This is a genomic window from Streptomyces sp. BE303 (assembly GCF_036290945.1).
Lineage (GTDB): Bacteria > Actinomycetota > Actinomycetes > Streptomycetales > Streptomycetaceae > Kitasatospora.
On sequence record NZ_JAQYWZ010000712.1, the window covers coordinates 1 to 45,126 of the forward strand.

The 45,126-nt window shown below is 72.6% G+C and carries 38 protein-coding genes and 1 pseudogene; 16 read left to right on the plus strand and 23 right to left on the minus strand.

Annotated features, from left to right (window positions below):
- Together PUR56_RS19425 and PUR56_RS19430 are read right to left on the minus strand one after the other, a co-directional pair.
- A partial coding sequence (locus tag PUR56_RS19425) for a PIN domain-containing protein (protein WP_329949862.1) occupies positions 1-216 on the minus strand: 216 nt, incomplete at its 3' end.
- Between the two features lie 835 nt (positions 217-1,051).
- The gene (locus PUR56_RS19430; RefSeq protein ID WP_329879501.1) at positions 1,052-1,642 is read right to left on the minus strand and encodes a TetR/AcrR family transcriptional regulator; all 591 of its coding nucleotides are present in this window, start codon (positions 1,640-1,642) and stop codon (positions 1,052-1,054) included.
- 295 nt (positions 1,643-1,937) lie between these two features.
- Between PUR56_RS19430 and PUR56_RS19435 the strand changes: the two genes are divergently transcribed.
- A complete protein-coding gene (locus tag PUR56_RS19435; RefSeq protein ID WP_329949863.1) occupies positions 1,938-2,861 on the plus strand; it encodes an alpha/beta hydrolase family protein in 924 nt (307 codons plus the stop codon).
- Positions 2,862-3,307: 446 nt separating this feature from the next.
- Entirely contained in the window at positions 3,308-3,769 is a 462-nt protein-coding gene (locus PUR56_RS19440; protein WP_329949864.1) for a hypothetical protein, read from the plus strand.
- A gap of 161 nt (positions 3,770-3,930) precedes the next feature.
- Here the strand turns inward: PUR56_RS19440 and PUR56_RS19445 are convergent, their stop codons facing one another.
- Positions 3,931-5,601, minus strand: a complete 1,671-nt coding sequence (locus PUR56_RS19445) for a helix-turn-helix transcriptional regulator (RefSeq protein WP_329949865.1) — start codon at positions 5,599-5,601, stop codon at positions 3,931-3,933.
- Positions 5,602-6,156: 555 nt separating this feature from the next.
- On the opposite strand from PUR56_RS19445, the gene PUR56_RS19450 reads away from it, so the two are divergent.
- The 5 genes from PUR56_RS19450 to PUR56_RS19470 all read left to right on the plus strand — a co-directional run bounded on the left by PUR56_RS19450 (position 6,157) and on the right by PUR56_RS19470 (position 10,872).
- Positions 6,157-6,504 (plus strand): hypothetical protein, encoded by a 348-nt coding sequence (locus PUR56_RS19450; RefSeq protein ID WP_329879497.1) that lies wholly within the window; start codon positions 6,157-6,159, stop codon positions 6,502-6,504.
- Between the two features lie 35 nt (positions 6,505-6,539).
- A complete protein-coding gene (locus tag PUR56_RS19455; RefSeq protein ID WP_329879496.1) occupies positions 6,540-6,830 on the plus strand; it encodes a hypothetical protein in 291 nt (96 codons plus the stop codon).
- A gap of 221 nt (positions 6,831-7,051) precedes the next feature.
- A complete protein-coding gene (locus tag PUR56_RS19460) occupies positions 7,052-8,425 on the plus strand; it encodes an NAD(P)/FAD-dependent oxidoreductase (protein WP_329949866.1) in 1,374 nt (457 codons plus the stop codon).
- A 141-nt stretch (positions 8,426-8,566) separates the two neighbouring features.
- A complete protein-coding gene (locus tag PUR56_RS19465) occupies positions 8,567-9,697 on the plus strand; it encodes an FAD-dependent oxidoreductase (protein ID WP_329949867.1) in 1,131 nt (376 codons plus the stop codon).
- Between the two features lie 797 nt (positions 9,698-10,494).
- Complete coding sequence (locus tag PUR56_RS19470; protein WP_443034532.1) at positions 10,495-10,872, plus strand: helix-turn-helix domain-containing protein; 378 nt, start codon at positions 10,495-10,497, stop codon at positions 10,870-10,872.
- A 142-nt stretch (positions 10,873-11,014) separates the two neighbouring features.
- Here the strand turns inward: PUR56_RS19470 and PUR56_RS19475 are convergent, their stop codons facing one another.
- The 5 genes from PUR56_RS19475 to PUR56_RS19495 all read right to left on the minus strand — a co-directional run bounded on the left by PUR56_RS19475 (position 11,015) and on the right by PUR56_RS19495 (position 16,613).
- The gene (locus PUR56_RS19475) at positions 11,015-11,845 is read right to left on the minus strand and encodes an aminoglycoside adenylyltransferase domain-containing protein (RefSeq protein WP_329949868.1); all 831 of its coding nucleotides are present in this window, start codon (positions 11,843-11,845) and stop codon (positions 11,015-11,017) included.
- Between the two features lie 198 nt (positions 11,846-12,043).
- Positions 12,044-12,568, minus strand: coding sequence for a GNAT family N-acetyltransferase (locus PUR56_RS19480; RefSeq protein ID WP_329949869.1), 525 nt, complete (start codon positions 12,566-12,568; stop codon positions 12,044-12,046).
- A 202-nt stretch (positions 12,569-12,770) separates the two neighbouring features.
- Entirely contained in the window at positions 12,771-14,009 is a 1,239-nt protein-coding gene (locus tag PUR56_RS19485) for a helix-turn-helix domain-containing protein (RefSeq protein ID WP_329949870.1), read from the minus strand.
- Between the two features lie 691 nt (positions 14,010-14,700).
- Positions 14,701-15,267: a GNAT family N-acetyltransferase gene (locus tag PUR56_RS19490; protein WP_329880988.1), complete on the minus strand. Its 567-nt coding sequence runs from the start codon at positions 15,265-15,267 to the stop codon at positions 14,701-14,703.
- 20 nt (positions 15,268-15,287) lie between these two features.
- A complete protein-coding gene (locus PUR56_RS19495; protein WP_329880986.1) occupies positions 15,288-16,613 on the minus strand; it encodes a helix-turn-helix domain-containing protein in 1,326 nt (441 codons plus the stop codon).
- A gap of 304 nt (positions 16,614-16,917) precedes the next feature.
- Between PUR56_RS19495 and PUR56_RS19500 the strand changes: the two genes are divergently transcribed.
- The 5 genes and pseudogenes from PUR56_RS19500 (at position 16,918) to PUR56_RS19515 (ending at position 22,290) form a co-directional block, all read left to right on the plus strand.
- Positions 16,918-17,457 (plus strand): ATP-binding protein, encoded by a 540-nt coding sequence (locus PUR56_RS19500; RefSeq protein WP_329949871.1) that lies wholly within the window; start codon positions 16,918-16,920, stop codon positions 17,455-17,457.
- Positions 17,458-17,767: 310 nt separating this feature from the next.
- Entirely contained in the window at positions 17,768-18,901 is a 1,134-nt protein-coding gene (locus PUR56_RS19505; protein WP_329949872.1) for a LuxR C-terminal-related transcriptional regulator, read from the plus strand.
- 77 nt (positions 18,902-18,978) lie between these two features.
- Complete coding sequence (locus tag PUR56_RS19510) at positions 18,979-20,229, plus strand: hypothetical protein (protein ID WP_329949873.1); 1,251 nt, start codon at positions 18,979-18,981, stop codon at positions 20,227-20,229.
- Positions 20,230-21,390: 1,161 nt separating this feature from the next.
- A pseudogene (locus PUR56_RS43515) lies at positions 21,391-21,540 on the plus strand (CGNR zinc finger domain-containing protein); the annotation flags it as partial.
- 327 nt (positions 21,541-21,867) lie between these two features.
- The gene (locus PUR56_RS19515) at positions 21,868-22,290 is read left to right on the plus strand and encodes an ATP-binding protein (RefSeq protein ID WP_329881381.1); all 423 of its coding nucleotides are present in this window, start codon (positions 21,868-21,870) and stop codon (positions 22,288-22,290) included.
- Positions 22,291-22,737: 447 nt separating this feature from the next.
- Here the strand turns inward: PUR56_RS19515 and PUR56_RS19520 are convergent, their stop codons facing one another.
- The 6 genes from PUR56_RS19520 to PUR56_RS19545 all read right to left on the minus strand — a co-directional run bounded on the left by PUR56_RS19520 (position 22,738) and on the right by PUR56_RS19545 (position 32,743).
- A complete protein-coding gene (locus tag PUR56_RS19520) occupies positions 22,738-23,055 on the minus strand; it encodes a hypothetical protein (RefSeq protein ID WP_329881382.1) in 318 nt (105 codons plus the stop codon).
- A 254-nt stretch (positions 23,056-23,309) separates the two neighbouring features.
- A complete protein-coding gene (locus tag PUR56_RS19525; RefSeq protein ID WP_329949874.1) occupies positions 23,310-24,773 on the minus strand; it encodes an NAD(P)/FAD-dependent oxidoreductase in 1,464 nt (487 codons plus the stop codon).
- Positions 24,774-24,796: 23 nt separating this feature from the next.
- A complete protein-coding gene (locus PUR56_RS19530) occupies positions 24,797-25,786 on the minus strand; it encodes a spirocyclase AveC family protein (protein ID WP_329949875.1) in 990 nt (329 codons plus the stop codon).
- A gap of 61 nt (positions 25,787-25,847) precedes the next feature.
- Positions 25,848-31,139: a type I polyketide synthase gene (locus PUR56_RS19535; protein ID WP_329949876.1), complete on the minus strand. Its 5,292-nt coding sequence runs from the start codon at positions 31,137-31,139 to the stop codon at positions 25,848-25,850.
- 11 nt (positions 31,140-31,150) lie between these two features.
- A complete protein-coding gene (locus PUR56_RS19540) occupies positions 31,151-31,351 on the minus strand; it encodes a DUF5988 family protein (RefSeq protein ID WP_329881386.1) in 201 nt (66 codons plus the stop codon).
- 894 nt (positions 31,352-32,245) lie between these two features.
- Positions 32,246-32,743: an RICIN domain-containing protein gene (locus PUR56_RS19545; protein ID WP_329881387.1), complete on the minus strand. Its 498-nt coding sequence runs from the start codon at positions 32,741-32,743 to the stop codon at positions 32,246-32,248.
- Between the two features lie 430 nt (positions 32,744-33,173).
- On the opposite strand from PUR56_RS19545, the gene PUR56_RS19550 reads away from it, so the two are divergent.
- Genes PUR56_RS19550 through PUR56_RS19560 form a run of 3 tightly spaced genes read left to right on the plus strand, consistent with a single transcriptional unit; the run spans position 33,174 to position 36,459 of the window.
- A complete protein-coding gene (locus PUR56_RS19550; RefSeq protein WP_329949877.1) occupies positions 33,174-33,947 on the plus strand; it encodes a (5-formylfuran-3-yl)methyl phosphate synthase in 774 nt (257 codons plus the stop codon).
- Positions 33,948-33,955: 8 nt separating this feature from the next.
- Positions 33,956-35,353: an aldehyde dehydrogenase family protein gene (locus PUR56_RS19555; protein WP_329949878.1), complete on the plus strand. Its 1,398-nt coding sequence runs from the start codon at positions 33,956-33,958 to the stop codon at positions 35,351-35,353.
- Entirely contained in the window at positions 35,353-36,459 is a 1,107-nt protein-coding gene (locus PUR56_RS19560) for an NAD(P)-dependent alcohol dehydrogenase (protein WP_329881390.1), read from the plus strand. Before PUR56_RS19555 ends, PUR56_RS19560 begins: the two co-directional genes overlap by 1 nt.
- 178 nt (positions 36,460-36,637) lie before the next feature.
- Here the strand turns inward: PUR56_RS19560 and PUR56_RS19565 are convergent, their stop codons facing one another.
- Positions 36,638-37,543: a class I SAM-dependent methyltransferase gene (locus PUR56_RS19565; RefSeq protein ID WP_329881391.1), complete on the minus strand. Its 906-nt coding sequence runs from the start codon at positions 37,541-37,543 to the stop codon at positions 36,638-36,640.
- A gap of 210 nt (positions 37,544-37,753) precedes the next feature.
- Complete coding sequence (locus PUR56_RS19570; RefSeq protein ID WP_329949879.1) at positions 37,754-38,215, minus strand: MarR family winged helix-turn-helix transcriptional regulator; 462 nt, start codon at positions 38,213-38,215, stop codon at positions 37,754-37,756.
- Between the two features lie 90 nt (positions 38,216-38,305).
- On the opposite strand from PUR56_RS19570, the gene PUR56_RS19575 reads away from it, so the two are divergent.
- The gene (locus tag PUR56_RS19575) at positions 38,306-38,992 is read left to right on the plus strand and encodes an NAD(P)H-dependent oxidoreductase (protein ID WP_329881393.1); all 687 of its coding nucleotides are present in this window, start codon (positions 38,306-38,308) and stop codon (positions 38,990-38,992) included.
- A 122-nt stretch (positions 38,993-39,114) separates the two neighbouring features.
- On the opposite strand, the gene PUR56_RS19580 is transcribed toward PUR56_RS19575, so the two are convergent.
- From PUR56_RS19580 to PUR56_RS19610, 7 genes are all read right to left on the minus strand, one after another.
- On the minus strand, positions 39,115-40,503 hold the full coding sequence (locus tag PUR56_RS19580; protein ID WP_329949880.1) for a TolB family protein: 1,389 nt from the start codon (positions 40,501-40,503) through the stop codon (positions 39,115-39,117).
- Between the two features lie 238 nt (positions 40,504-40,741).
- On the minus strand, positions 40,742-41,494 hold the full coding sequence (locus PUR56_RS19585; protein ID WP_329949881.1) for an SDR family NAD(P)-dependent oxidoreductase: 753 nt from the start codon (positions 41,492-41,494) through the stop codon (positions 40,742-40,744).
- 44 nt (positions 41,495-41,538) lie between these two features.
- Positions 41,539-42,789 carry an acyl-CoA dehydrogenase family protein gene (locus PUR56_RS19590; protein ID WP_329949882.1) on the minus strand — a complete coding sequence of 417 codons (1,251 nt, stop codon included), beginning with the start codon at positions 42,787-42,789 and terminating at the stop codon, positions 41,539-41,541.
- 57 nt (positions 42,790-42,846) lie between these two features.
- Complete coding sequence (locus tag PUR56_RS19595; RefSeq protein ID WP_329949883.1) at positions 42,847-43,797, minus strand: 2-hydroxyacid dehydrogenase; 951 nt, start codon at positions 43,795-43,797, stop codon at positions 42,847-42,849.
- 97 nt (positions 43,798-43,894) lie between these two features.
- Positions 43,895-44,167, minus strand: a complete 273-nt coding sequence (locus PUR56_RS19600; RefSeq protein ID WP_329881398.1) for a LuxR C-terminal-related transcriptional regulator — start codon at positions 44,165-44,167, stop codon at positions 43,895-43,897.
- A 54-nt stretch (positions 44,168-44,221) separates the two neighbouring features.
- Complete coding sequence (locus PUR56_RS19605) at positions 44,222-44,437, minus strand: hypothetical protein (RefSeq protein ID WP_329881399.1); 216 nt, start codon at positions 44,435-44,437, stop codon at positions 44,222-44,224.
- A gap of 26 nt (positions 44,438-44,463) precedes the next feature.
- Positions 44,464-44,610: a hypothetical protein gene (locus PUR56_RS19610; protein WP_329881400.1), complete on the minus strand. Its 147-nt coding sequence runs from the start codon at positions 44,608-44,610 to the stop codon at positions 44,464-44,466.
- Positions 44,611-45,126: the final 516 nt, after the last annotated feature.

Here is a 45,126-nt window from a genome sequence, read left to right on the forward strand (position 1 = left end):
CGCCTGGCGGGCGAAGTAGCCCAGTTCGGGGTGGTGCCGCTTGGCTTCCAGCTCGGTGACCACGACCACCGGGAGAACGACCTCGTGCTCCTCGAAGCGGGTCATGGCGAGAGGGTCCGCCAGGAGCACGCTGGTGTCGAGCACGTATGTGCGCCGGTCGCATTTGCGGGAGCGGGCCGGTTGCGGGAACCGAATGCCGCGGTCTTCGCTGCTCATGAGACGTCTCCTTGCCAACGGTGCCGGTGCCGGTGCCGGTGTCGTGCGGTCGGAGCGGGAGTCACGGCCCGATCGACGGCTCGGACGGCTCGCGGTCCGGCACGGCGGGTGATCCTTCACGGGGTCGCGGTGGACGCCGAATCGACGAGGTGTCCCGCGATCGACGTCCGGGCGCCGCCCGTGGTCGCAGGAGCATGCGGGAAACCTCGGTGGACGGGGCCGGCGGAAAATGCCGACCGGTACGACGTTCTTTTCCGGGCGTTCTCCCTCCGCGGGTGTGAGGAGTGGGATTCCGAGGTTTCCAAGGATTCCGAGGCCACCTGGCCAGTGGCGAAACGGTGTCTGACGAATACCGGAAGAAAGTCCGACGGCCCACCGTGGGTGGCGATTGAGGCGGGTGTTCGTAGAAGATCGGTCTGTCCGGAAGAAATCCGGGATGAGGGTCACCGGTAATCGACGGGCGCTTCGTTGAGAGCACGATAACCAGTGAGGCGCGCCGCCGGAATGTGAGGTGGATCACAGTGTGGTCCGGTTCGCGCGCGGTAAGGCTGTTCTCCTGCGGTGTCGAGCGCAGTGTGCGTGGGCGGGGTGGTGTCGAGGTCTTCCCGGCGGGGTCGGGCCCGGTCCGCCGGGCGAAGGGGGTGACCGGTGCGCCGGGTTGGGTGTTTTTCACTCTCGTTCCGGAAAAGCTGCGTGCCGGGAACATTTCGGTGGGGCGCTCGGTCTGACGCTCGGTCATGCCCTTGATCGCGTTCCCCGGAGTGCTCTTGCCTGAAACGTCGTCCACCGTCGCGACCGTGCCTCGACCCCGCACGGCCGTGGGCGGACGCCGTCGTCAGTGCGGGCGGCGCAGCCCTGCGACGAGGAGCGCGACCAGCGGGCGTGCGTCGTAGCGGGGGTCGCTGTCGGCGCCGATGCAGAGGTTCCCGATGCCGCGCATGAGCTGGTAGGCGTCGAGGTCGTCGGAGATCTCTCCGTCGGCGACGGCTGCGTCGAGGAGCTGGGTGCACGCCGGCAGCAGGCGGTCGAGGAAGTAGGCGTGCAGTGCCTCGAAGCCGCTGGTGTCGTTCTGGAGTGCGGCTGCCAGGCCGTGTTTGGTGACGAGGAAGTCGACGAAGAGGTCGAGCCACCGTCCGAGGGCGGCGTGCGGGGTCGGGCCCGCCGCGAGCAGCGCCGGCCCGGCTTCGGCACAGGCTTCGACCTGGTGGCGGTAGACGGCGATGACCAGGTCCGCCCGGGTGGGGAAGTGCCGGTAGATCGTGCCTGTTCCGACGCCGGCCTCGGCGGCGATGTCGCGTACGGGTGCGTCCACGCCCGAGGTGAGGAAGACCGCGGCGGCCGCGTCCAGCAGGGTCTTCTGGTTGCGCCGGACGTCCTTGCGCTTCGACTCGGGTGTGGTTCCGGTGCCCTGGCCGCTGTCACCCACCGTGGCGTTCCTCTCGTGAGCCTTGCGATACGGAACGACGTTCCGTATCGTTTGCGGAACGAGGTTCCGTTTTGCTCATGATGGCAGACCCGGAGGCCGGCGACCAAGCCGTCCGCCGCGCTCGCGCTCCACCCGGACGTGACCGGACGCTGCCACCGACACACGCTGCGCCGACACCGCTGCCGACGCGGCCGCGCGCGAAACGGCCCCCCGACCGGCCCGGCCCGCGGTGCGACCAACTGCCAGGGCCCAACCGAACCCCACGTTGCGAGAAGTCCGAACGGAAGGTCCTTCCATGTCCGACTCCACCGCCACCGGTGCGCCCGCCGTGGTGTTGTCCGCGAAACCGCTCGTCCTGCCCGCCCCGGGCCGCGGTGACGACCTCCAGGTCCGTGTGTCCGCGCCCGTGACCGGCAGCGATCTGCCCGTCGTCCTCTTCTCGCACGGCTTCGGCTGGTCGATGGACGGCTACGCCCCGCTGGCGGACCACTGGGCGGCCCAGGGCTTCGTCGTCGTCCAGCCCACCCACCTCGACTCCCGGACACTGGGTCTGCCGGCCGAGGACCCGCGCACGCCGAGGATCTGGCGCCTGCGCGTCGAGGACCTCACCCGCGTCATGGACGGGCTCCAGGTGCTGGAGGCCGCCGTGCCGGGCCTCGGCGGGCGCGTCGACCACGGCCGCATCGCCGTGGCCGGCCATTCCTGGGGAGCCCAGACGGCGAGCACACTGCTGGGCGCGCGCGTCCTGGACCCCGACGGCGTCCCCGGCGAGGACATGACGGACGCCCGCGTCACGGCAGGTGTGCTGCTGGCACCGGCCGGCCTGGGGGACGACCTGGTCCCCTTCGCCGCCGAGCACTTCCCGTTCATGCGGCCGTCCTTCGACGCGATGGCCGCACCTGCCCTCGTCGTCGCCGGCGATCGCGACCAGTCCCACCTGTCCACGCGCGGACCGGACTGGTCCACCGACCCGTACACCCACAGCCCGGGGCGCAAGAGCCTGCTCACCCTGTTCGGGGCGGAGCACTCGCTCGGGGGCATCCCCGGGTACGAGGTCGCCGAGACCACCGACGAGAGCCCGGCCCGGGTCGCTCTGGTCCAGCAGCTCACGACCGCCTTCCTGCGCAGTGCCCTCCACCCCGGGGACGCGGCCTGGCGGACGGCGGCCGCCGCGTTGGCGGAGAGCGCCGACCCGCTGGGGAGGCTGGAGAGCAAGTAGCGCCGTCCTCACCGGATTTCGGCCCGGCCCGGTCGGCCCGACCGGGCCGGGCCGGCGGGTGCAGCCGTCTTCGCCGCGGCCGGGTGTCCTGCACGGCCGGTCGGCGAATCCGGATGTTTGTCCGCGCGGATCGGGGTGAGGAGAGGGTCCGGGTGGGCACAGCGTGGTCCGGGCGGCGGGTTTCCCCCCTCTCGCCGTCCGGGCCCGTCCCGCCACGGCTCAGAGCCCGGCCGGCGTGACGTCCCTTCACCGGCGGCCGGGCGTCGCATGTCCGGCCCTGCTGCGGGAGATGCCGGTGACCAGGCCGTCTCGGTGCCTGACTGTAGAACCGGTGACGGTGCGAGTGGTCGGCGCCGTTCGCCGGCGATGAGGTCCGGGAGTGTCCGGGGAACTCCATCGCGCTGTACGGTCGGGCGAGTACCGCAGCCGTCGACCCAGGAGCCGCGATGGGACCGGATCATGTTCCTGATTGGTTCTGGGAGGTCCTGGAAGCGGCACGACCGCGTCTGTCTGCCCTGGAGCTGTGGTTGGAGTCCCCCTCGCGGGAGGTGCTCGAAGCCTTCGCGCTCGCGTACGAGTCCGCGGCGGAGTCGCTGGCCGACTTCTCGGAAGGTCTGAGCGTGGACGGGGACGTCTGGTCCGAGGACAGCACCGAGGATCTGTGCCTGTGGGTCGTCGGGCAGGGCCACGGGCTGTGGAGCTCGGTGGTGGCGGGTGAACTACGGCTGGAAGAAGTCGCTCAGATGTATCTGGGCCGTGCTCCGTTGCTTCCCGAAGGCACGGAGCCGTGGGACGAGGATGTCTCGGCCCCTGAGCACCGGGGCTACCAGTCTCCCGGGGCCATCGTCCACGGCGTCTACCGGACACGATTCGCCGAGGAGCTCCATGAACGGCTTGAGGGTAGGTGAGCCCGGAACGGGTCCAGGCTGTGTCCGCGACTACGAGCGGCTGCCCGAACACCACGAGGCCATGGTGAAGTGGTCGATGACCATCCTCGGGACCCGCCGACTCGCCCCGATCCTCAGCCGTCTCCCGCACGACGTGACCGCTTCTCGGTCAGGCGCCCGGATCAGGAGTGGTCGAGTCGGTCCTCGCGGACTCTCCGGGCGAGGTCGATCTTGGTGTGGGTGGGCCGCCCCGCCGCCCGGTACTTGGCCTTGACCCTGCCGAGGTAGTCCTTGGCCGTGTTCGGGGTGATGCCGGCGCGGCGGGCCGCGGAGTCCAGCGTCATGCCCGACGTGTAGTCGAGCAGGATGCGAAGTTCCTTGGGGGACAAGCGCGGTGTGCCGGACGGGCCGGGTCCCGGCGCGGGCGCGTCACCCCTGGCGATCCGGCCGAGCCAGTCCGGCAGGGCGGTGGCCGCCAGGTCGTTGCTGAAGACTTCCGGGTTCCGGCCGCAGCGGTAGACGTCGTCACGGATTCCGCCGTGCCCACGGAAGCCGAGGCCGCGGATCAGGTTCTGGTAGTCGGGGCTCGCGGTCGAGACGACCAGGCGACCGGCTTCGACGCCCTGCCGTAGGACGTGGCGCAGGAGGTGGGCGCGCGCGGCCGGGTCGCGGCAGTGCGCGGCGCCGAGGAACAGCCCGCCGCCGGTCAGGGTTCCGCTGTGCTGCTGGAGCAGCGGTTCCACGCCGTCGGCCGTGCGCGCGCCGATCGGCATCAGATTGGCCACCCCGATCGCCCGGCCGTCGCGGTCGAGGGCGAGGTGGAAGGCGGAGATGTCGTCGGCGGCCCACCGTTCGGTGAGGCGTTCGCAGCGGCGCGGGTCGAAGCCGCTGTGGAGGGCCCACTCGTGCATCAGCCGGGCGATGTCGTCGCCGTCCGTGGCGAGGGCGGTGCGGAAGCCCACGGTGCGTTCGCCGGCGGGGAAGAGTTCGCGGCGCAGCAGCGGATGGCCGGTGAGGAAGAGCCCGTGGTCGGCGAGTTCGGCGCGCTCGCGGCCGTGGTGGGCGCGGCCGAGAAGGGTGAGGCGGTAGTCGCGGGCGTGGCTGCGGGCACTCTCGTGTGCTTGCGGCCGGCGCCAGCGGTAGGCGAGTTCGAGGATCGTTCGGTACGGCTCGGTGATCCGCAGTCCGAGGGCGCCGCGCTCGACGATGCTGAGCGCGGCGAGCCGGGTGAACTGGTCGGGACCTCCCGGGAGGAGCTCCTCGTCCGCGGCCCGGACGGTGGCGAGGGTCCGCAGTGCGTGTCGCCACCGCCGGCCGGGCAGTTCGCGGCCGACGCGCTCCAGGATCACCTCGGCGAGCTGGTCGGCGATCGCACCGGGGGATGCCGGCGGCGGGGAGCAGGCCAGGGCGCGGCAGGCGGCGTCCGCCAGCAGCGGGATGCCGCCCGCGAGTCGAACGGCCAGTGCCCGTCCTTCCTGGGACTCGACGGCCGCCGCCATGGTGGTGATGAGCCCGTCGCAGGCCGGTGGCAGGGCGAGGGCGGCGATGTGGGGGTGTGCCCAGCGCGGATCGGCCAGGACCGGCCGGCGGCTGACGACGACCAGGCTCGGACGCCGGGCGCCAGTGTCCTCGTCCAGTGCGGCGCTCACCGCCTCCCGCCGCTGCCGGCCGTCGACGCCGTCGATCACCAGCGTGCGGCGTGCGGTGGCCGGGTCGGCCAGAGCCCGGCGCAGCACGGACAGCGCGCGGGGCAGGTCGAGGTCGATTCTTGTCGTGTCGTCCAGTCGTGCTGCCAGTCGGGACTTCCCGACCCCGAGCGGGCCGGTCAGGTTGACCAGCCGATGGGCGGCCACCGCCCCCCGTAGCTCCTCCAGCGTCTGCGAGCCGTTCCCCCCGGAGCCGCCCACGAACACCCCCTGTCGTGCCGGGTTCGTTGCTTGACGCACCGTACCTCCGGTGAGCCTTCGCGCCGGGAGTGACACGCCGTCAAGTTGCTTCGCGGGTGCGGGTGGCGTTGCAGACGGCCGGTCGATCGGCAAGCCCCCCGAACGGGTGGCTGACGGGCGCCCGACGCGCGGAACTAGCGTGCGGTCAGGGCCACCACCGCACGACCGGCGCCGCGAACCCGCTCCTGTGTCGAGGGGCCTTCACGCGGGGGTGGTGGCCGAAGGACGCAAGTGAGAGGAGAGACCCGGATGAGAACCCGGATGAGATGGCCGAAGACGGTCCGCGGCGCGGTGACGGCGGCCGGCGGACGTGGGGGACGGACGGGGGCCACGGCCGGTGTGTCCTTGGCAGACCGGCCCGGACGCAGGAGGGACCCGGCCCGTACCGCGGAGCCGACACCGGCCGGGGCCGTGCGCGTCGACCGTTCCCGTGACCGCCGAACCGACGACCGAGGAGTTCCCGTGGGCCGCTCGTCCGCGTTCCGTCTCCGTCCCCTCGCCGTGGCCCTCGCCGCCTCGGCGTGCCTCGCCGCAGGAACCGCGTCCGCCCAGGCGGCCCCGGCCGGAGCCGAGGCCGTCGCGGGAGGCGCGTACGCGAACCCCGACGGCCTGTCCGAGGTCAGGACGTTCACCGGCAACGGGGTCGGCACCTCGCCGTCCCAGGCGGTGGACGGCGCGGTCCGCACGGCCCGCGCGGTCGCCCAGTCGGCCGGCTGGCAGGCGAGCCAGTGCCACGTCCGCGCCACCGACGTCCGGTCGGTCGGCGGCGGCGTGTACGCCGCCGTCGCCAGCCTGTTCTGCCAGCGCTGAACCCCACCGATGTCCACCCAGAAGGAGATACCGACATGACCTCGATGCTCGCCCGGAGTGGGGCTGCCGTCGTTCTCGCGGGCCTCGCCGTGCTCGCGCCGACCGTCGCGCACGCCGACGCCCGCGTGCAGGAGACGCGGAACTTCACCGGCTCCGCCTACGAGAACAGCCCCAAGGAGGCCAAGCGGGAGGCCGAGAAGACGGCCCGCCGGAGCGCGTTGATCAGCGGATTCCTCAACGAGCAGTGCGTGCTGCTCTACGCCGACTCCTACCGGCTCGCCCCCGGCTACTACGGGGCCAACGCCGCGATCAGCTGCACGCGCTGATCCGTCGGATCTCCCGCTGGGGCGCACCGGTGCGCCCCAGCGGGACTTCGCGGTCCGGCGCGCGCCGTGCGACTCGGTCCGCCCCGCGGTCGTCCCCCCGCACCCGTCCCGGCACCCTCCCCCGCGGCCCGCTCTCCGAGCCGCGGGGGAGGGCGCCGGTCGTCGAACGGAGATCATCAAGCAGTAAGATCGTTTCGCAACACGACGCGAAGGGAAGCTCTGTGGCGCGGGTTGCGGTGATCGGTGGAGGCATCGGCGGGCTGGGGACGGCGCTGATGCTGGGGCGGCGGGGCCATGCGGTCACCGTGTTTGAGCAGGACGCGCGGCAGGCCGGAGAGGATCTGGACCGCGACTTCTTCCACTGGGCCAGGCCCCGCATACCGCAGGCCGTCCAGCCCCACTCGCTCCTCGCACCCGTCCGCGCCGTGCTGCGCACCGAGGCCCCCGACGTCTACGCGGACCTGCTGGCGCGCGGGGCCCGGGAGTACCACGAGTTCGACTGGTTCGGCGAGCATCCGCCGCATCGCGACGGCGACGAGGACCTGGTGACCCTGCGCACCCGGCGCATCGTGCTGGAGGCCGCCCTGACCGCGGCCGTGCAGCGGGAACGCACCGTCGACGTGCGGCGGGGCTGCCGGGTGAGCGCCCTCACCGTCGAGGAGGGCCGCCCCGCCCGGGTCACCGGCGTGCGGGTGGGCGCGGAAGGGCACGGGGCCGACCTCGTCGTCGACGCGTCCGGTCGTCGCTCGCCGGTGCCCGCCTGGCTGGTCGAGGCCGGCTGCCGTCCGCCCGTGGTCGACAGCCACCGCACCGGGATCGCCTACCTGTGCCGCTGGTACCGCCTGCGGGCGGACGGCCCGCGCCACCCCGGGCGGGTGGCCAACGGTTCGGCCGCACCGTTCGCGCTCGCCGGTGTCTTCCCGTCCGACAACGACACCTTCGCGGTGAACCTGGTGCTCTCCACGGGCGATCCGACCCGCGGCGCGCTCACCGACCCCGCCGTGTTCGAGGCCGCCGCCCGCCGCTTCCCCGCCACCGCCGCCTGGCTCGACCTGGACCCCGAGCCGCAGTCGGCCGTCCTGGCGATGGCCGGCCTGGACAACCGCTGGACGTCCCTCAGCGACGACGACGGACCCGTCGTCACCGGTCTGGTCAACGCCGGGGACAGTCTCGTCCACACCAACCCCACCCTGGGCCACGGTGCGGCCCTCTGCCTGCGCGCCGCCCAGTACCTCGCCACCCATGTCGACCGGATCGCCGAGGACCCCGCCGACTACCACGCCTGGACGAGGCAGGTCCTGCGCCCGTGGTTCGACGACCAGGTGGCGGCCGACCGCGTCAACGAGCAACGCCTCGCCGAGAACGCGCCGCCCCCGGACCTGCGGGCCGCCGCGGTGGCCGCCTGCGCCTTCGACGATCCCGTCGTCATGAGGGCCCGGGCCCAGGTACGCCATCTCCTGCGACCGGCCGGCGACGCCTACGGCACCGACGAGGTGGACCGGCACGTCACCGCCTGGCTGGACGCGAACCCGGACTTCTCGCCGAAGCACGACGGCCCGACCCGGCGCCAGTGGGACGCGGTCGTCGCGGGCTGAGGGCGTCCTGGCGGGTACGCGGTGACGGTCGGATGACGGAGGGCTGTCGGTCGGCTGCCGGTCGCCTGAGGGCGGGGTCTGCGAAGTTTCCGGAGACGGCCGCCGGAAGCCACCGGGCGGCTCGAACCCGAGGAGCCAATCATGGACACCCACATCACGATCATCGGCGCCGGACTCGGCGGACTCACGCTCGCCCGCGTCCTGCACGTTCACGGCATCCCGGCCACGGTCTACGAGGCCGAGGTCTCCCCGACGGCGCGTACGCAGGGCGGGATGCTCGACATCCACTACTACAACGGGCAGCTCGCCCTCGACGCCGCCGGCCTGATGGACGAGTTCCGCGCCGTCGTCCTGGAGGGCCGCCAGGCGATGCGGATCCTCGACCGGGACGGCACCGTCCTGCTCGACAAGGCCGACGACGGCACGGGCGGACGCCCCGAGGTGCAGCGCGCCGACCTGCGGCAGGTCCTGCTCGACTCGCTGCCCGACGGCACCGTCCGGTGGGGGCACAAGGTCACCGCCGCCCGTGCTCTCGGCGAGGGCCGCCACGAGGTGGCGTTCGGTGACGGCAGCACGATCGTCACGAGCCTGCTGGTCGGCGCGGACGGCGCGTGGTCGCGGGTGCGGCCACTGCTCTCCGACGTCACGCCCGAGTACACGGGCACGTCGTTCGTGGAGACCTACCTGTTCGACGCGGAGACCCGGCATCCGGCCGCGGCGCGAGCGGTCGGCGGCGGGTCGATGATGGCACCCTCGCCGGGCGCGGAGATCTTCGCCCACCGGGAGAGCGGCGAAACCCTGCACACCTACGTGAACCTGACGAGGAGTCAGGAATGGTTCAAGGAGGTTGACTTCACCGATCCGGCCGCAGCCGCCGCGCGGATCGCGGGGGAGTTCGACGGGTGGGCGCCGGAGCTCACGGCCCTGATCACCGACGGGGACACCGCGCCGGTCCTGCGTCCCCTCTACGCCCTGCCCGTCGGGCACGAATGGGACCGGGTGCCGGGGGTGACCCTGATCGGGGACGCCGCGCACCTGGTGGCCCCGAACGGCGAAGGCGCCAACCTGGCGATGCTCGACGGCGCCGAGCTCGGCAAGGCCCTCGCCGCGCACCCCGGCGACGTCGAGGCCGCGCTCACCGAGTACGAGCGCGCCATGTTCCCGCGCAGCGCCGAGTTCGCCGAATTCGTGTACCTCGACCCCGACGGGATCGACTTCGGCGACAAGGCGGCCCCCGGCCCGGCCGGCACGATCGCGGGGGAGGGCCACTGAGCCGGGAGCCGGCAGCGGAGGTGGTCGGCGCCCGGGTGGGCGCCGATCCGGCCCGGCGGTACCTGTCTCCCCGGCTCCGAAAAATCTGAGCGCGCCGCAGTAGACATTGCCTGGGGGCGGGTCTAGCGTTTCTCTCGTAGGCAGCAGTCGGCGGTACCGGCCGGTCAGTTCCGGCCGGGGTCGTCGAGCGCAAGTCTGCAGTGCGGTACGGCAGTGGAGTCCCGAAGCCAGGCAGGTGCAGGACGGTGACGGGACTGGCCGCCGGACCGGGTGGCCCGCAGGTGTCAGGGGCCGCCGAGTACGCGCAGTACGCGGTTCCGTAGGTGCAGTACCAGCAGTCACACAACGGACACGACCTCGGCAAAGGCGTCAGGACTGCGGGCGCGCGTGCCGAGGAGTCCGGGCAGTGGGGTTCCAAGCCACGAAGGCGCACGACGGGCGACGGGGCTGGCTGCCGGACCAGGTGGGCCCTCACGGCCACCGACCGGAAGGTGCAGGTCAGAAGACGCAGTACCCCGCAGTAGCGCACTACCCGCAGTACCGCAGTACGGAAGCGACAGGTCAGTACCGAGGATGAAATGGAGGGCGCAAGCGCCATCAGGATCGCCCGGCCCGTGAACACTCGTCCGGGCGGACACCGCAGACCCCAAGGCAAGGACGGTGGTTTCCGGTCACGCATACGCGATCCCCGCACATCCCCCCAGGGGCTGTGCGGAAGCAGAGGACCGGCCCAGGCCGGTAGATGGTGTTGTTTCCCCTTCGGGGCCCCGGAGCCGCCACGGCGCCGGGGCCCCTCGATGCGTTCTCCCGAGAACCAGAGAGGTGCAGTGACTACAACGACCGGCCCCGGCACGCCCGACAAACTCGACGACGACGACTACCCCGCCTACACCATGGGCCGCGCCGCCGAGATGACCGGTACCACGCCCGGATTCCTGCGCGCCCTGGGCGAGCACCGCCTCATCACCCCGCTCCGTTCCGATGGCGGCCACCGCCGCTACTCCCGCTACCAACTGCGCATCGCCATGCGTGCCCGCGACCTCGTCGACCAGGGCACCCCCGTCGAAGCCGCCTGTCGCATCGTCATCCTCGAAGACCAACTCGAAGAAGCCCTGCGCCTCAACGAACAGCTCCGCCGTTCCCAGCCCGGTCAGGAGCCCCCCGCGGGTAGTTGACCCACCGGCGCCCGGACTTCACGGCGCCCGGACTTCACGGCGCGGCCCGGCCGCCCGGCCGGCGTGACGCCCGTTCACCGGCGGCCGGGCGGCGCACGTCCCGCGTGCGGCCGCCCGGGGGCGCCGGGCGGGGGGCTCGGTGTCAGGGCGAGTCGCCGGTCGGGGCGATGACCGGGGTGGGGGCCGGGGTGGCCGTCGCCTCAAGTCGTTCGCGGACCCAGCTCAGGAAGGCCCGTACGTCGGCCGCGGGCAGCGTGGCCGTGGCCGGACGGGGCTGTTCGAAGCTGCGCAGCGCGCTCTCGATCAGCGGCCGGAAGCCGGGCTCGGCGGCGGCTGTCGTGCGGGCCGCCTCCCGCTTGGCCTTCCACCGGCCGGTGCGGCGGTACACCAGCGCGCGGCAGCCGTTGAGCACCCGGTTGTCCGCGAGGTGGCCCTCGCCGTCGGCGTGTTCGCGCACGCAGGCGCGCAGGGCGGCGGACACGTCGGCCGGGTCGGGTTCCGCGATCACCTGGCACGCCGCCTCGCCCCACAGGGTGATTCCGGCCCGGTGGGCGATCGAGCGGTCGATGACGAACCAGAACGCGGGTGTGCCGGAGGTGTCGTGATCGGCCCGGTCCGGTAGCAGCGGGCCGGTGTTGAGGTTCAACAGGTACCCGGGAGTGCCCGAGGGGCGGGCGGCGAAGTCCGCCCCGTACACCACCAGTTCGAGCCCGGCCGCCGGGCAGGGCAGCCGGGGGTGGGCGAGCTCCCCGGCCAGCTCGCGCAGGTTCGGCGCCGGCGGGTCCGGCTTGACGACGACCACCACGTCCACGTCGCTGCGGCCGTGCCGGTAGTCCCCGAGTGCCACCGACCCGACCGCGAGCACGCTCACCAGGTGCGGCCCGCACACGGACCGGGTGCGGCGGACGAGCTCCGCCAGGTAGGTGCGCAGTTCGGCGGGGATCGACCGCCGGTCCTCGGCCTCGTGGGTCATGGGCCCAGTCTGCCCGGACGAGCCGTCACCCGGGGGACAGGCTAGGCCGTTTTGCCAGTAATCCACTGTGCCTGGTACTCAACGCAAAACTCGGTGAACGTTCTGACGAAGGGCGACCCGAATGTCACCAGTACACAAGTTCCCTCTGACGTTCGTCCAGCCGGAGGCGTCTCCCCTGATTTCGGCCCTGTGGGGGGACTACGTGAGTACGGCCAGTTCCTGCAGCATGACGGCGTACAACGGCGCATCCTCGAAGGGGCGGTGCTCGCCGACCTTGGCGTACCCCCAGCTCTCGTACATCGCTTGGACCCGGGGGTGGGTGGTGTCGACGTAGAGCACCGCGAGGGCCTCGGAGCGTTCGGCGACGAGGGCGGCGTGGACGGCTTGGGCGATTCCTTGTTTCCGCCATGACGGGCGCACCATCACCTCGGAGACGGCGAACGTTCGGGCCGGATCGGGTGCCGGGTCGAGATGAGGGCGCCACCACTCGGAGCCGTCTGTCAGGGGTGCGCCGTAGGCGAAGCCGACCGGAGTGTCGCCTTCGTATGCGACGACGCAGGAGTACCCGGACCGCGTGGTCCAGTGATCGACGAACCAGCCGAATCGTTGAACGAAGGGATCGTCCGCGTGTTCCCGATAGGCATCGGAGTGGACCTCAAGCAGTACCTGGCGGTGTTCCTCAGGCAGGTTGTCGCCGTGGAAGTGGCGGAGGTCTATGGTCATCGCGAGCCTTCCGGGGTACGAAGGTAGTCGGTCCACTCTCGCGTCACTGGGGAGTCTGGCGCCAGGGTGATGAGTTCTCGGTGGCGTTGATGTCGATCCCGCCATCATGTTCGATCGTCAGCCCGGCAGGGTAGGCCCCCGGGTCTGCCACCGTGGCCAGCGCGGCGACGGCGTTGCTGCCCAGGCGAACAGCGCCGCCAACTCAGAATCCAGTCGGGATGCCTACTGTCTCCGCGAGCTCCAAGGTCTCCTCGCGCATTGACCGTGGAGCCCGACGCCAGAGTTCGGCAGCCACCGTGCGGGCCTGAGGGGTGAACTGGACAGTCTCCCGGGAAACCTTCAACGCCCTACCCATGACGTGCAGCGCAGCAGTGCGATCTCCCCTGTCCAGGTGCGCACGAGCAGCATCGACCCACAGCCGAGTACGTCGCTCGGTCGAAGGAATCGCATCGGGATCGATTGCGTCCGTCAGGTTCAACGCCTTGCCCGAGCTGCGTAGTTCGGTATTGATGCTGATGGCGTGCAGGTCCGTGTTGGCCCGTCCGAACACGGTGGAGAGCTCCGCGTACCCAGCCGGCAGCGACTTCGCGACCTGGTCGGCCGTGTCCCAGAGCCGCCACGCCTGCCCCTCGCGACCGTTTTTGGCCTCGGTGATCGAGGCGTGGAGGTGCAGGGCACCGTAGAGTCCCCGCCAGTGCAGCGGCGCCTCGGGCAGGTGCGGGCGCAGGCGTTCGGTGGCCGTGGTGGTCAGCATCATTGCGCCCTCATGCTCACCGACCGCCCGGAGCGTGTTGGCCAGGTTCCACGCGGCCGCGCCCATGGCTGCGGGGTCGTCGGCATCGGCTGCTGCCGCCATGGCCCGATCGCCCAGCATCCACACGGCCTCGGCCGGCCCGATGTAGGCGATCACCTGCTGTGCAAGGCGGTACGAAGCAGCGAGCGCGCTGAGAACGCGCCGACGTTCCTCGCCTGCGCTGTGGGCCGCGAGCGCCTCACCCAAACGGATGAGGTCAGGAACGATCAGACCGACATCGGTCCGGTTGTCTGCTGCCCGGTGCCAGAGCTTCCACCCGGCATCCACATCGGCGCCGTAGCTTCTCGCGGTCGCGCCTTCCGGAATCTGTGCCGGCCCGCAGGTCCCGCGTTCCAGCAGGACCGCCCACACGGCTGCCGACGCCGGGTGGTACAGCCGTCCGGTACTGATCGGCTGGGGTGAGGATGCGGGCCCGGTGAGAACCGAGAGGTCGTCGATGCGCAGCGACAACGCGATCCTCTGCAGCGCGGCATGGGAATTGAGGGGGCGCTGGTTCTGTTCGATCTTCTTCAACCAGGCGGTACTCCGGCCGACCAGACCGGCGAGGACGGCTTGGGTCATGCCGCGGCGCTCGCGCTGAAACTTGATGCGCTCGCCTACGGTCAGTTCGTCGGATTGCTCGGACATACGCCTCTCCCTGGCTGCTTGCGGCCTCCGGGACGCTGACCGATCCCGTGGCCCCACAACACACCGTAGAGCGGGCAGAACCTGCTGCACAGACGTTCACCCGGACGTGGTGGGGGGCAGCCAGGCGAGGGGGGCGGGTTGGGTCCTCTCACGTGATGCCGTCACTGTGCGGTCCTTTTATGTCACCCTCCACAGTGCATGCCTCCCCGCGTCGGGGCGGCGAGATCAGCTACGACCCGCTGAGTGGTGAGATCCGGATACCGCTGGACCTGGCCCGGCCCCGGCGTCCCTCGGCGACGCGATACTCGTACGCCCCCGGCGCCCGAGCCTGCGCCGCCCCACTCCGGCCGCGTAGCACCTACCGACTCCCGGGGTGTGCAGCCTCCCACGGTGCTGCACACCCCGGGCTCCAACCCCCTCCCCGGACGCCCTCCGGGAAGGGGACGCGGAAGAGCAGCGGGTCCCCCCACCGATCACGCCTGAGCTCACCGCGCGGACCGCGCCCGGAACGCCTCCCCGGGAACTCAGCATCCACTCGGCCTCGGCCCCATCAGAACGTCGACGCCGGTGACGGTCTCGCAGGCCCGCCCGATCTCGTCCTGATCGAGTTGAGCCAGAGCAAAGCGAGCAGTGGCCAGCGCCCAGCTTTGCCGTTTCGATCGTCATCCCGGGAGAGTAGCTCCAGGGCCTGTCACCGTAGCAACGCGGTGACAGGCAGGACCATGGCGTTGTACACCGGGGAGTCCGGAGCGTGCTTGATCTGCCCGATGATCTTGTACCCCCAACGCAGGTACGCGTCGTGCGCCGGCTGGTTGGTAGGGATGCACGTCAACGTCGTCCACTGCTGCCCCCGACCGATCACAGCCTCGTCGTGAAGCCGCCGACCAACACCCTTGTTGGTGTGGATCGGCAGCACCATCAACTCGCGCAACCAGAAGACGTCCCCGGCCTGCGAAGCCTTCAGGACGTCGTCCGGCCGCTGCTCGCCGACGGACAGCCACCAGGTGCGGTCCTCGGGCAGGGTGACACCGTGCAGGTACCCGATCAGCACGCCGCCGTCCCGGGCCGTGACACACTCGAACCCTGGCATCTCCATGGCACCGAGCAACCGTTCCTGAAAGGCCTCCGGCGTGAAGAACGGATCCCCCTGGTAGGGCGGCACGTCATAGACCTGGGCGTACACCGCGATCAGATCCGGAAGCAGCTTGGCGGTGCCGGCTGCGGTGTGCCGTTCAAGGTGAAGGTCGGTCAGTGACACGGGGGCTCCTCGCTGGTTGGTCAGGCCGCACAGGCGGTGATGCGTTCCACCGTCTCACGGGCCCGCGGCTCGTCCTCGTAGGACCGCAGACCACCGGCGACAGCGAGCAGGACCCGTTTGTTCCGGGCGGATGCCATGCCGTTGCCGATCATCCGAACGGATTGGTCGGCCGCCTCAACGGAGTGATCCAGATCGCCGGCTGACAGGGCGGCGCTCGACAGCCGAACCAGGCACATACCGCGGTTGCGGTCGTGCGCGGTGTCCTGCATCTGAGCGGAACGGTCCAGCAGGCCAACGGCCGGTCCGTGTTGGCCAAGGTCGCTGCGGCACATCCCCTCAAGGCACGTCAGTTCTGCCTCGTTCAGGAAGAGCGTCCACTGCGGGTCCCGATCCGTGGAGCCTTTCTCGAACGCCCGCCAAGCCCGCGTGATTGCCTCGTTGGCGCTGGCGACGTCTCCGAGGCGGGCATACCCCTGAGCTTCGCGGACAGCCAGCAGGGAGTGCACCCGGGCCGGCGCCCACCGTCCCGCGTGGCGGGCAGCGAGCTGGGCATATCGAACGGCGTCCCGTGCCTTCCCGCCAAGGTCAACGGCCTGACGGGACATGTTCGCCAGCGTCCGTACCGTGAGGGCGTCATCACCGGACAGCAAAGCCGTGTTGAGGGCCTGCGACCAGAACACTGACGCCCGTTCCTGGAGCTCGGCGTCGTAGCAGTACCAGCCCAGCGACGTGGTGAGGGAGCCGGCAATGCCGTGCAATTCCGCACCGATCTGGTCGGTGTACTGGGCCCGGTCCAGCAGGTCGTGCACCACATGAAGCGTGTGCTGAGCTGAACGCCAGAGCAGGTTTCCACCAAAGCGCTGGTCAAGGGCATCGAGGTTGCCGAGCGTCTCTCGCAGTTCCTCGACCTGGTCGTCACCGACCCGGACAGTTCCAGCAGGACTGGCGGCAGCAGAGGAGGCCAGCCACGGCAGCCGACTGAGGACGGCGGCCGTGCCGGCGGCAGACAGAAGGTCTCGTCGGTTCACAGGCGGGATGATGGCTCCTTCACTGGGTCGCGCGCCAGAGGCCGTTGGCCGGAATTCGACCGGAAGAGCGAATCCAAGCTCGTCGTACGCCATGCCGAAGGTCTCGCAGAGCGCTCGCAGCGCATCCGGCCGGGGCAGCGGCGGATCGGCCTGTTCCCACCGTCGCCACGATCGCTCCGATACCTCGAAGGAGTCCCGGCCGATCAGCCGCTTCCCGGTTTCAGATACCTCGCGGACTGCTCGCTCTTGCGTCCACCGGCGTTGCCTGCGCGCTTCGTACAGGCGGTCATTGCGCCCTCGCCGTACGGGGGTACTCATGGCGCGTTCTTACGCATTGTCACCTTCCAAACATAGAACGTGAATCGGCCGACTGGCCGCCACTCTGACCGAATTGGGCGCAACCGGCCACTCAGTGGCCGGTCGAGTGGCCTTCTCCCCGTTGGGGCCCGCTGCTGAGATGGGGGCCCTGCTACGGAACGGCTTCCGGCATCGTCACGTGTTTCGTTCCGTAGCAGGGCCCCAGCACCTCCAATCGGTAACGTCGCCACCGGAGGAAGTCATGCACCAGCCCAACCCTCCCCGGTTGGCCAACCCCGCCAGCCGAGTCCGCGTTCTGCCTGCTGTGCTCAGCAGCGCCCGTACAGCCCGGCAGGCCACTGCTCAGGCGGTCAACGAACTCGGCCTGGTCCTCGACGAGGACCAACTGGACGACGTCAAGCTGCTTACCTCCGAGCTGGTCAGCAATGCCGTCAACCACGGCAGCTCCGACGGTGGTGAGTTGCGCGTTGTCTGGACGGCCGTTCCCGGTGCGTTGAAGGTCGCCGTGACCGACCGGAGCAGCACCCCGCCCCGCCTCCGGGCGGCCACCGAGGACGACGAGAGCGGCCGCGGCCTCGCCCTCGTCCGTACCTTGGCCGACCGCTTCGGCTGGCACTCCGAACCCGGCGGCGGCAAGACCGTGTGGTTCACGCTGGCGCTGAACCAGACCGCCGTCAGCCGGCCGCTGACCACCGGGGTGCCCTTGCCCACCGCCGCGGTGACGACCGCCGTTCTGCGGGCCCACGGTCTGATCGGCCAGGCCCGGCCCCGGCCGTCTCTCGGCGACGCGATACCCGTACGGCCCCGGCGCCCGAGCTCGCGCCGCCCCACTCCGGCCGCGTAGCACCTACCGACTCCCGGGGAGTGCAGCCTCCCACGGTGCTGCACACCCCGGGCTCCAACCCCCTCCCCGGACGCCCTCCGGGAAGGGGACGCGGAAGAGCAGCGGGTCCCCCCCACCGATCACGCCTGAGCTCACCGCGCGGACCGCGCCCGGAACGCCTCCCCGGGAACGCGGCCCGGACCGCGCCGGCCTCGCTGTCCGGCGCCGGCACCGGCCCGTGGAACACCACGGCCGATGCCGCTGGTGGGACCCCTCTCGTGCGGGGGGTCCCACCATCACTCCCAGCGTCCACGACCACGAACGGCTCACCGTGACCATCGGCATCCAGCCCCGCAACGGCATCCCGCACTCACCGTCCGTCTTCGGCGCCCCGTGTCCCAGGTGCAACGACCACCTGATCCTTGACCGGACCGGCCAGCAGACGCTGGAGATGATCGCCGGCGGCATGGCCGACGACGAGATCACCGAACGGAACGGCTGGAGCCCGGGGCAAGTGCAGTGGCACGTCCGCGGCATCCTCGAACGCCTGGAATCCCGTAGCCGGGTCCAGGCTGTCGACATCGGGTACCGTGCCGGGCTGCTCCCGCCCCTGTCGAATCCGCCCAGCCTGAACCGACCGCTGGACCCGCTGGAGTTCTACGCGTTCGTCTCCTCCACCCGAGGCAACCCCCGGCGCGTCACGACGCGGCTGCTCGGCGTCGGTACCGAGGCCGTCAAGTCCGCCCTTCAGAGGGTCCACAAGCGGCTCGGGCTGACCGACGGCAAACGCTACGGCCCACGCGCCGTCTACCTCCTCCACAACGCGAAGCTGCTGCCCGACTCCCATCCGTGCCTGTGCCAGCCCCTCGAACCACTTCCCTCGCCTGGCGAACTCGCACGCCTCAGGCGGGAGTTCGACGCAGCGCTGATAGGTGGGCAGGGCACACCCTGCCCCCGGTGCGGTGTTCAGGTGAAGCTCAACATGACCGACTACCGGGCCCTCGTCCTGATGGCCCGGGGTCTGAGGAATCCCGAGATCGCCGAGATCCTCAAGACGGGCAGCCGGTTCGTCGCGTTCCGCATCAAGAGGCTCCGAAAGGTACTGGAAGTCGCCGCCCGCCGCCCGATCAACAGGGCCGGGGCCGTCGACTTCGGTTGGCGAGCAGGGATCCTGCCCGTACCGGCCAACCTGCCCGCACCCCCGCCGGTGATCGAGGACCGCGCTCTGACGGTCATGCGGCTGATCGCCCAGGGCTCCACCACGCTCCAGGCCGCAGAAGCCATCGGGGTCGTTCAGGAGACCGTTGCGAGGGCGCTGCGGCGCACCTACGAACAGGTCGGCGTCACCGGCTTCTGTCAGTCGGTCGAGGCCGTCTACCGGCTCCACGGCCTGGGCGTACTGCCCGACGGACACCCCTGCGGCTGCACGCCTTCGCCCGGCGCTGCCCCGACCGCGGGGACCTGATGACGCCCCCCACCGCGGGCGCCTGCCGTCCCGGTCCCACCCGCCGCTCCCACCCGAGCCCCACCAAGGAGGTCCCGGTGCTCCTGCCCCCGTCCCTCAGCGCCCTGCTCGGCCCGTTCACCCCGACCGCCGTCCCCGACACGGAAGACCTCCTGGACGCCACCTGGCAGGTCGACGCAGCAATCGACCACGTCCTCAAGCTCCTCGACCCCGACCCGGCCGGCCTCGCCGACGGCTCCTTCACCGGACCGACCGGCACCACGCTCATGCTCGCCGCCCCCGACCGCCACACCCCCGGCCTCTACCTCCGGCTCCCGGACGGCGGCACCACCCCCACGACGACGGCCCCGGTCGCGACCGTCACCCTGCCCCTGGCCGGTACCCTCCACCTCGCCGCCTACCGTCACCGCGTCGACGCCGTTCGCGGACGACCGCAGTACCTGCGCACGCTCGACCCCGGCCAACTCGCCGTCATCCACACCGGCGCCACCACGTCCCTGACCGGCAGCGCCGACAGTGCACAGCTCATCGTCGCCCACCAGCCGCCGGCACACCGCGGATCCCTGCCGCTCACGGTGGCCGACTGCCGGCGGGCCGGCGAGCACGCCCGGGCCTGCCTCACGACACCACCCGAACAGCACGACAAGTACTTCCGCACCCAAGGGCACTGGCTCGGCGACATCCCCGCGCTGCACCCCACCGACCTGGACAGGTTCCACCACCAGAGCGCCCCCGCGCTCACCCGGCTGGCAGCCGACCGGCCCCTGATGAACCGGCTCGTCGAAACCCTCCGCTTCGACCCGGAGAGGTTCGAAGCCAGCCGCACCACTCTCCTGACGGACCGTCTGGTCCTCCACGCCGCCGAACAGCGCGGCTTCGAGATCCGGCTGAACGCCTCGTTCCGCCCGGACAACCAGCGCGTACCGCACGACCACGCCCACCCGCTCACCACACGGGTCCTGACCGGCGGGTACGTGCAGCACGTCTACCGTCGCACCGACCGGGGAACCGGCCCCTTCACCTCCCGGGACCTGGCACCCGCCGTCACCACCACCGAGCTGCCCGGCAGCACCTACAGCCTCGCTCCCGCCCTGGTCCACCAGGCGGTGATGCTGCCCGGCAGCACCACGCTGCAGCTGCGCGGCCCCCGCACCCGCACCGCGACCGCCGCGAGCGACCTCGTCCTGTCGCCGATCCACCGGCCGGCCCCCGACGACGGCGAACCCCTCCTGCACTCCCGCCCTCTCACGGACGCCGAGCACGAGACCCTGCGCGAACACCTGGTAGGTCAGGGCCTGCTGTCTGGTCGGCCTCGCGCTCACCTTTGACCAGGCCGAGGAGGGCCGGCAGACGCTCGCGGCCCTCCTGGCGAGCACCGCCGGCAGATCGTCCGAGGTGCTCATGCCGCCGGGCCGCATCTCGATACCCGTGGCAGGTACCACGGCACGGCCGGGGCCGGCGGGCCGAACCCGACCCGGAAGACGGCGTCGTAGATGTCATCAGACTCAGCGACGGCGCCCACCGAAGCCGGCGCCGTGATCACCCACACCAGTTTGCCGGCCTCGGCAGGCCTTGGGTGGCGTGCGTGGTGTGGGCCGTACTGAGGGTCGGGTCGGTGGTCGGCGGCGCAGGTGCGGGGGGCTGGTTCGCGGGCGTGTGGGGCGCCGCGCGGTGGGCTTCGACGTGCTCGTGCGTCCTGTGCTGGTCCTGGCTGCCCATGAGGGTCCGTTCTGTGCGGTGGTTGATCGTCGAGAGGGATGGAGTTCCCACTTCCGGGGCACTCATGCGGCCGGTCACCCGCATGGCCGTAAAGCGCCATGCGTCGGGGGCGCGTGACCCCTACGGACACGCCCCCGAACCACGTGGCTCGTAGCGGGCGACGTCGTGGCGCGCCTCTCCTGCCCCGGCAAGTCCGGCCCCCGGGTGCGGAGGAAGTGTCCGCGCAGGTCAGCGAACGGTCGGAACGGGTCCGGGTAGCCCGTTCGGGTGGCGGTGAGGTTCGGCGGGCCGACGGGGCGGGCAGATCCCTCGACATGACGACATCTTCGACGAGGCGCCCTCGCCGCCGCCCGGCCGCCCGCGCCGTCCCCTCCACCGCTGCGCCCGCCCGCGTCCACGTGCCGCAGGCCTCGGCCCGGCCACGCGGAGCGGGCGGGTGCTGCCGGACGTGGTCCAGTGAGCACCTCGTGCGGGGCGGGGCGGTTGTGCGCACGACCTGGCACGAGCCCGCCTGCGCGACCTCGGATCGGGCGTGACAGCTCAGGCCCTTGGGACACCCGGTTCGGGCCCGGCGGCACGGTGGTGCGCCGCGACCTCCACCTCGGCCGGGAGTGGTCCGCCCGGCCTGTCGGGCGCTCGCCGACACCGGCACCGCGCTGCGCCCCGCCTCCTGGCCGGGCATCCGCTCCCTCGCCCCCTCCACCTGTGCCACTGCCCTGGGCACCGGTGACGACGCCGATCGGGCGGAACCGTAGGTCCGCCGCCGGGCACTGACCGCCCTCGCCTCCGCCGGGACCGAACTCACCCGGCCGAACTCAACCGGACCGGGGAGGCGGTACGGGCCGACCACGCCTGCGAACCGCGGCGGCCGGTGGTGCTCCGCGCGCGTCTGCGGCAACCGCACCAAGGTCCGACCGGCCCCGGCCCGTGCCCCGCACCCGGAACGCGATCGGATGCCGGTCCGGGGCCGGTCGGGTGGCCGACCCGTCCGCCGCCCCTCCGGGCGGCTTCGGCACGGGAGCGGCCACAGCCGCGTGGTGAAGGCCGCCGGTCGCGCCAGCCTGACGACGGTGACGGTGACGAGTCGGCGTCCATTCTCCGCCACGTTCGCGTGCGTCACGTCTCCCGTCCGTGCGGGCACTCGGCGGTCTGTCGGCCGGGCCTGCGTCCGACACCCGTCCGGGCGTGCTTCGGTGAAACGGGGGCAGCCGACCCCGCAAGGCAACCGAGGCAGAGGGAGCAGCACCATGAGCGGACAGGAGCCCGCGATGCGGGCGCTCGGCTGGGCCAGGGCACTGCCCGTCTCCGGAGGCGTGCGGGCGGGCCGGATCTGGGCCCGGCGGCACCTCGACGAACTGGGCTGGACGGAACGCGCCCCCGAGACGGCCGATGCCGTCGTCCTCACGATCTCCGAACTCATCACCAACTCCCACGTACACGCCCGCAGCGACGCGGAGCTGGTGCTGACGTGGGACGGCAGTTGCCTGTACGTCAGTGTCCACGATGCGTCCAGCCAGGAGCCGCGCCCGCGCGAGGCCGGGCAGGACGCCGTCTCGGGCCGCGGTATGGCCCTGATCGACGCCCTCGCCGACACGTGGCAGACCCGGCCCGACGAGCGCGGCAAGACGGTCACCGCCTGCTTCCACCCGCCCGGACAACCGGGGCACTGACCCCGGCCGCCGACCGGTGCTGCCCCTGAGCCGCCCCTTTGGACGGCGCTCTGCGGGCCGCGCGGGCCACTTCTCGAAAAGGGAGTCGGATGAAGACGAGCAGACTGGTCGCCGGAGCGATGGCCGCGGCGACGACGGGGGTCCTCACGGCGGCACTGCACGCCGTGGCGGTTCAGGCGCGGAACAGACTGGAGCGCATGCTTCTTGACCAGGCGGAAGGTTTACGGGCCCGGTCGGGCGTGCCGCTCCGGCCCGGCCGCCGCCGTCCTCGACGCGCGGGGGTCGGGCACCGCGCACCTGCGGGCGGGTTCGGCGGTCGGCCGGTCGGGTAGGGTCCGCCCGCCAGTGCTCCCGGACCGCCCCGGGCCGGTCCGTGTCGCACGTACCCGGGGCGCACCCGGAGGGCACCAGGACGCGGCCCGCCTCGGGGCCGCGGACTCCGGTGCGTCACGCCATGGTGATTCCGGTCGTCACCGGATCTCCGAGCGGGGCTTCGTCGGCCGGCAGGCCGACCCTGCGGAGCGCATCCGCCGCGAGGTCCCGCGCCTCGGCCTCCGCCGCGCCGGAATCGGCGGCCTCGACCTCCAGCCGCAGGCTGAAGGCCGACGAGTCCGGGTAGAGGGTGAGGAGGTCCAGGTCCTCGGCCGCCCCCAGGTCCGTCTCGCGCGGATCGGACGCGCGCAGCGCACGGACCAGCTCCGCGCGGGTCTCGGGGGTCGGCTCGGTGAGGAAGGTGCCGGGAACGGTCACGACGTAGATGGTCATGCGACACGGATGCCCCGAAACGGCGGAGGAAACCCACCCTTCACACGCGGTGCCGCATTCGGCCCAAGACGCTCTGCCGGGCGCGCGACCTGCGGGGCGACCACGTCCTCACTGGTGCTGACCAACCTGGGCACCGTCACCGCCGGCCGCTCCACCGGCTCCAGATGCGCGTCGGCCGGCGCGGGGGGCCGACATCCGCGCGGCCACCGCGACCACCAGCAGGGCGACGGCCGCCCGGGTGCGAACCTTCGACCTCATCCGTGACCGGGCGCGCTGTGCGTCGGTGGGTGGGAGGTGCCGTGCCGGGCGGTGGCGGCGCTGAGTGCCACACGCGGTGTGAGGAGCACGGCGGGGTGGGCGGCCATGGTGAGGACTTCGAGGAAAGCGGCCTGGGCATGGCGGTCGTGAGTGCCGGCGGCGATGACCCGGTCGAGGTGGCGGGCGAGGAGTCGTCGGACCGGGGAGGGGGCTGGTCCTTCCGTGCCTCGAAAGGCGAGGTCCGCGGTGGTCGCGAGCATCCAGGGAGTGCTGTGGAGTGCGTCGAGGCGATGGTGGTACCGGCGGGCGAAGCCCGGTCGGACGCCCTGTCGGTCAAGGCTGGAGGCCAGCACGCGCGCGGAGAGCGCGGCGACGGTCATTCCCTGGGCGTAGACGGGGTTGAAACAGCAGCTCGAGTCGCCGATGGCGACCAGGTTGTCCGGCAGACCGCCGGCGCGCGCCAGGTGCCGTCGGCGGTTGGTGGTCGCGTTGGTGCATCTCACAGGGGTGAGGGGCTCGGCGTCGGTCAGGGCTTCGGCGATGGCCGGTGCTGGCAGCGATCGGGCGAAGGGTAGGAAGTCCTCCGCGGCGGGGGTGGGGCGGTCCCGACCGATTCCGTAGAGGGTGACGATCCAGCGGTCGCCCTCGACAGGGGCGATCGCACCGCCGCGGGTGGTGTGGGGGCCCATGGCCATGACGTAGCAACTGCGCCACAGCGCGGGCGGGCGGGGCAGGCGGAAGAGGCGGGTGGCATAGCCGGTGTGGGCGTTGACGACGGTTTCCGGCACGGGTGGACAGCCCAGACGGGCCAGCCACTGGGGGAGGTGGGAGCCGCGTCCGCCGGCGTCCACCACGAGATCGGCCGCCAGCTCCGAGACGGTGCCGGTGGTCAGGTCGCGGACACGGACGGCGCCCAGGTGCTGTGGGGAGCCGATGAGGCCGTCGGCCTGGGTGTGCTGGAGTAGGTGGACGCCTGGCACCGCGAGGACGCGCTGCCTGACGGTCGCCTCGATCAGCGGGCGGCTGGCGCCTACGGCGTGGAGGCCGGAATCGAACCGGACGCCCCACCCGTGTCGGGTGGCCAGCGCGAGGTCGCGGCCGACGTCGATGCGATGGCCGCCGCGGTCGCTCAGCTCGTCGGTGAAGTCGGGGAGCAGGGCGTCGATGGCGCGCAGGCCTCCGGTGAAGAGGGCGTGCACGTGCCTGTCCTGAGGGGTCCCCCTGCGGTTGGCGGGCGTGGCGGGCAGCCGATCGCGGTCGAGGACGACCACGTCCGGATAGTGGTCGGCGAGGACGCGGGCGGCGAGCAGGCCGGCGATGCCGGCGCCGACGATCACGGCGCGGCGTGAATCCGCGTGGTTCGGTGGTTCGGTGGTGCTCCGGACCGCCCTGAGACGCTCCCAGAGGCCTGGTGGCGAGAGTTCCGGGCCGGTGTCTGCCGAGCCGCGTTCCAACTGCACGGTTCCTCCAGGGTCTGCGGGAGTCAGGTGTGCCAGAGCCAGCCAGGAGTGTCGGGCGGGAGGGGACCGGGGCCCGAGGCGGTGGCGAGGAGCGGGATGAGGACCCAGTAGAGGGCCATGACCACGTTCATGAAGCCCACGCCGGCCAGGGCGCGCAGCCAGGCGTCGGCACGCCGGGTGAAGCGTTCGCCGCCTTGGAAGATGTGTACGGGACGGCCGCTGCGCTGGGCGCGCAGGAGCATGAACGTGGGCATGCTGGCCATGGTGACGGCGCCGATGGCGATGTTGACCAGCGGAAGCTGGTACCAGTGGCCGCCGAAGAGGGACAGGCTCCAGTTGGCGGTGGGCCAGGAGTATGCCCCGAGCAGGGTGATGAGGGTGCCCTCGATCACCAGATCGGTGACGAATCCCGTGATCAGGAGGACCGGGAGCAGGCGGATCATGCCCCAGTGGGGCTTGCGCCGCAGGACGGGGCGCAGCAGGAGTTGCTGTCCCCACGGCCAGACGACGAGGGCGGTGTACATCAGGATCTGCGCCGCGACGAGGGTTTCGATCTGCTGTCCGGGGTCGGGACCGTGCCAGCCCGGAACGTACGGTGCCCAGCTGGTGATGTTCAGGGCGTATCGGTTGGCGGCGGCGTACTGGCGGTCCCAGCAGCTGAGGAATCCCAGCCAGAAGGTGAAGGTGCCGCCGATGACGAGGGCCGCGTTCCAGGAGACGTTGTGTTCCCTGCGGCTCTGTCGCAGGGCGACGATGACGCAGCAGACGACGATGAGGATCCCGGCGGCCTGCTCGGCCCAGACGAGGGCGGCGCGGTGGGCGGGGATGGCGAAGTCCTTCGGGGCGCTGTGGATGTCCCCGGCGGCGAGCCACCGCGCGAAGATCACGGCCTGGGCGAGGAGCGCGACGAATCCGCACCCGGCCCAGACCGCGACAGGGCTGCGCCAGCGGCGGGTGCCGGACCTCGGGGTGTGAGTGGTGGCGGGTGCCGCATCGGGGGGCCGGCTGGTCACGGGGCCTCCGTGGGATCGAGGTGTCCGTACGGCCTGGGCTCGGTGGCCGAGTCGAGGGAGGTCAGGAGCCGGCAGGTTTCGGGTCCTGCCCGTCGGCGGCGAGCCCCAGGTGGTCGAGCAGCCAGTCGGCGAGGGCGGCGGCGCTGGGTTTGACCCAGATCACACCTGGCTTCATTTCGGTGCGCAGGGCGCGCTGGAGGCGTTGCTGGAGCTGGACGGCGCCGAGGGAGTCGAGCCCGAGCGAGACCATGCCGGTGTGCGGGCCGATGTGGTGCGTTGTTCGGCCGAGCAGGTCGCGGACGGTCTCGATGACGAAGGCCACCAGGAGTTCCCGGCGCTGCGACGGGTCGCCCGAAGCCAGGAGCCGGGCGCGGATGTCCGTCGCGTCGTCCATGGTGTCGTCGGGGAGGAGGAGCGGGGCGAGGAGGACGGACGAGCGCAGGGCCGGGTAGGGGGCGGTCCACCGGTCGGGATCCAGGGGGGAGTAGGCGACCTGCCGGTGTCCGGCGCTCAGAATGCGTTCGAGGGCTTCGATGCCGTCGGCGGGCGTGATGGTGAGGAATCCGCGGTCGGCCAGGTGCCGGCCGCGGCCGACGTCGCTCCAGGCGCCCCATTGGATCGCGGTGGCGGGCAGGCCGTGGTGGAGACGATGCGCCACGAGGCCGTCGAGGAAGGCGTTGGCGGCGCTGTAGGCGGCCTGTCCCGGCGAGCCGATGAGCGAGGCGACGGAGGAGTAGACGACGAAGTGGTCGAGATCGGTCTGCTCGGTGGCGCGGTGAAGGGCCCAGGCACCTTCGGCCTTGCCGCGCCAGACGCGTTCCAGGAGCCGGTCGTCGAGGTTGGCGACGGTAGCGTCCTCGACGACCCCGGCTGCGTGGAACACCCCGCGCAGTGTGCCGCCGCCCCTGCCTGCTGCCGTGACCGCCCGTGCGGTGACGGCGGGGTCGGCGATGTCGCCGCGGACGACGACGACATCGCTGCCCGTCGCCCGCAGGGCCTGAAGCTTCACCCTGGTCCGGTCCGTCGGCGTGGAGCGGGCGTTGACGACGATCCGGCCCGCACCGTGCCGGGCGAGCCATTCGACGGTGAGCAGGCCCAGACCGCCCAGGCCGCCGGTGACGAGGTAGGCCGCTCCGGGGCGTACCGGTGGCGGGGCGGTCCGCGCGGTGTCCGGTCCGGCGAGCACCTGGGCGGTGCACCGCCCGTGCGGCAGCAGCGCGGTCTCGGTGAGGAGCTGCCGGTCGTCGAGCAGTTCCGCCACGATGTCCGCGTGCGGAGTCGTTCCCTCCGTGAACTCCAGCACGCTGGGCCATAGTTCGGGGTGCTCGTAGGCCAGAGTTCGGAAGAGTCCGCGCACGGCGGCCGTGGACAGCGGAGACCGGCCCGCGCGGCTGAGGGCCCACAGCCGGGGCGGGTGGTCCCACTGCGAGAGCCGTCGGACGAGGGTGACGGCGTGCGAGATCAAGGTGCGACTGGAGTCCGCAGGGCTCTCACCGGGTCGCTCGTCGCCCAGCGCGAGGACGACTCCTGAGCATCGGGGCGGTGCGGTCGGGTCGCCGAGGGCGCTGGACAGCGACTGGTGGCGGCAGCCTGCCGTTCGGGCGTCGAGCTGCGCGGCGAGCTCGGTGGACCAGGCGGTGTCCTCGGCGGCGAGCAGGGTCCATGTGCCATCGGTGGCACGGGGCCGGTCCCCGGGCGCGGCGGCGGGGACCCACTCCTGGTGGGAGAGGCGGGCGGTGAAACGCTCGGTGGGCGAGGTGACGTTGCGGACCCGCAGGCCGCGGATCTCGGCGACCACGGTGCCGTCGGCGGTGGCCAGCCGGGCGGAGGCCGTGCAGCCCAGGTCGTCGGCCTCGTGCAGACGGACAGCGGCTCGCCGGGTGTGGGCGGTCGGTCCGAAGACCCGGACCCGCTCGAAGCCGGTGACCACCACCGGGCCGGGGGTGAGGGTGTGGTGGGCGAGCCAGACCGCGACGGCGCTCTGCACCACCTGGTCGGCGAGGGCGGGGTGCAGGGACATCGGCCAGGCGGAGACTCTCGCGCTCTCGTGCGTGCGCAGCCGGGCGACGGCCAGATCGTCGGCAGGGTGCACCTGGACGCGGTCGATGGCGGTGAAGGCAGGGCCGTGGACGACGCTGTGCTTGTCCCTGAACGTCCGGTGCAGTGCGGCGACTTCGCTGTCCTGCCAGCCGTCTGGATCGAGCTCGGCGGGGGTGAGGGCCGAGGGGCCGTCGTGCTCGGGCAACGCACGTACGGTGCCGCGCGCGTGCACGACGACGCCACCGGTGTCGCCTGCGGTCACGATCTCGACGAGGGCGGTGTCACCGGTGCGGACCAGCCGGGTGGTGACCAGCGGCTCCGGATCGAGGATGAGCGGTGTCAGCACGCTGACACCGGTGGTCTCGACACGGTCGCTGCCGTACAGGCGGACGGCGGCGGCCAGCATCATCTCGACCATCCCGGTGCCGGGCAGCACGGGGACGTCCGCCACCCGGTGGTCGTCGAGCCAGGGGAGCCGGACCGGGCTGACGGGGGTCTGCCACAGGTACCGTTCGGTGTGGTCCGGGTCGTGGACGAAGCCGCCGAGAAGCGGATGCTGCGTCGCGGCGACCAGTTGCGGGGCGACGAGCCGGTAGGGGGCGGTGTCGCCGCCGTGGCGGGTGCGGTGCCAGGCGATGCCGGGCACCTCGGCCAGCCGGCCGGGGCCGTAGCGGGTGGAGAAGTCGATGCCGTCGTAGCCGGCGGCCAGAAGGCGGCCGAGGTGGGTGAGGAAGGCGTCCTGGTCCTCCTCGCCCTGTTGCAGACTGCCGAGGGCGACGGCATCGTGGACGCCGTCATGGCGGGCGGTGTCCAGGACGGGCCGGACCGCCAGGGGATGGGCGGTGCATTCGATGAACAGCCGGTGGCCGTCGGCCAGGGCCGCCGAAACGGCGGTGTGGAAGCGGACGGTCTCGCGCTGGTTGCGCACCCAGTACGCGGCGTCCAGCAGTCCGGGCTCGCGCGGGTCGTGGGCGACCGTGGAGTAGAAGGTGAGTGCGGGCCGGGCCGGGGGCAGATCGGCGAGGGCGGTGCGCAGCTCGTCGAGGACGGGATCCACCTGGGGTGAGTGTGATGCCACGTCGACGTCGATCCGTCTCACCACGACGCCGGCGGCCTCCCACCGCGCGGTCAGGGCGGCGATCTCGGCACTGTCGCCGGAGACGACGGTGCTGCCCGGGGAGGTGAGCACCCCCAGCGCAACCCCCGAGGCGCCGGCTTCGTCGATCGCGGCCCGCACGTCGTCGGCGCCGAGCATCACCGAGGCCATCGCCCCGCCGGAGACGGCGGCCAGCAGCGAGGAGCGCCGGCAGATGAGCCGTACCCCGTCCGGCAGGCTCAGCCCGCCCGCCACCACCACCGCGGCGACCTCGCCCAGCGACTGCCCGATCACGGCCACCGGTTCGATCCCCCAGGACCGCCACAGCCGGGCGAGGGCGACCTGGACGGCGAAGAGGGTGGGCTGGATGCGCGACAGTCCCACCAGTTGCTCGGGACGGTCGATCATCTCGCGCAGGGAGAAGCCGGCCTCCCGGAGGACGAGCCCTTCCATCTCCTCTATCGCGGCCCGGAAGGCCGCTTCGCCGTGCAGCAGTGCCTGGCACATTCCGGCTCGCTGGGAGCCCTGCCCGGTGAAGACGAAGACCGGCCCCGGGTGTGAAGGCGGTAGCTCGGGCACTCCCGACGCCACACCCGCCGTTGGCCGGCCTTCGACGAACGCGCGTGCCCGCGTGGCCAGTTCGTGGTGATGGCGGGCGACGATGCCCAGACGGTGGTCCATGGGCGAACGGCGCATCGTGAGTGTGTGCGCGATGTCCAGCAGGGGGACGGCGGCCCCCTCGTCCTCCGCCCAGTCCGCCAGCCGGGCGGCGGCCAGGGCGAGCGACTGCGGTGATGTGCCCGACACCGGGATCAGGAAGGCTCCCGCACTGCCGTCCGTGTCGCCCGGCGCGCTCGGGTCCTGGGCACCGGCCGGGCCGCTCCGGCTGCGCGACGAGGTCGGGCGGGTAGGTCGGGGCAGCGGCGGAGCGGCCTCCAGCACGAGGTGGGCGTTGGTGCCGGTGACCCCGTACGAACACACCGCCGCCAGCCTCGTACCGTCCTCGACGGGCCACAGGGTGAGCTCGGTCGGCACGAACAGCCTGGACCGGCCGTCGCGCGGGATCGCGGGGTTCCACTCCCGGAAGTTGAGGTTGGGCGGGATCACACCTCGCCGCAGGCATTCGAGGGCCTTGATGGTTCCGGCGATGCCGGACACCGGTTCCGAGTGCCCGATGTTGGTCTTGACCGACCCGAGCGCACAGCGACCCCTCCCTCGGCCGTAGACGGCGTCGATCGAGGTGTACTCCACGGGGTCGCCCACAGCGGTCCCGGGCCCGTGCGCCTCCACCAACCCGACCTCACCAGGGTCGATACCGGCCTTCTCCACAGCCTCCCGGAACAGCCTCTGCTGCATCAGCGTGGACGGCGCGGTCAACCGGCCGGACTGGCCGTCGTTGTTGACCGCGCTGCCCCGTATCACGGCGAGCACCCGGTCCCCGTCCCTGCGCGCGTCCGCCAGCCGCCGGAGGACGAGTACCCCGGCGCCCTCGCCGCGCACATACCCGTCGGCCCGTGCGTCGAAGGCGTAGCACGCCCCGCGTTGCGACAGGAGCAGCGGGGCCTCGCAGTACTGCGTCTCGGGCGAGACCATCAGCAGCACGGCCCCCGCGAGCGCCGTGTCGCACTCCCCCAGGGTCAGGGCCCCGCATGCGGCGTCCACCGCCACCAGCCCGGACGAGCAGTGGGTGCTCACCACCATCACCGGCCCGCGGAGGTCCATCGCGAACGCCACCCGGCCGGCGGCGCCGGCGGCGAAGTTCCCGAAGAGATAAGGACTGTTGGGCGCGTCCTCGACCGGGCGGGCCTCCCGGAACAGGTTGTCCGGCGCGTACGTGCCCACGTACACACCCGTCCGTGACCCGCGTACCCGCGCCATCGGGAGTCCGGCATGCTCGACCGCCTCCCAGGCGACCTCCGCGAGCAACCTGAACTGCGGATCCACCCATCGCTGCTCGGCCGGCGCCACCGACAGCGCTACCGGATCCCACGCCCAGATGTCGCCGTCCAGGAAGCAGCCCAGACCGGCCCTGGCCGCGTCGTCGGGATCGTGGCAGGCCGCCAGCCGCGCCGCCCTCCACCGTCCCGCGGGCACCGGACCGACCGTCTGGTGACCGGCGGCCGCCAGACGCCACAGCCCGGTCGGGGACTCCACACCGCCCGGGAACCTGCATCCGACCCCGACGATCGCGATGGGTTCCGCACTCGATGCCGACATGGCTCCGCCCGCTACTCTGCGATCGCGGTGCTGTAGCGCCACTGGAACACCGGCACCTGTCGGCCTTCGACCGTCTCGACCTCTCCGGTCCGTTCGAAGTGGAGGTGATGTCCGTAGTACGTCACGACGGCCGTCTCCGACGTCTCGTCGATCGCGGCCTGCTGTACGTGGTGGAGCCCGTCCGGCCCACCTCTGAGAATGATTGTGACCATGGCATGGATCCCTTTTCGCCGACGGCAGGCAACTGAGGCGCCGTTTGCCGCTGACGTGACGCGATGGAGGGAATGCGGATCGGGGTCACAGGCCCCGCATGTGCTTCCGGATCGCCGACGATCACGGAAGAAGACCGAGTCATCCGGGCCTGAGCACCCTGGGAGCGACCCAGGGGCCGACAGCCGTGGAGGTATTTCTCATCAGCACTGGCTGTTGTCCGGTGCCCCACACTGAACTACAACACGGATGAGCCGTCAACAGCCCTACAGAGAAAAGAATGTGGACGCAGCCGGCAGTGGGGCGCGAAACCCCTCTCCGAGTGAATCGCGGGCCCCCGCCGACAGGCGGGCAGAGCGCGAGCACGGCGAACGGGCCACCGGGCAGGACATCCGCCTCACCCGGCCTGGCCTCGATCCCCGGCGTCGACCAGTCCCACCCGCCGGGCCTGCACGTCAGTCGCAGGGCAGCTTCTGGTGCTACGCCGCCGGGCTACCTCGCCCGTCGCCGCGCACCGGCACGAGCAGGAGGCGCGTTCGCCCTCCGCCGGTCCGGGGTCGTCCGGTAGGAGATCATGGGTGAGGGCGCGAGGGCGTGCCACGAAGGACTTCCGCTCGTGTCTCGCCCCGTCCGGGCGCGGCGTGCCGAAGCCATCGCCGCTCGGCGGGCCGACGCCGACCCCCGACCGTCGGCAGGAAGCTCGCCGCCGAGCCCGGCATCAACAGGTTCGACGTCGCGGGCCGGGGGCTGTTCGCGGCCCGCGTCGGTGGTGGGCTCACCGGTAGGGGCGTCAGCTTGTCAGGACGGGACCAAGGGGTCGGCACCGTCCTTCGGTGAACCTGACCTCAACAGCCCTGCTCTGTCGGGAGATCCGAGAGACAGCACCTGACCTGACGCTACCGCCAAGCCTGTGTGGGGGAGCGGTTGCAGTCCCATTGGGTGACGACAGCGCCGTTCTGCTGGGAGCCGCCCCTGATTTCCAGGCACCGGCGCGAGTTCAGATTCCCGAGATTGCCGGTCTGCCAGTCCCAGAACCACTTCTGGGTGTCTGAGCCGTTGCAGTCCCACTGATTGGCGCCGGCGCCGTTCGCCTTGGAGTCACCCCGAATCTCCAGGCACTTGCCCGAGTTCGCGTTGACAATGGTGCCCCATCCGCTCGGGTTGGAGCTATACCACTTTTGAGTGGCCGAGCCGTTGCACTCCCACTGGTTGGCGCTGGCGCCGTTCTCGGTGGAGTCGCCCCAAATCTCCAAACACAGACCCGAGTTGCCATTCCTCCAAGTGAAGGGCCCTGCCGAGGTCGAGGCACTGGCGGACGGTGCGCTTGCAACGACCATGATCATGATTGCTCCGGCTGCCAGTGCCGTCGTTCCCTTACTGATGCGAAGATCCACAGTTCTCCCCAGTTCTCCCCAGGCCGGTGGTAGCCCAAAGCTTCCCCCCTGGGGTTCGGCTGAACGGTTCGGTTGCAAAGTGGCTCGAAAACATGACCGCCGCCCGGCGTTTGTCTTGAACGGATTTCACCGGAAGCCGGTTCCGGGAATGGGGTCGCGGCGTCGGGATCTCGGCCCGCGCGGCCGGTCGAGCAGTGGCGTCGGCGAGGGCTTGGAGGGCTGGTCGGTGGGGTGGGCCGACGGGGACTGCTCGACCGTGTCGAACGTGTGTGTACGGCGCACGGTGGTGCGGGGCGCGCCGGGGCGGTGATCCGCTCGGGTTTCGCGCGCCCTACCGACGACTGCGCGCCGCAGTGATGATGAACGGACTGTCAGACCGCGAGTGATCCGAATGGCCCCGTGCCCCTGCCCTCCGGCAGGTGCGCGGGCGATGAAATGGAGTCCCACGGTGTTGCTTCTCATCTCCCCGGACAGCGTCGAGGAGGCCCTCGACTGTGCCAAGGCGGCGGAGTACCTCGACATCGTCGACGTCAAGAAGCCCGACGAGGGCTCGCTCGGCGCCAACTACCCGTGGGTCATCCGGGAGATCCGCGACGCCGTGCCGGCGGACAAGCCGGTGTCCGCCACCGTGGGGGACGTGCCCTACAAGCCCGGCACGGTGGCCCAGGCGGCCCTCGGCGCGGCGGTCTCCGGAGCCACGTACATCAAGGTCGGCCTCTACGGCTGCACCACGCCCACCCAGGCCGTCGAGGTCATGCGCGGGGTCGTCCGAGCCGTGAAGGACTACCGGCCGGACGCGCTCGTCGTCGCCTCGGGCTACGCCGACGCGCACCGGATCGGCTGCGTCAACCCGCTGGCCCTGCCCGACATCGCCCACCGCTCCGGTGCCGACGCGGCCATGCTCGACACCGCGATCAAGGACGGGACGCGGCTCTTCGACCACGTGCCGCCCGACGTCTCCGCGGAGTTCGTCCGGCTGGCCCACCAGGCCGAGCTGCTCGCCGCGCTCGCCGGAAGCGTCAAGGCGGTGGACCTCGGTGAGCTGACCCGCATCGGCACCGACATCGTCGGCGTCCGCGGGGCGGTGTGCGAGGGCGGCGACCGCGACGCCGGGAGGATCCGGCCGCAGCTGGTGGCCGCCTTCCGGGCCGAGATGGACCGGTACGCCCGGGAGCACGCCGTCGCCGTCGCCGCCGCGGGCTGACCGGCGGCATGCCGACCGACGAGGCCGTGCCCTCCACGGGTGACCGGCGCTTCGCCGTCCTCGACCCGGCCACGGGCGAGGCGTTCGACGAGGCCCCCGACCAGCGGCCGGAGGAGGTGGACGCCGCCGTCGACCGGGCCCATCGGGCCTGGCGCGGCTGGCGGGCCGACCCCGCCGCCCGCACCGCCGCGCTGCTCGCGGCGGCCGACGCGGTGGAGTCGGCCGGGCCCGAGCTCGCCCCGCTCCTCACCCGCGAACAGGGCAAGCCCCTGGCCGAGTCGTCCGCGGAGGTCGCCCGTACGGTGGCCCGGCTGCGCTACTTCGCCGAGCTGGATCCGCGGTCCCGGCCGATCACGGACGGCCGGCCGGTGCGCAGCGAGGTCCGCTGGCGACCGCTCGGGCCGGTCGCCGCGATCGTCCCGTGGAACTTCCCGCTCCAACTGGCGTCGGCGAAGATCGCGCCCGCCCTCGCCGCGGGCAACACCATGGTGCTCAAACCCTCCCCGTTCACCCCGCTCGCCACCAGGCTGCTGGGGGAGGTCCTGTCCACCGCGCTCCCGGAGGACGTGCTGACGGTCGTCACCGGCCGCGAACCCCTCGGCGCCCGTCTCGCCTCCCATCCGGGCATCCGGCACGTGACCTTCACCGGCTCGGTCCCCACCGGGCGGGACGTCGCGAGGGGTGCGGCGGCCTCGCTGGCCCGGGTCACCCTGGAGCTGGGCGGTAACGACGCCGCGATCCTGCTGGACGACGTGGACGTGGAACGGATCGCGGACCGGCTGTTCTGGGCGGCGTTCCGCAACTGCGGACAGGTCTGCATGGCGGTCAAGCGCGTGTACGCCCCGGTCCGGCTCCACGCGCAGGTGGTCGAGGCCCTCGCCCAGCGGGCGAAGGCCGTCGCCGTCGGAGCCGGGACCGACCCGCGCACGCAGCTGGGTCCGGTCAACAACGCGCCCCAGCTGGCCCGGGTCGAGCGCTACACGGCCCGGGCTCTGGCGGACGGCGCCCGCGCCGCGGCCGGCGGCCGGCGACTGGACCGGCCCGGCTACTTCTTCGCGCCGACGATCCTGACCGACGTCCCGCCCGACAGTCCGGTGGTGACGGAGGAGCAGTTCGGACCGGTCCTGCCGGTCCTGCCGTACGGGAGCCTGGACGAGGCCGTCGGGGCGGCCAACGGCACCGGGTACGGGCTGGGCGGCTCGGTGTGGGGGACCGACCTGGACCGGGCCGAGGCGGTGGCCGACCGGCTGGAGTGCGGGACGGCGTGGATCAACCACCACGCGGAGCTGTCCCTCGCGCAGCCCTTCGCGGGCGCCAAGGAGAGCGGCGTGGGCGTCGCGGGCGGGCCGTGGGGGCTCTACGGGAACCTCAGGCCGTTCGTCCTGCACCGTCCGGAGGAGGCGTGATGAGGTTCGACGCCGCGGTGCTGCGCGGGTACGGGGGCCGGTTCGCCGTCGAGGAGGTCGTCCTGGACGGAGGCCCGGCGGACGGCGAGGTCCTCGTCAGGATCGCGGGCTGCGGGATGTGCCGGACGGATCTCGCGGTCCGGCGTTCGGCCGGTCGCTCACCGCTTCCCGCCGTCCTCGGCCACGAGGGGGCCGGGGTCGTGGCGGAGACCGGTGGCCCGGACACCGGCCTGAGTGTCGGCGACCACGTCGTCCTGAGCTTCGACTCGTGCGGGCACTGCCGGAGCTGCAAGGGCGGGGCCCCCGCCTACTGCGACTCCTTCGCTTCGCTCAACCTCTTCGGAGGGCGCGAGGAGAAGGCGGCGCGGTTCACCGACGCGGCCGGGCGCCGGCTGGCCCCCCGCTGGTTCGGCCAGTCCTCGTTCGCCGAGTACGCGATGGTCCCGGCCCGCAACGCCGTCCGGGTCGATCCGCTGCTGCCCGTCGAACTGCTCGGACCGCTCGGCTGCGGCTTCCTCACCGGTGCGGGAGCTGTGCTGAACTCCTTCCGGGCCGGCCCGGGCGACACCCTCGTCGTCCTCGGCGCCGGCGCGGTGGGCCTGGCCGCGGTGATGGCGGCGACCGCCGCGGGGGCGGTGACCGTGGCCGTCGACCGGCATCGCGAACGGCTGGCCCTCGCCGAGCGGTTCGGCGCGTTCCCGCTGCGCACCGCCTCGGCCGGCCTGTCGGGCCCGGCGGACCTGCCGGACCGCATCCGGCGGCTGACCGACGGCGGCGCGCAGTTCGCGCTGGACACCACGGCGTCGGCTCCGCTGATCAACGACGCGCTCCGGTCCCTGCGCCCGAACGGCCACCTCGGGCTGGTGGCACGGCTCCACACCCCGTTGCCCCTGGAGCCGGGGACCCTGGACAGGGGTCGGCGGATCTCCCACATCTGCGAAGGGGACGCGGTGCCGGGGCTGCTGATCCCGCGGCTGACCGGGCTGTGGCAGGCCGGTCGGTTCCCCTTCGACCAGTTGATCCGTACGTACCCGCTCGCCGCCGTCAACGAGGCCGAACGCGACTGCGAGGCGGGGCGGGTGGTCAAACCCGTCCTGGTGCCGTAGCGGAGGAGAGGCGGATGAGCGGGGGGCCGTGACAGCGGCCGGGGCCCGGCGGGCGGGAGCGGCTCCCGCCCGCCGGGCCCCGGCCTTCGTCGAACGGCGGCCCTTCGTCAAACGGCGGCCCGGCGTCGGACGGCGGTCCGACGCGCGGTGGTCCGGCCGGCGGGGCCGGTGCGCGGCCCTACGTGCGGGACCTGTTCGCGAACACCCACCGGTTGCCCGCCAACGCGTCGTTCTGCTCGGGCAACGGGCCGCGCCCGTGGCGGCGGGTGAAGTCGAAGGGGGTGTGGACCGACGTCGACCAGCCCTTGCCCGTCAGCCGGCCCGCGGAGTCGGGCCGGGGCCCGCCGTCGAACAGGCTGAGCAGGTCGATGCCGATCTGATGCTTCGTCGACGTGTAGATCGGGCTGTCGCGGTAGGCCAGCAGGTCCTTCTCCAGCTTGACCTCGAAGGCCAGGGCGCTACCCCCCGGACTCAACCGGTCCACCGTGTCGATGAGGTACGTCTCGGCCGCGGCGGGCAGGTAGAACAGCAGCCCCTCGGCGAGCCAGACGCTCGGCGCCGACGCGTCGAAGCCGGCCCCGGTCAGGGCGCCGACCCAGTCGGCGCGCAGGTCCGTCGGGACCGGTACGCGCGCCGCCTTCCGGGTGGTCGCCAGCCCGTCGAGCACGTCGTGCTTGAACGCCAGCACGCCCTCCCTGTCGATCTCGAAGACCACGCAGCCGGGCGGCCAGTCGAGCCGGAACGCCCGGGTGTCGAGCCCCGCCCCGAGCAGGACCACCTGGTGGGCCCCCGCGTGCGCCGACCGGAGGAGGAAGTCGTCGAGGACCTTCGTCCGCAGGCCGAAGTACCGGGCGAAACGCCCCCACAGCGGGTTCGCGTCGCCTTCCGGCACCTCGTGGAGGCGGACGGGCCACGCCGCGGACGCCGGTGCGGCGCGGACGAAGTGCTCCGCGTAGTCGTCGCGGGCGAGGCTGTCGTGCCGGTGGGTCTCGATCGCCCGCGCTGCGGCGACCAGGAGCGCGGTGATGCCGATGCCCCCCTTCACGCCGTCCGTACCTGTGCCCCGACGCGCTGCGTCGACCATGCGTCCTCCCTCGGGCGGGTGTCGAGACCCCTGGGTCGAAGCTCCCCGCGTCTCTCCCACTGTCCGCGCGGCGCCTGCCTCCCGGCCGGGGAGCCCGCCGGATTCACTGGAACGGGTGAATCCTGGGGTATTCCCCTCCGGGCGCGCCCTCGTCGTGGTCGGGTCCACGGGTGCCGGCGGGCATTCGGCGGTCAGTACCGGGGCGGGGCCTCAGCGGTGCGCACCGTGGGCGGGGCTGAGGGCGTCGTTCATGGCCGACAGGACACGGATCGCGGCGTGCATGTCGTCCGGGTCGAGGCGCGGCAGGAACGCCGTGCGGTCCCGGTGCAGGGCCGTGTCGCCGCGTCGGACCAGATCGGTGCCGGCCGGGGTGAGGAGGACGGCGTTCTCCCGGCGGCTGTGCGGGGACGGCCGGACCGCGACCAGTCCGGCGGAGACCGCGTGGTCGATCTGGCGGCTGACGGTGCCCTTGGTCAGGCCGAGCCGGTCGGCCACCTGCTGCTGGTTGAGCGGTCCGGGGTGGGCGTCGATGACGGAGAGCACGAGGAACTGTGCCAGGGAGATGCCCAGCTCCTGCTGGAAGAGCGCCTCGCTGGCACGGTCCATCAGGCCCGCGACCCGGCGGGTGAGATACCAGAGCGTGGCCAGATCGTCCGGCATCGGCTTGTTCATGGGGTCAGGGTAGCCCATTCGTTTGACAGGCGACGGTTCTGACTGCAACCGTTGCTGGCGAAACGGTTTCCTCTTCCTCCGGAGTACCGCATGCGCGTTCTGATGGTCCTCGACCACCCGTACACCTTTGCCTCGGCCGACAACGTTCCGCACCAGCGCAGCTTCACCGCCGCCGTCGCCGCCGCTGCCGTCCGGGGCGCCACCGCGGCGGGGCACGACGTGGACCTGATCGACCTGGCCGCCGACGGGTTCTCGCCGGTGATGACCCGGCAGGACCTCGTCGCGTGGCGGCAGGGCGCCGCGACAGACCCGCAGGTGCGCGACTACCAGGACCGCCTGCTGGCCGCCGACCACCTGGTGTTCGCGTTCCCGGTGTGGTGGGAGGCGATGCCCGCGGCCACCAAGGGGTTCCTCGACCGGGTGCTCACCAAGGGCGTGGTGTTCGCCGAACGGCCCGAGGCCAAGGGCAGCCCGTTCCGCAACCTGCTGCCGCGGCTGCAGGGGGTCACGGTCCTGTCCGTCATGACCACCCCGGACAGGGCCTACCGCTGGTGGTACCGCGACCCGTTGACCAAGATCCTCTTCAAGGGGACCTTCGGCAAGATCGGCGTCAAGGGCCTGCGGTGGGTCAACTTCGACCGCGTCACCCGGCGGACCCCGGAGGAGCGCCGGCAGATGCTCCTCGACACCGAGAAGCGGTTCGCCGCCCTCGCCCCGACCCGCGGCTCCGCGGACCCCGGAACGCACGGCCGGGAGGCCGCGCCCCCCGGCCGCTGAACGGGCCGGCGGGGCCGGGGGCGCGACGCTCCGTGCGGGCCGGCCCCGGCGCCCGGCGCGGCGCCCGCCGCCGATGCGGGCGAGGGCCCGGAAGCCGTCGGCGGCAGGGTCGACCGGTCGGCTCAGAACAGGGGCAGGCGGCGCAGGAAGACGTCCTGGTGCTGGTTGGTGTCCCCGGGTATCAGGGGGGTGTCGGCGGACGCGATCATCACCGACGTACCGAGCGCGTCGATGGACGGTCCGTCCGACTCGACCGCCGACTCGGAGCCGTCGGCGGACGGCGCGACCCGCTCGACCCGGCCCGTCCACAGGTCACGGCGGAAGACGTCGCCGACGCCGTTGGTGTCGCCGGGCACCAGGTTGGCGGCCGCCGAGGCGAAGTAGACCCGGCGGCTGTCGGCGGTCATCACGGGGGAGTGGGACTGGCCGTCCCCGGCGCCGGGCGCGCCGTCGTGGGCCGTGCTGACCAGGGCGGTGGTCTCCGTGAGGAGGTCGCGGACGAAGATCTGCGGATGGGTGTAGCCGGTGACCATGGACGTGTAGGAGCTGAAGAGCGCGTAGCGCCCGTCGGGGCTCAGTCCGCCGTCGAGGGCGCCGTACTTCTTGCCGTCGGGGCCGATGCTGGCGGGGCGGGTTCTGCCGGTCCGCAGGTCGTGGACGTACAGCGGGTAGGTCCGGGGCTTGGCGATCTGCGCGCCACCGCCGTCCGCCGGGTCCTCCGCCAGGTCCTCCTCCGGGCCGTCCTCGGGGGCCGGGGCGAGGCTGTCGCGGGAGATGAAGGTGATGCGGGTGCCGTCGGCGCTGAGCGCGGGGTGCCGGGCCGGGCTCCCGGCCTGGGTTCCGTCGTCGGCGACGTTGGCCCGCCGGGCGGTGCCGGTGCGGCGGTCGTGCACGAAGATGTCGGCGACGCGGTTGGTGTCGCCCGGGACCAGATCGCTTCGGCCGGAGGCGAACGCGACGTAGCGGCCGTCCCAGCTGATCACCGGGGTGTCGGTGCCGCCGGTCTGGGGCCGGGACGGGTCGCCGGCGGTGATCCGCTCGGTGTGCCCGGCGACCCGGTCGCGGACGTACACGTCGAAGGTGCCGTTGGTGTCGCCGGGCACCAGGTCGGGGGCGTCCGAGGCGAAGGCGACGTAGCGGCCGTCGGCGCTGATCGCCGCCCCCGAGGAGGTGCCGGTCGCCTGGGCGCCGTCGTCGGCGACGCTGACGCGCTCGGTCCGCCCGGTGAGCAGGTCGCGGACGAAGACGTCGGAGTCGCCGTTGGTGTCACCGGCCACCAGGTTGGCCGCGTCGGAGGTGAAGACGGCGTAGCGGCCGGTGGCGGAGAGCGCGCCGAGGTAGGAGTCGCCGTCGGCCTGTGCCCCGCCGGGGGCCTGGCTGATCCGTTCGACGCGCGGTGGTGCGGAGGCGGGGCGAGCCGTGGCGGGCCCTGTGGTGGCTGCCGTGAGAACGGCGGCCACCGCGCACGCGCCGGCGGCGGTGAGGGATCGGGCACGGTGCGGTGCGAACATCAGGTCCTCCCGAACGGGCTTACCCCCGGGCCTCGTTGGCCGGCGGGCCCCCTGAGCCAATAGCCAGGGCGGGTGGGCGGTCAACGCCCCGGTGGACGATTGTCCGTAAAAGAACGTGCCCGTGACGCCTCGTCAGCTCGGGGGTTCGGGTGGACGTGACCGACCCGCACGTCGCACGTCGCACGTCGCACGTCGCACGGCTGCGCCGGGGGCCGGGGCCCGGGGCCGGTGTGCGGGCTCAGCGCATGTGGGCGCCGCCGTTGATGTCGAAGGTGGCACCGGTGACGTAGCCGCCGTCCTCGCTCACCAGGTAGGCCACGAGGGCCGCCACCTCCGAGGGACGGCCCATCCGGCCGACCGGGATGGTCCGCGCCGCCGCGGCCACCGCCGAGGCGCCGAGCCGCGCCACCGCGGCGGTGTGGACGGCGGCGGGGGCGAGGGCGTTGACGGTCACCCCGTGTGCCGCCAGTTCACGGGCGAAGACCTTGGTCAGCACGAGGACCCCGGCCTTGGCGGCGGCGTAGTGGGGGCCGGCGAGCGTGCCGCCCTGCTGGCCCGCCAGTGAGGCGAGGTTGACCACGCGGCCCCATCCGCGCTCGCGCATCGCGGGCGCGCACAGCCTGGTCAGGGCGAGGACGCTGCGCAGGTTGGTCGCCATCACGGCGTCCCACTCCTCCACGGTCACGTCCCACACGGAGCCCGCGGCGGTGCGGGCGGCATTGTTGACCAGGATGTCGGGGGCGTGCCACGTGGTCCGGACCGCGCGCAGTGCGGCTCCCAGCGCGTGCGGGTCGGTCACGTCCGCCCGCACCGCGAGCGCGGTGCGCCCGTGCGGGTCGAGCGCGCCGGAGAGGTCGGTGACGGCGTCACCGTCGAGGTCCAGCAGGGCCACCCGGTGGCCCTGCTCGTGCAGGCGCGCGGCGATCGCTGCGCCGATGCCTCCTCCCGCGCCGGTGACCAGTGCCACCCGTCCGTCGGCCGTCGTCGTCATCGTCTGCTTCTTTCGGGTGATCGTGTGATCGGCTGGTCGGCGGATCAGATGAGCGGGCTGGGTGGCAGCGGGGCGCCGAGGAGGGTGCGGCCGTAGATCTCCTGGGCGCTCTGGACGCCGAGGGCGGCGTGCCGGGAGGCCGTCTCGATGTCGCGCCAGGCCCGTTGCAGGTCGGAGCCGTCCGCGAGGCTGCCCGCGCCGGCGGTGTCCAGCAGCAGGCTCACGGCCTGCCGGGCGCAGCGCATGGCGTGGGCGGCGTCCATGCGCAGCCGGGCCCGATCGGCGAGCTCGGGGCGGTGGCCGGCGCGGGCGTGCGCGTCCATCTCGCCGGCGGCGCGGCGCAGGTGCAGGCGTGCGGTGTCGATCAGGACGGCGGCGTGCGCCACGTTGAGCTGGTGGGCGGGGGATTCGGCGATCAGGTGGTGCAGGGGCGAGGGAGTGCGCCTGCCCCGGGCGGCGGCGCCCAGTACCTTCTCCAGGGTCGCCGCGGCGATCCCGACACCGGTCGCCACGAGTGGCGGGTTGATGGACAGGTGGAAGGTGACCGGAGGTTCGCCGGGATGGCGCCCGCGGTAGGCGCCCTCCGCCAGGGCGGTGAGCGAGAGGGTGCGGGAGGCGGGGACGTCCACCTCCTCGGCGTGGGCGGTGTCGCTGCCGGTGCCGCGCATGCCCGCGATGTGCCACACGTCCTCGACGGTGAGGGCGTGGGTGGGGACCAGGGCCATGCCGCGCTCCGGCTCCCCGTCGGAGCCGTCCCGGGTGAAGCCGAGCAGGGTCCAGGGCGCGTGGTGGATGCCGGAGATCCAGGGCCAGCGGCCGTTCAGCGTCCAGCCCGCGGCCGAGGGGCGCGCCGTTCCGGACGGGTTGGCGGTGCCGCAGACGACGGCGTCGGGGTCGTCCTGCCACAGGGTGGCGCGTTCGGGGTGGTCGAGTTGGGAGGCGAACAGGGCGCCGCCGTAGGCGATACCCACGAACCAGGAGGCGGCCGAGCAGCCGCGGGCCAGTTCCTCGCACACGTCCACCGCGGTCAGGACCCCGGCGCCGTGGCCGTCGAACCGCCGGGGTGTGCCGAGCCGCAGCAGGCCGGCGCGGCGCAGGGCGGTGAGGGAGGTGTCGGTGAGGCGGCGGCGCTCCTCGGTGCGGGGCGCCTGGTCGGTGAGGAGCGGGACCAGCGAGCGTGCGGCGGCGACCGGGTCGAGGTCCTTGGGAGCGCCGGGCCGGCGCACGGCGGTGGGGGGTTCGGCGGTGGGGTGCGTGGTGGCGGGATGTGCGGTGGTGGGGCGTGCGGTGTCCACGGATCGTCCCTGCTCTCTCGGTCGTCCCGCGCGGCGGGAGACGGGGGTGCTTCGGCGTCAGTAGGCGACGACGTTGTCCAGTTCCTCACCGGCGGCGAAGCGGTCCAACTGCCGGCGGACGAGGGCTTCGAGGCGGGGCCACATGGCGCGGGTGAACGCGCCGACGTGCGGGGTGACCAGGACTCCGGGCGCCGTGCGCAGCGGATGGCCGGCCGGCAGCGGCTCCGGATCGGTCACGTCGAGCGCGGCCCGCAGCCGGCCGTCGCGCACCCGAGCGAGCAGGGCCGCGGTGTCGACGACCGCTCCCCGGGCCACGTTCACCAGTAGCGAGCCCGCCCGCGCGCGCTCCAGCAGGTCCGCGTCGACCAGGTGGCGGGTCGCGGGCGTCAGTGCGGTCGTCAGCACGATGACGTCCGCGTCCGGGACGAGGCGGGGGAGGTCCTCGGCGCGGTGCACGGGGCCGCGCGGGCCGGTGCGGGCGGTTCGCGCGACGCGGGTCACCGCGCAGCCGAACGGGGCGAGGAGGTCGTCCAGGGCGGTGCCGACCTCGCCGTACCCGACGATGAGCACCGAACGCCCGTACAGGGACGGGGACACCACGGGCTGCCAGGCCCCGGCGTCCTGGGCGCGGGTGAACTCCGGGAGGTGGCGCAGGGAGGCGAGGACGAGCGTCAGGGCCAGCTCGGCGGTGCTGCGGGCGTGGACCTCGCGGGCGTTGCACAGGGTGACGCGGCCCGGGAGTCGGCGAAGTCGCGCCCCGAGGGCGTCGGTGCCGGAGCTGAGGGCCTGGACGGCCCTCAGGCGTGTCATCCGGTGCAGCGGCCTGCCGATGACGCCGATGTCCTGGACGAGGGGCGGTACGTAGAACTCCACGGTGCCCGGGTCCGACGGGAACGGCGAGTGGCCGTCCCAGCGGGCGTAGTCCAGCCGGTCGGGGAGGTCGGTGAGGGTGGTGAACTCGGCGGGCAGCCAGACCTGCCGGGGGTACGGGGGCGCGTGGGCTGGCACGGTGGTCGGCCTTCCGTCCGGGGGATGCCGGTTGGTACCGGTCATCCCACAGGACCGGACAGCCGCGCCGGTTGTGACAGGACGACAGCCGTGGCCGTCAGAGGGCGGCGTCGCGCATTCGGGCGCGGGTGACGCCGAGCTTCCGCAGGATGCTGGCGGTGTGGTGCTCGGCCGTGCGGAGCGACAGCGAGAGCGCGCGGGCGATGTCCTGGTTGGTGGCTCCGGTGGCGACGGAATCGGTCGCATTCGGTTCGATCTCCCGCAATTCCCCGGGCTGCGTTCGGCGCCCGTGGGGCCTCCCGCCGGCCGGGCAGGTCGAGGGCGCGCCGCCGTGCAGCCGGGCGCGGGTGGCGCCGAGCTTGGACAGCACCTTGGCGACGTGGCGCTCGGCGGTCCGCGGGGAGAGCGCGAGCGCGCGGGCGATCTACCGGTTGGTGGCGCCGCCCGCCGGCAACCGGGCGACCTCCTGCTCGCGTGGCGAGAGGTCGTTGCCGTAGCTGCGGTGGCCGCGGGCGCCGCAGGTGAGGACAAGCCTCAGCTGCGGCGGCGAGTTCCCGGCGAGCAGCGCCAGGAACGCCCGGGTGTCGTCGTCCGCCGGTGCACGCCCTCGGTGATCAGGACGGCGGGGCCGAGGGGGCACGGCATCTCGCGGACCGCCCGCATCAGTTACCGGCGCGGGGTGCCGACGGCGGACGGCCGCCGTGGTGACAGACGGTCGGCGAGGTCGGGCAGGTGGGAGACGAACGCGGCGGTGACGGGGCCGCAGGCGGTGTCGGGCGGGAGGAGCGGCCACGCCTCCCGCAGAGCCTCCACGAACGGGCCGTAGGGCGAGCGGCTCGCGCAGGGGGGCGCACCGGCCCCTGCGCACCGCGAGGCCCAGGGCCGTCATGCCGGGTACGGCCTCGCGGAGCAGGCGGGACGTGCCGAGGCCGGCCTCGCCCTCGATCAGGACCACGGCGGGGACTGCCGCACGCGCCCGGCTGCCGGCGGGACCGGGCCGCGGTGACGTGCCGCGGGGGCTGCTTGCGGCGCCTGGGCACGGGGCCGGGCACGGGGGAGCCCCGGGCAGGCCGGGGCTCGGGTGGGCGGGCTCGGGCGGACGGGCTGCTGCCCGGCCCCGCCGGACCGGGCAGCGCGCGGCGGTACGGCCGAGGCTCGGCGACCGCACCGCCGGTCACGGGGCGCTGATCAGGCGGGGAGTCCGACGGCGCGTTCGCCGTTGCGGCGTTGCTGGATGACGACGGCGACGACGAGGAGGGCGCCCTGGGCGACGTTCTGCCAGAAGGAGTTGATGCCCTGGACGGTGAGGCCGTTCTCCAGGCAGCCGAG

Coding starts and splice junctions, on each gene's coding strand:
- PUR56_RS19535 (WP_329949876.1), bottom strand. CDS start 31,139: ATGTCGGCATCGAGTGCGGAACCCATCGCGATCGTCGGGGTCGGATGC.
- PUR56_RS19555 (WP_329949878.1), top strand. CDS start 33,956: ATGCCGACCGACGAGGCCGTGCCCTCCACGGGTGACCGGCGCTTCGCC.
- PUR56_RS19540 (WP_329881386.1), bottom strand. CDS start 31,351: ATGGTCACAATCATTCTCAGAGGTGGGCCGGACGGGCTCCACCACGTA.
- PUR56_RS19455 (WP_329879496.1), top strand. CDS start 6,540: ATGACCTCGATGCTCGCCCGGAGTGGGGCTGCCGTCGTTCTCGCGGGC.
- PUR56_RS19565 (WP_329881391.1), bottom strand. CDS start 37,543: ATGGTCGACGCAGCGCGTCGGGGCACAGGTACGGACGGCGTGAAGGGG.
- PUR56_RS19560 (WP_329881390.1), top strand. CDS start 35,353: ATGAGGTTCGACGCCGCGGTGCTGCGCGGGTACGGGGGCCGGTTCGCC.
- PUR56_RS19520 (WP_329881382.1), bottom strand. CDS start 23,055: ATGACCATCTACGTCGTGACCGTTCCCGGCACCTTCCTCACCGAGCCG.
- PUR56_RS19585 (WP_329949881.1), bottom strand. CDS start 41,494: ATGACGACGACGGCCGACGGACGGGTGGCACTGGTCACCGGCGCGGGA.
- PUR56_RS19495 (WP_329880986.1), bottom strand. CDS start 16,613: ATGAGTACCCCCGTACGGCGAGGGCGCAATGACCGCCTGTACGAAGCG.
- PUR56_RS19470 (WP_443034532.1), top strand. CDS start 10,495: ATGCGTTCTCCCGAGAACCAGAGAGGTGCAGTGACTACAACGACCGGC.
- PUR56_RS19575 (WP_329881393.1), top strand. CDS start 38,306: ATGCGCGTTCTGATGGTCCTCGACCACCCGTACACCTTTGCCTCGGCC.
- PUR56_RS19580 (WP_329949880.1), bottom strand. CDS start 40,503: ATGTTCGCACCGCACCGTGCCCGATCCCTCACCGCCGCCGGCGCGTGC.
- PUR56_RS19475 (WP_329949868.1), bottom strand. CDS start 11,845: ATGACCCACGAGGCCGAGGACCGGCGGTCGATCCCCGCCGAACTGCGC.
- PUR56_RS19515 (WP_329881381.1), top strand. CDS start 21,868: ATGAGCGGACAGGAGCCCGCGATGCGGGCGCTCGGCTGGGCCAGGGCA.
- PUR56_RS19435 (WP_329949863.1), top strand. CDS start 1,938: ATGTCCGACTCCACCGCCACCGGTGCGCCCGCCGTGGTGTTGTCCGCG.
- PUR56_RS19480 (WP_329949869.1), bottom strand. CDS start 12,568: ATGACCATAGACCTCCGCCACTTCCACGGCGACAACCTGCCTGAGGAA.
- PUR56_RS19550 (WP_329949877.1), top strand. CDS start 33,174: ATGAAATGGAGTCCCACGGTGTTGCTTCTCATCTCCCCGGACAGCGTC.
- PUR56_RS19570 (WP_329949879.1), bottom strand. CDS start 38,215: ATGAACAAGCCGATGCCGGACGATCTGGCCACGCTCTGGTATCTCACC.
- PUR56_RS19440 (WP_329949864.1), top strand. CDS start 3,308: ATGGGACCGGATCATGTTCCTGATTGGTTCTGGGAGGTCCTGGAAGCG.
- PUR56_RS19465 (WP_329949867.1), top strand. CDS start 8,567: ATGGACACCCACATCACGATCATCGGCGCCGGACTCGGCGGACTCACG.
- PUR56_RS19485 (WP_329949870.1), bottom strand. CDS start 14,009: ATGTCCGAGCAATCCGACGAACTGACCGTAGGCGAGCGCATCAAGTTT.